Source organism: Salinivibrio sp. EAGSL, assembly GCF_013366455.1.
Taxonomy (GTDB): Bacteria; Pseudomonadota; Gammaproteobacteria; order Enterobacterales; family Vibrionaceae; genus Salinivibrio; species Salinivibrio costicola.
In genome coordinates, this window is sequence record NZ_JABWMG010000005.1 from 114,886 (window position 1) to 172,083 (window position 57,198).

The 57,198-nt window shown below is 47.5% G+C and carries 43 protein-coding genes (1 of these 43 only partly in view); 28 read left to right on the top strand and 15 right to left on the bottom strand.

Annotated elements, in window-relative coordinates; translation table 11 throughout:
• Window positions 1–83 carry the end of a GNAT family N-acetyltransferase gene (locus HLG76_RS04625; protein ID WP_175993162.1) on the top strand. 346 nt of this gene lie to the left of the window's left edge, so 83 of the gene's 429 nt are visible here — the last part of the coding sequence; its start codon lies beyond the left edge, outside the window; its stop codon occupies window positions 81–83.
• Here the strand turns inward: HLG76_RS04625 and HLG76_RS04630 are convergent, their stop codons facing one another.
• The 3 genes from HLG76_RS04630 to HLG76_RS04640 form a co-directional block, all read right to left on the bottom strand.
• Window positions 84–611 (bottom strand): methylated-DNA--[protein]-cysteine S-methyltransferase, encoded by a 528-nt coding sequence (locus tag HLG76_RS04630; protein ID WP_175993163.1) that lies wholly within the window; start codon window positions 609–611, stop codon window positions 84–86. It abuts the gene before it with no gap.
• Window positions 612–633: 22 nt separating this feature from the next.
• Window positions 634–1,065 carry a DUF3010 family protein gene (locus tag HLG76_RS04635; RefSeq protein WP_025740445.1) on the bottom strand — a complete coding sequence of 144 codons (432 nt, stop codon included), beginning with the start codon at window positions 1,063–1,065 and terminating at the stop codon, window positions 634–636.
• Between the two features lie 171 nt (window positions 1,066–1,236).
• A complete protein-coding gene (locus tag HLG76_RS04640; RefSeq protein WP_175993164.1) occupies window positions 1,237–2,388 on the bottom strand; it encodes an HD-GYP domain-containing protein in 1,152 nt (383 codons plus the stop codon).
• A gap of 188 nt (window positions 2,389–2,576) precedes the next feature.
• On the opposite strand from HLG76_RS04640, the gene HLG76_RS04645 reads away from it, so the two are divergent.
• Entirely contained in the window at window positions 2,577–3,116 is a 540-nt protein-coding gene (locus HLG76_RS04645; protein WP_175993165.1) for an NUDIX hydrolase, read from the top strand.
• Window positions 3,117–3,133: 17 nt separating this feature from the next.
• On the top strand, window positions 3,134–3,349 hold the full coding sequence (locus HLG76_RS04650) for a DUF3820 family protein (RefSeq protein ID WP_175993166.1): 216 nt from the start codon (window positions 3,134–3,136) through the stop codon (window positions 3,347–3,349).
• 90 nt (window positions 3,350–3,439) lie between these two features.
• On the opposite strand, the gene HLG76_RS04655 is transcribed toward HLG76_RS04650, so the two are convergent.
• Complete coding sequence (locus HLG76_RS04655; protein WP_175993167.1) at window positions 3,440–3,955, bottom strand: hypothetical protein; 516 nt, start codon at window positions 3,953–3,955, stop codon at window positions 3,440–3,442.
• Window positions 3,956–4,164: 209 nt separating this feature from the next.
• Between HLG76_RS04655 and HLG76_RS04660 the strand changes: the two genes are divergently transcribed.
• Window positions 4,165–5,862, top strand: a complete 1,698-nt coding sequence (locus tag HLG76_RS04660) for an SgrR family transcriptional regulator (protein ID WP_175993168.1) — start codon at window positions 4,165–4,167, stop codon at window positions 5,860–5,862.
• Here the strand turns inward: HLG76_RS04660 and HLG76_RS04665 are convergent.
• Window positions 5,859–6,509 (bottom strand): hypothetical protein, encoded by a 651-nt coding sequence (locus tag HLG76_RS04665; RefSeq protein WP_175993169.1) that lies wholly within the window; start codon window positions 6,507–6,509, stop codon window positions 5,859–5,861. The two genes, HLG76_RS04660 and HLG76_RS04665, sit on opposite strands and share 4 nt — an antisense overlap.
• 343 nt (window positions 6,510–6,852) lie before the next feature.
• Between HLG76_RS04665 and HLG76_RS04670 the strand changes: the two genes are divergently transcribed.
• Complete coding sequence (locus HLG76_RS04670) at window positions 6,853–7,923, top strand: L,D-transpeptidase family protein (RefSeq protein WP_175993188.1); 1,071 nt, start codon at window positions 6,853–6,855, stop codon at window positions 7,921–7,923.
• A gap of 87 nt (window positions 7,924–8,010) precedes the next feature.
• Here HLG76_RS04670 and HLG76_RS04675 read toward each other — a convergent pair whose 3' ends face one another.
• The 7 genes from HLG76_RS04675 to malT all read right to left on the bottom strand — a co-directional run bounded on the left by HLG76_RS04675 (window position 8,011) and on the right by malT (window position 15,946).
• Complete coding sequence (locus HLG76_RS04675) at window positions 8,011–8,256, bottom strand: Lpp/OprI family alanine-zipper lipoprotein (RefSeq protein WP_021023886.1); 246 nt, start codon at window positions 8,254–8,256, stop codon at window positions 8,011–8,013.
• Window positions 8,257–8,463: 207 nt separating this feature from the next.
• On the bottom strand, window positions 8,464–8,925 hold the full coding sequence (locus HLG76_RS04680; protein ID WP_175993170.1) for a copper chaperone PCu(A)C: 462 nt from the start codon (window positions 8,923–8,925) through the stop codon (window positions 8,464–8,466).
• Between the two features lie 2 nt (window positions 8,926–8,927).
• Window positions 8,928–9,515 carry an SCO family protein gene (locus HLG76_RS04685; RefSeq protein ID WP_254877627.1) on the bottom strand — a complete coding sequence of 196 codons (588 nt, stop codon included), beginning with the start codon at window positions 9,513–9,515 and terminating at the stop codon, window positions 8,928–8,930.
• Window positions 9,515–9,766 (bottom strand): hypothetical protein, encoded by a 252-nt coding sequence (locus HLG76_RS04690; protein WP_175993172.1) that lies wholly within the window; start codon window positions 9,764–9,766, stop codon window positions 9,515–9,517. Before HLG76_RS04690 ends, HLG76_RS04685 begins: the two co-directional genes overlap by 1 nt.
• Before the next feature lie 245 nt (window positions 9,767–10,011).
• Window positions 10,012–10,941, bottom strand: a complete 930-nt coding sequence (locus HLG76_RS04695; protein WP_175993173.1) for a DUF368 domain-containing protein — start codon at window positions 10,939–10,941, stop codon at window positions 10,012–10,014.
• A gap of 82 nt (window positions 10,942–11,023) precedes the next feature.
• On the bottom strand, window positions 11,024–12,790 hold the full coding sequence (locus HLG76_RS15100; RefSeq protein ID WP_175993174.1) for a PAS domain S-box protein: 1,767 nt from the start codon (window positions 12,788–12,790) through the stop codon (window positions 11,024–11,026).
• Between the two features lie 447 nt (window positions 12,791–13,237).
• A complete protein-coding gene (gene malT, locus HLG76_RS04705) occupies window positions 13,238–15,946 on the bottom strand; it encodes an HTH-type transcriptional regulator MalT (RefSeq protein ID WP_175993175.1) in 2,709 nt (902 codons plus the stop codon).
• Window positions 15,947–16,454: 508 nt separating this feature from the next.
• On the opposite strand from malT, the gene HLG76_RS04710 reads away from it, so the two are divergent.
• The 3 genes from HLG76_RS04710 to glgB all read left to right on the top strand — a co-directional run bounded on the left by HLG76_RS04710 (window position 16,455) and on the right by glgB (window position 23,233).
• Window positions 16,455–18,905, top strand: coding sequence for a glycogen/starch/alpha-glucan phosphorylase (locus HLG76_RS04710; RefSeq protein ID WP_077461353.1), 2,451 nt, complete (start codon window positions 16,455–16,457; stop codon window positions 18,903–18,905).
• Between the two features lie 130 nt (window positions 18,906–19,035).
• Window positions 19,036–21,222, top strand: coding sequence for a 4-alpha-glucanotransferase (malQ, locus tag HLG76_RS04715; RefSeq protein ID WP_175993176.1), 2,187 nt, complete (start codon window positions 19,036–19,038; stop codon window positions 21,220–21,222).
• Window positions 21,223–21,328: 106 nt separating this feature from the next.
• On the top strand, window positions 21,329–23,233 hold the full coding sequence (gene glgB / locus HLG76_RS04720) for a 1,4-alpha-glucan branching protein GlgB (protein ID WP_175993189.1): 1,905 nt from the start codon (window positions 21,329–21,331) through the stop codon (window positions 23,231–23,233).
• A gap of 187 nt (window positions 23,234–23,420) precedes the next feature.
• Here the strand turns inward: glgB and malK are convergent, their stop codons facing one another.
• On the bottom strand, window positions 23,421–24,560 hold the full coding sequence (gene malK / locus HLG76_RS04725; protein ID WP_077669477.1) for a maltose/maltodextrin ABC transporter ATP-binding protein MalK: 1,140 nt from the start codon (window positions 24,558–24,560) through the stop codon (window positions 23,421–23,423).
• 499 nt (window positions 24,561–25,059) lie between these two features.
• On the opposite strand from malK, the gene malE reads away from it, so the two are divergent.
• The 3 genes from malE to malG all read left to right on the top strand — a co-directional run bounded on the left by malE (window position 25,060) and on the right by malG (window position 28,782).
• Window positions 25,060–26,241, top strand: coding sequence for a maltose/maltodextrin ABC transporter substrate-binding protein MalE (malE, locus tag HLG76_RS04730; RefSeq protein ID WP_175993177.1), 1,182 nt, complete (start codon window positions 25,060–25,062; stop codon window positions 26,239–26,241).
• A gap of 64 nt (window positions 26,242–26,305) precedes the next feature.
• A complete protein-coding gene (malF, locus tag HLG76_RS04735; protein ID WP_021023900.1) occupies window positions 26,306–27,880 on the top strand; it encodes a maltose ABC transporter permease MalF in 1,575 nt (524 codons plus the stop codon).
• A gap of 11 nt (window positions 27,881–27,891) precedes the next feature.
• Window positions 27,892–28,782 carry a maltose ABC transporter permease MalG gene (gene malG, locus HLG76_RS04740; protein WP_077461349.1) on the top strand — a complete coding sequence of 297 codons (891 nt, stop codon included), beginning with the start codon at window positions 27,892–27,894 and terminating at the stop codon, window positions 28,780–28,782.
• 83 nt (window positions 28,783–28,865) lie between these two features.
• On the opposite strand, the gene HLG76_RS04745 is transcribed toward malG, so the two are convergent.
• Window positions 28,866–30,878, bottom strand: a complete 2,013-nt coding sequence (locus tag HLG76_RS04745; protein WP_175993178.1) for a glycogen-debranching protein — start codon at window positions 30,876–30,878, stop codon at window positions 28,866–28,868.
• Between the two features lie 364 nt (window positions 30,879–31,242).
• Here HLG76_RS04745 and lamB point away from each other — a divergent pair, with 364 nt between their 5' ends.
• Together lamB and HLG76_RS04755 are read left to right on the top strand one after the other, a co-directional pair.
• Window positions 31,243–32,592 (top strand): maltoporin LamB, encoded by a 1,350-nt coding sequence (gene lamB, locus HLG76_RS04750; protein ID WP_175993179.1) that lies wholly within the window; start codon window positions 31,243–31,245, stop codon window positions 32,590–32,592.
• A 63-nt stretch (window positions 32,593–32,655) separates the two neighbouring features.
• Entirely contained in the window at window positions 32,656–33,483 is an 828-nt protein-coding gene (locus HLG76_RS04755) for a MalM family protein (protein ID WP_175993180.1), read from the top strand.
• 101 nt (window positions 33,484–33,584) lie between these two features.
• On the opposite strand, the gene HLG76_RS04760 is transcribed toward HLG76_RS04755, so the two are convergent.
• A complete protein-coding gene (locus HLG76_RS04760) occupies window positions 33,585–35,672 on the bottom strand; it encodes a methyl-accepting chemotaxis protein (protein WP_175993181.1) in 2,088 nt (695 codons plus the stop codon).
• Between the two features lie 793 nt (window positions 35,673–36,465).
• On the opposite strand from HLG76_RS04760, the gene tssB reads away from it, so the two are divergent.
• The 15 genes from tssB (at window position 36,466) to HLG76_RS04835 (ending at window position 56,964) form a co-directional block, all read left to right on the top strand.
• Complete coding sequence (gene tssB / locus HLG76_RS04765; protein ID WP_077461344.1) at window positions 36,466–36,975, top strand: type VI secretion system contractile sheath small subunit; 510 nt, start codon at window positions 36,466–36,468, stop codon at window positions 36,973–36,975.
• A 43-nt stretch (window positions 36,976–37,018) separates the two neighbouring features.
• On the top strand, window positions 37,019–38,491 hold the full coding sequence (tssC, locus tag HLG76_RS04770; protein ID WP_077461343.1) for a type VI secretion system contractile sheath large subunit: 1,473 nt from the start codon (window positions 37,019–37,021) through the stop codon (window positions 38,489–38,491).
• A 2-nt stretch (window positions 38,492–38,493) separates the two neighbouring features.
• Window positions 38,494–38,931 carry a type VI secretion system baseplate subunit TssE gene (tssE, locus tag HLG76_RS04775; protein WP_025740375.1) on the top strand — a complete coding sequence of 146 codons (438 nt, stop codon included), beginning with the start codon at window positions 38,494–38,496 and terminating at the stop codon, window positions 38,929–38,931.
• Between the two features lie 5 nt (window positions 38,932–38,936).
• On the top strand, window positions 38,937–40,706 hold the full coding sequence (gene tssF, locus HLG76_RS04780) for a type VI secretion system baseplate subunit TssF (RefSeq protein ID WP_077661566.1): 1,770 nt from the start codon (window positions 38,937–38,939) through the stop codon (window positions 40,704–40,706).
• Window positions 40,707–40,717: 11 nt separating this feature from the next.
• Window positions 40,718–41,671 carry a type VI secretion system baseplate subunit TssG gene (gene tssG, locus HLG76_RS04785; protein WP_236719535.1) on the top strand — a complete coding sequence of 318 codons (954 nt, stop codon included), beginning with the start codon at window positions 40,718–40,720 and terminating at the stop codon, window positions 41,669–41,671.
• A gap of 2 nt (window positions 41,672–41,673) precedes the next feature.
• A complete protein-coding gene (tagH, locus tag HLG76_RS04790) occupies window positions 41,674–43,146 on the top strand; it encodes a type VI secretion system-associated FHA domain protein TagH (protein WP_175993182.1) in 1,473 nt (490 codons plus the stop codon).
• A gap of 2 nt (window positions 43,147–43,148) precedes the next feature.
• Window positions 43,149–43,625, top strand: a complete 477-nt coding sequence (tssJ, locus tag HLG76_RS04795; protein WP_077461339.1) for a type VI secretion system lipoprotein TssJ — start codon at window positions 43,149–43,151, stop codon at window positions 43,623–43,625.
• Window positions 43,626–43,630: 5 nt separating this feature from the next.
• Window positions 43,631–44,965, top strand: a complete 1,335-nt coding sequence (tssK, locus tag HLG76_RS04800; RefSeq protein ID WP_077577317.1) for a type VI secretion system baseplate subunit TssK — start codon at window positions 43,631–43,633, stop codon at window positions 44,963–44,965.
• A gap of 2 nt (window positions 44,966–44,967) precedes the next feature.
• Entirely contained in the window at window positions 44,968–45,735 is a 768-nt protein-coding gene (icmH, locus tag HLG76_RS04805) for a type IVB secretion system protein IcmH/DotU (protein ID WP_175993183.1), read from the top strand.
• 38 nt (window positions 45,736–45,773) lie between these two features.
• Window positions 45,774–48,413, top strand: coding sequence for a type VI secretion system ATPase TssH (gene tssH / locus HLG76_RS04810; protein WP_077577315.1), 2,640 nt, complete (start codon window positions 45,774–45,776; stop codon window positions 48,411–48,413).
• 2 nt (window positions 48,414–48,415) lie between these two features.
• Window positions 48,416–49,996: a sigma-54-dependent Fis family transcriptional regulator gene (locus HLG76_RS04815; RefSeq protein WP_077461335.1), complete on the top strand. Its 1,581-nt coding sequence runs from the start codon at window positions 48,416–48,418 to the stop codon at window positions 49,994–49,996.
• On the top strand, window positions 49,993–50,667 hold the full coding sequence (gene vasI, locus HLG76_RS04820; protein ID WP_241827400.1) for a type VI secretion system-associated protein VasI: 675 nt from the start codon (window positions 49,993–49,995) through the stop codon (window positions 50,665–50,667). The genes HLG76_RS04815 and vasI overlap by 4 nt, the downstream gene beginning before the upstream one ends.
• A gap of 2 nt (window positions 50,668–50,669) precedes the next feature.
• Window positions 50,670–52,082: a type VI secretion system protein TssA gene (gene tssA / locus HLG76_RS04825; protein WP_175993184.1), complete on the top strand. Its 1,413-nt coding sequence runs from the start codon at window positions 50,670–50,672 to the stop codon at window positions 52,080–52,082.
• Window positions 52,083–52,143: 61 nt separating this feature from the next.
• Window positions 52,144–55,644 carry a type VI secretion system membrane subunit TssM gene (gene tssM, locus HLG76_RS04830; protein WP_175993190.1) on the top strand — a complete coding sequence of 1,167 codons (3,501 nt, stop codon included), beginning with the start codon at window positions 52,144–52,146 and terminating at the stop codon, window positions 55,642–55,644.
• Between the two features lie 48 nt (window positions 55,645–55,692).
• Window positions 55,693–56,964, top strand: coding sequence for a type VI secretion system ImpA family N-terminal domain-containing protein (locus HLG76_RS04835; RefSeq protein ID WP_175993185.1), 1,272 nt, complete (start codon window positions 55,693–55,695; stop codon window positions 56,962–56,964).
• Window positions 56,965–57,198 lie beyond the last annotated feature (234 nt).

The following is a 57,198-nucleotide window of genomic DNA, read 5'->3' on the forward strand; positions in this document are numbered from 1 at the left end:
ACAAAGCCGATGCCCAAAGCTTTTATCTGCACTGCGGTTTTCAACTCACGCCAGAGCGACTGATTAAAGCGTTAGCGGCGTAGTCACGCGCCAAAGGCTTTATCTTTGCCACTTTGCGGACTGGGGAGACTGGTTGGCCATTCGCCGGTCGCTTCCCACATTAACAAGGCTTGTTTAGCCGCGAGGCCGCCCCCGTAGCCAATTAATTGCCCTTGGCGGCCAATGATACGGTGGCAAGGAATGATGATAGAAATCGGGTTTTTGCTATTCGCGCCGCCCACCGCTTGGTTAGCTTTCGGATTGCCGATGGCATTGGAAATGGTCTGATAGCTGGCAGTGTGCCCATACGGAATGGTTTGCAAAGCGGCCCACACACGGCGTTGAAACGATGTGCCGTGCGGGGCAAGTGGCAAAGAAAATGCCTGCCGCTTCCCTGCAAAGTATTGATCCAGTTGGCAGCGTGCTTCATCCAGTATTGGGTCACCGTCGGGCGCGAGGCTTGTCGTTGAGGATGACGGTGTTCGGCGAGGCAAATACAGCCCCGTAAGTCCATTGGTATCCGCTTCTAGTGTTAGCATGCCTAATGGCGATGGATATCGGATAACTGGCATGACACATCCTTGTGGTCGATGATTACTTCTTATCTTGATTGCAATAGGCGCAGGCGGTTAAGAACGCATGTTCTTGAAACTGCTTTAAGCCCAATTCTTTTAGATTGACATCGATCGGGTGGCGTTTGAGTGTTTGCTTCATGATGTTATTGGGCAGCACTTCTGCTTCAACCCCATCGATAAGCTGCAAGACCGCTTCCATTTTAAAGCCCGCACTGCTTCCCGCGAACTTACCCTTAGTTTGACGCTCGCGGATCACAATCTTTTCTACCTGATAGTCTTCGACCAGCTTGCTCATGGTGCGGTGGAAATGTTGAATACTTTCTTGTGATTCGGGTGATGGCACATTGATTTTCTTTGCTCGACAATCAGGCACCGAAAAAAGGTCATTCTCGCTATCTAGCAATACCAGGTTGGCTTCGTTGCCTTTTAGATCAACCGCGCATACTCTCATTGTTTTCTCTCTATCGTTTATTTAGCTAAGCCACAGTCTTTGGTGAAACACAGCCTCTGGCCAAAACCCTCTGTCTGATCAAAACCCCGTCTCTGATCAAACCATGGCCTTTGACCAAAATGGTCACTGAGGCGGGGCAGTATACGCAAAAGCGCCTGCGACGTCACAGGATTAACGAAATGCGTCGACACAGATATCTAGCGCCCCTTCACTGGTAGCGCGTGCGATGCGAAGATCGTGGCGCTTATCCAAGTCGATATATTCCACCTCGCGAAAGTGATTGCTGCGCACAGAATAGAAGGTTTTCACGATCGGGCGCGTTATGTCATCAAGGTTCTCTTGCCACACTAAACCGGCGCGCCCGTCTGCAAGTTCAACTAATGACCCTATCGGATAAAAGCCAATACACTGAATAAAGGCGCGTAATAAGGTGGGATCCAAGTGAAAAGGCGTGAGGCCCATCATGATTTTAAACGCCTCAGAGGGAGACATAGCACGCTTGTAACAACGGTCGGCGGTGAGCGCATCATAGATATCGACAATGCCACTCATGCGGCCAATCGTGTGTATTTCTTCTCCTTGTAATCCGTTGGGGTAGCCGTTGCCATCAAGCTTTTCATGATGCATTAAACTGACATCACGTGCGATGGGTGATAGGTCGGGAATACTGTCCAATACTGGTTGAGAAAAGATTTGATGAAGCTTCATATGAGCGAATTCGTCAGCGGTTAGCTTTCCCGGTTTATTCAGTACTTCATCAGCGACCAGTACCTTTCCAATATCATGCACAAGCCCACCCACGGCTAACTCGTGTAATGTGTGGTGATCGAAGCCTAGGTGTTTACCAAAGTTAACCAGTAAAAACGCGACGTTAAGTGAATGCTCCATCAAGTAGGCACTTTTATCGCGAATGCCACTGATCCAGGCAACGGCGTGCTGTCGTTCGAAAATGTTATCAACAATACTGAGCCCTAAATCCGCGATCGGCGCCATATCGATGGGCTTATTGGCGTAGATGTCTTTTAATAAACGACACAGCTGTTGTTTCGAGGCATCGACTAACGCTCGCGCTTTGTCTATATCTGCGCCTGTCGCGGCATATTTACCCTTGCCTAAAGGGCCTTTGTAGTGGATTTCATCAAGGTTTAAAAGCTGGTCGGCATCAACCCAGACATGTTGTATGCCACTTTGGCGCAGCTTTTCGATCGTTTCAGGACGACGCACATAGCCAGGCTTTGCCATGCGTGTGCGAGCATGTTCAGTTTCGATTTGTTCAACATACATGCCAAGAGTGAGCTGTTGTATATCAATTTTTTGCAACATCGTAGATTGTCCTTGCTACATCATCATCCCGATATGAATGCCGGAAACAGTATTGCTCAAATAACGTACCAACGGTATTTAAATGCGGCGAAAATTAAGTTTTTGTGCGCGCAAAACCATCAGCCGTGTGATGTGCTATGTGTGATGATATACTCTCGCGCTTAATTTTTAAGTTACCTGAGTGTTTTATGCAAATCATTGCCACACATATTGATCAGCGGGTGCGACCACTAGAGAGTAAAACCGTGATTAAACGGGATGCTGCCCGCGCCATTGCCTTGCAGGGTGATGAGATCTTATTGATGTATACCGCACGTTATGATGATTACTCGTTGCCCGGTGGCGGGATTGACCAAGGTGAAACCCAAGAGCAAGGCATGATCCGCGAACTACAAGAAGAGACCGGCGCTCGAGGTATACGAGATATTGAACCGTTTGGCTGTTTTGAAGAATATCGCCCTTGGCATCGAGATGGTGCTGATGTGATGCACATGCTCTCGTACTGTTTTTATTGCCAAGTCGATCGTGAATTAGGAACCCCAACATTTGAGCATTACGAGTTGAATAATGGGATGCGCCCAGTGTGGGTGCGCTTGAATCATGCGATAGCGCACAACAAAGCAGTGATGGCTAACAGTGAGAAAGCCGGGCAGTCGTTGGTGCGTGAAACCATGTTGCTCGAAATGATCGCTCAGCAGCGTGATAGTACCCAGCAAGCCACGGCGTAATCGACAAGGAGTGCTTCATGGACAAAGCGCAACTGATTAAACTGGCCAACATGCCCATGCCGTTTGGCAAGTACGCAGGCCGTGTGTTGATTGACCTGCCTGAAGAGTACTTACTGTGGTTTCAAAACAAAGCCGAGTTTCCGAAAGGCGAGCTCGGTGAGCTGATGCAATTGTGCTTGGCATTAAAAGTTGAAGGCTTAGAAAGCGTGGTTCAGCCTTTGAAGCGGATGTAACCTGCAAAGATGAACGTCAATCAAAATGCTGCGTCGTTGACGCAATGGGCCTAGTCGCGACGAAAGTGACGCTCGATATGCCAACATTGCTTAACCGGCAATCACCCATTGGTGATCATTGTCCTTACCCGCAGTGAGTGCATAAAGAAGTTGTGCGCGGGCGTCGTCACTGGGGGCTATCAGATCATAAATACCGCTGATTGGTTGACCGTTTTCTTGGGTGTCGACCCGCATGGCGGCGGCGCAGGTTTCACCGTGTTGGGTGCCAATGCATAAAGAAACGCGAGCCTCGGCCACTTCTACGCCATCTTGAAGCGCTAATTGTGCGAAGTATGCCAACATGTTTGCATGATCTGATTCTGGCCACTGTTTGGCCTGAAGTTTGGCGTATTGGATCATGAGTGGATGGCTATCGACCCAGTAGATTGTTAATGGTTGAGTGGTCGGCGCGGCAGGCATGACTAAAGGTTCTGGCGGCTGGCTAGTGGCGAGATAGATATCATAACCGGCGAGGCTTTCTTGGGTGGGAAACTGTGCTTGTTTAACATGACAAGCCATCCAACGTTGCTTGATATCAAAATGGGAAATAATTGCCGGCGCGTTCATAAACACCCTTTTCATTGCCTACAAAGGAAACGTATCATAACTGAGTCGGCGTTCAGAACAAACTGCCCCTCGCCAATGCCCGCCAATATAGCCTGCTAGAGATCACAGCTTCAGTGTGAGTGATTTAAATATGAGCAGACGCCATGCGCTGAGTTGCGTAAAATAGGAAGTACAAATCCTATTTTTAGCGATAATTGAGTTCCTCTTTTATGTCAGGTCAGCGACTGCGCGCACAATTTTCCCGCCTTTATCACCACTTTAATGGTGAAGATACAGATACCGCCCTACAAGCGGTGGCCGATATTCTCGTGTGCACGCGACGCAATGCGCGCATGGTTTTGAGTAAGTTAGAGGAGCATGGTTGGTTAACATGGCAACCCTCTGTTGGGCGAGGCAAGTTGTCACGTTTAACCTTCTTACGCAGCGAATCGGCATTGCGCGAAGAGCAGGCGGCACAATGGCTGACACAAGGTAAAATCGATCACGCCTTGGCCTGTTTAGATCATGATGCCACCAAATTGGTTACCTTGATTCAAAAGCAAATGGGACCGAGTACGCAAAATGGTCGTCAAATTGTGCGTTTACCTTATTATCGTCAATTAGAAGAGCTTGACCCACGTGGACCACTGCGCCGTTCAGAGCAGCACTTAGTAGGGCAGATATTCAACGGCTTAGTGCGTTATCGGGGCAATGATCGCATTGTCGCCTCCGATTTAGCACATCATTGGGATGCTCTATCCGCAACTCAGTGGCGTTTTTATCTACGGCCGGGCGTACGATTTCATGACGGACGTTTGATGACAGAGCATGATGTGATTAGCAGTCTGTCTCAACTCGCCACACGGCGGTTTTTCGCCCATATAGCCAGTGTGACATCACCAGGGCCGAGAATGATTGATATCAACCTCTCTTGCCCGGATCCGCTTTTTGATCATGCGCTCACGCTCCCAGAAGCCTTAATTCTTCCGGCCGATGGTGCGAACGACAAGCAGTTTGCTTATCAACCTATTGGCACTGGCCCGTATCGTGTAGCTGAGCGGCAAGCGCATCGTTTGGTGCTTGAAGCCTTTGATGATTACTTTGGTTATCGCGCGCTAACGGATCAGATCCAGATTATGGTCTTTGACGAAGCGGCGATGTGTTATCTCACGCCAAGCACCACGCTGACCCCCGAGCGACTCGCGAGTCATCAGACAACCTTAAGTCAAAAACTTGAAATGGATCAGGGCGCCGGATATTTATTGCTTAATTGTCGCGATGGGCTCGCCAAACAGCCAGCATGGCGAGAATATTTGCACGCTAAGTTGTCATCGTTGCAACTGCTACCACGCTTAGCAGCAAACGGCATGGGTGAGTATCGATTATTCAATGCGTACGGATTAATGCCAGGCTGGATGCATCATATACAAGCCGATCAGCAGCGAGTCGCGCCGGGCCCGACGTCTTTGACGGTAGCGTATCTATCAGATCACCCTTTGTATCCGTTAATTGCTCAAGCAATGACGACCCATTTGGCGGAAGAGGGCATCACGGTGAACACGTTAGCGCTATCTCCGGCGGAATATTTTAGTGGTCGTTACAGTCGCAAAATTGATATTTGGTTGGGCGCGATGAGCTTCGGTGAGCGCGGACAGGTTGGGTTATTCAACTGGCTTGGTACGCATGATTTGGTGTTACATGCCTGTACGGATGCGCTTGTTACTAAGATAGAGACGGAAACACGACGTTGGCGTGAAACACAAGATGATCATTGTGCTGAAACCTTGGCGCGTTGCCTGGTTGAACACCAGATGATCCCGTTATTCCATATTTGGATGGGAGTCATGGCGACGCCAGATTTACAAGATGTCGCGTCTAATGCCGTCGGGTGGTTTGACTTTAAATCGATATGGCACAAGCCCGGTTAAACCGTCGTGTACTCTTCGAGGCCAAGTGAAAAAGTCGCTGTCATGAGCAAGTATTTGTGCAGTGGTAGGCTGTCTTTTATCCGAAATAGAGGATGAAAGATACGATAGCGTCCTTCGGTTAATCCGAGGGGAGAAATGGCATCTGAGAGGCTAGTGGTTGCAGATACGAGGCGAATACCTTGCGCTCGATAGGCATCGGCATGAATGGGCTGGTGGCCTAACCACCATGAGGGAACGGCTTTACTCGCGTTCGTCCGGTCAATCCAGTGATCGCTCACAATGATCACGCGTCCAGGCTCAGAAGGGTCAGTGATACCGTTGTTGAGTAGCCAAGCTACATCACGAACTAACGCGTCTCGACAGGCATTATTGCCACTGAGTAAGCGGTGCGCAAGGATATAAATCGCGCTGTCATCTAACTGGAGTTTGTACACGGTCTGGCTATGAGGGCGAGTGTCGTCGAGAAGATGAAACTGTGCCGGTCTATCATGCGCTTCAAGCACACGCATCAGACGACGCGCTAACGCTTTACCCATATGCGTATCGCGCATGCCTCGATTGTGGACTGTCGGATAGTGATGCTCGCACAGCTTGACACAATCTTGCTGAAAGTGGCGCAGTGCCAGCGAGACCAGATCATCTAACAAAAACGTGTTACTCCTACCAAAAACATCGATACAGCATTGATGGCTACATCGCCCTGATTAAAGTATGTAGTATATCACTTAAATCGCCCAATAAATCAGAGAGAAACGCTACGTTGTGCGCACTTTCTCATCGTGCCGTTATCATCTAACCTATCTTTTTACATTACTTGGTGGGTTTATCGGCCGACATGCCGGCCGCTGAAGCATAGAAATGACAGATATTTACTTTTTGTTGCGACGGTGTAGCCAGCCATAGAGTGAGGAGAAAAAGACGAGAGTGAATATGACGAAGTGGCTGGGGCGCGCGTTTATTACTGGTCGACCCCGACAGATGCGGGCGCTAATGACTCAGTTCTCGATACAGATAGGACTGTTGCTGTGGGTACTCTATGTGCCCAGCGGGCAGGCGACAAGTTATCTGTTACCCAAAGATGGAAGTCGGTTGGTTGGATACCCTGAAACACATCACGTTGAAAAGGGCGAATACCTTGAAGCCATTGCCAAACAGTATAATGTAGGTTTTTTGGCACTACTGGCATTGAACCCGGGTGTGGACCCTTACTTACCCGAGCCTGGCAGATTGGTGCGCTTGCCTCGGCAATATCTGTTGCCGAAACCGCCCCATGAAGGGATTGTAATCAACTTAGCTGAGCTCCGCCTTTACTACTTTCCCGCGCAGAGTGCTGCAGTTACAAAAGCGGGAGAAAGCGTATCCTCGGCGGATAAAAACACGCGTCGGCGCGTCCATATTTTTCCGATTGGCATTGGACGGATAGGGCGAGATACACCCAAGATGGATACCTTCATTAGCCAAAAGCGGCAAAATCCGACGTGGACTCCGCCTCAAAGTATAAGAGACGAGTATCGACAAACGCGTGGGGTTAGCTTACCCGATGTGGTACCGGCTGGGCCTGATAATCCCCTAGGTAAACATGCGTTACGCTTGGGATATGGGCATGGTGAGTATTTAATCCACGGGACCAATAAATCGTTTGGGATTGGCTTACGAGTGAGTGCCGGTTGTATTCGCTTGCGACCTGATGACATTGCTTGGTTATTCGATGCAGTGGATGTCCGTACGCCTGTGCGTATTATTGATACTCCGACCAAAGTGAGCCTTGAGCCTGATGGGCGTGTGATGGTTGAGGCGCATCGCCCGCTATCTACAACGCCTGATGAAGCACATAAACGCATCACTCGAACACCGGATCCCGACGTTTTATCTCTATTTGAGCACTTTGGTCTGTCGACACAGCGTTACCGAGCGGCTTTAGCCGTACAAGAGGGTGCGCCGATTGAGGTGGCTTCTCTCACGTCAGCACAACAGGAAATCTGGCGACAGATAGAACAACAATCAACGTCTCAAGCAGATACGTTTGTCCCGTCAGTTAATCGCCCGGGAGTCAAAAAATAACAAACGGCGCAGCGTGCGCCGTTTATTAAGATAGCTTACCGATTTAGCGTCTATTTATTTCAACGATGAGTAAGCGTTGTTAAAAGCTTATTTTGTGTATGACTGCGCCATATTATCAATGCGCTTATTCGCACGTTTGGCTTCATCATAGGCCATGCCTGATGTGTTTTTCGTCTCACTAACGTCATTTTTCATCATTGAAACGTCATTGGAGAGCGCGTCGACCTTTGCTGATAAATCATTGACGCTTTGTTGTAATGCGGTGGTATTGGTACAGCCCATCAATAAAACACTTGATACGACCGCAGCTAGAGCCATTGGACGGATTTTCATAGATAACCTCGACTGTTGTTTAAAATCGTCATAACGTTAGGAGTATCACGCTTAGACGTGACCACACCTAACCTTAGACGCTAACAAGAGATTTTGCTTGCCAACCCTTCACTTAGCTATCATACCTTGACGCAGTTAACACGAGATGACCGCTTTCGCCTTTTTTGGCTGTTTTTTGTACAATCTTGCGGCCGCCGTTACTGCCTCTTATTCGCTACCGCTGTGATGTTTCATGCCAGCCATGACGGTTTTTACCGGAATTTGCTTGGTTAGCGTGTGGCCATCAGCGGTGGTTAATGTCAGTGAAATATGTTCCCCAACCTCTAAAGGTTTTACCAAGTCAAAGAGCATCACATGCAAGCCCCCCGGCTTTAGAATAACTTGCTCGCCCTTCGGCACTAAAATTTGCGCGATTTGACGCATTTCCATCATGCCATCCACCATGGCGTGTTCATGCAGTTCAACCCGTTTGGCGGCTGGTGTGCTGGCGCTCACCACTCGTTTTAGCACCTTACTTTGGTTATCCAACACCATAAAGGCCGCACTGTTGGGCGCACCAGGAGCACTCACGCGCGCATAAGCATCATGAAGAAAAAATTCGCCATGCGCATGCGCTAGGGGAGCCAGTATAAAAGCAATAGCGGCAATAAAAGGCTTGAGAAATTTCATTGTTATTCCTTATTGTTATCAGTTACCCGTTGAACGGCGGCGACCAGCATGTCGGGGTTTAAGGTGTGTGGGATTTTTTCCAAAAGCTCGCCATCAGGCGAGAGAAAGTAGAAAAAAGAGCTATGGTCAACGGCGTAGTCCATGGCAGAGTCTTCCAGCTCGGTAATGCGATACAACACACCATAGCGTTTCGCAAGTTGATCAATTTGCGCCTTGGAGCCGCTGACGCCTGTGATTAGAGGATGGAAAAAATGCGCGTACTCGGCGGCTTTTTCGCTGGTATCACGCTTTGGATCCAAAGTGATAAACACAGGCGACACCGTCTTTTGCGTCGACTCTGGCAGCGACTTTAACGCCGCCGACAGCACCGCTAGAGACGTAGGACAAACATCGGGACAATGGGTATAGCCGAAGTAAACAATCCGTGGCCGCGGGTCATCAACATTATACAGATCGAAAGGTTGCCCATCGGACTGCAGCGCACCAGCTTGTGCTTGTTGTTGTGTCTGTTGATAGTTGTCATAGAGGGCGCGTGCGCCTAAGCCAACACAAACGGCAATAATGGCGACCAACCAAGCTTTTTTACTCATCATCGCTCCATGCGTACTTTTATGGGGAAATGGTTTTTTGCTTCGTTACCAAGCGTAATCGAGCCTGCCCATGTCATGCTATCTTCTGTGCAGACGGGCAACATTAATTCTCCTTGGTAGGTTTGCTCATCGGTTTTTTTGAGCGCAAGCCGGTACTCACCCATGTTCATCTCCACGCCTTTGAGCTTGACCAGTAAGGTATCTCGCTCGAGTGGTTCGGGGCTGATGACCGTCAGTCTATTTGCATTCATAGGGCGCACCGTCGGCTCAGCGAGTGATGCTTGGTAGCCTTTATACTGGCAAGTCTGCTGATTGAGCACGCACGCATCTGTTAGCACGGATGAGTGTGTTGATGCGGATGCCGGGCTGTTTTCACTTTCAACAAAAGTGGTTAGCCAAGTTGGCGTAAAAACGCAAGCGCCACCAGCATAATGATACTGGCGGGGATCAATAAACGGCGACTCACGGGCATGCGTGAGGATGAAACATTCATGGTTTAGTCCTGTTTAGGCGAGAAGCGCTCCAACAGCAATACCAGCACAAAGCCCGTAATCATGGCAATCACCGCGAGGCCAACTTGTGCCGGATGTCCCACGATTGCCTCGTACACGCCCGGTAGAAGGTTATCTTGCATCAAAGGGACTTGTTCACCCGATGAGTTAGTCCGCCAGGTAAGAGTATGTTTCCAAGGCCAAATTTTACCCAATGTGCCTAACATTAAACCGGTAAGGAAGGCGAGTGTTACTGCATAAAAACGCTCTAATAACCAGGACAGTAAATGAGAAAAACTCAATAAGCCGACGATGGCCCCCAAGGCGAGTAAGCCGAGCATATCCCATTGGCCTTGATGTACCGCGTCTAGAATCGGGCTATACATGCCGAGCAGTAACAGTATAAAGCTGCCCGAGATCCCCGGTAGAATCATGGCGCATATGGCAATGGCGCCGGATAAAAAGACGGTGAGAGGGCTGGCTGTCAATTGCAACGGATTAGCGACGGTGATCCAATACGCAAAGCCGATACCGATAAGCGCGGCGAGTACCGTTCTTAGCGTGATTTTAGGGGCGGGGAGCTGTTTGGCGATATGCAGTGCTGACGCAATGATAAGACCAAAGAAAAACGACCACAGAGGGATGGGATGGTTGGCCAGCATCCAACTAATGCCCTTCGCTAAACCTGCGATACTGCTTAAAATTCCGGCTAATAACACACACAAAAAGGTGCCGTTGATGTGTTGCCATACGGCCTTAAAGCCTTTGCGCCGCCAGAGCGAGAACAAGCTCGGGGTAATACGCCGAATACTTTCCAGCAATAGTGTATAGATGCCAGTAATAAACGCGATGGTGCCGCCAGATACGCCAGGAACGACGTCAGCGGCGCCCATTGCTATCCCTTTCAGATAGGTTGAGACCAGATTTTTGACCATAATGCCATTCATCGATAAAAAGCTAAGGGCTGCATTATACCGAGATGAATCGTCAGTGATAGGCCTGCTTATACTAGGACGACTAGTCGTCTTCGCCATTTAAATTTTGAAGAGCATCAGCTAGTGCCCTCACGCGTTCATTCGTTTGATCGACAAGGCGACGAATTTCGGCTGCAGACTCTCCAGAGCGTTGTGCCAATTGTCGTACTTCATCGGCGACCACGGCAAAACCTCGGCCCGACTCACCGGCCCGAGCTGCTTCAATAGCCGCGTTGAGCGCAAGTAAGTTTGTCTGTTCGGCGATGCCGTTTATTACACCAATAATTTGTTGTATTTCGCTGCTAGATGCTTCGACTTTTGTCATTTCCTTCTCCGTTACATCAACAGCTTGGGCTCTATTGGTCACATCAATACCGTAGGAGACGAGGTAAACAGGGTTCCCTTCGGAGTCAAAAATGGGGGCGACGACAGTATCGAAACGGCGTTCGCTTCCGTCTGCAGCTGTAAACGGCAGTACTTCTTTTATTTGTTTACCCGAGAGCACATCGCTAAATGTCGATTCTCCGAGCTTATTCTTGAGGTTGTTGCTTAGAATTTCTGAGTTCGACGATGTTTCTGCGCGTAAGTGGTCAAGCATGTACGAATTAAACGAATCAGGTGTACCGTCAAGATTCCACTGCATAATGCCGTTGCTGACACTGATCGCATCAAATCGACGTTCTGCCTCAAGTGATCGTTGTTTCGCTTCGGTGATATCAGCTTGAATAGAAATAAAGCTAGATAACTGTCCGTTATCATCAAAAATTGGATTGATAGAGACAGATATCCAATAGGCATCACCGTGTTTGTTATAATTAAGGAGCTCGTCGTAAAAGGGTTCGCGATTTTTTAGTTTTTGTGAGATTTTCGCGACTGTTTCGGTGTTAGTTCCTGGCCCTTGAAGCATAGTGCCTGGTTTTTTGCCGCGCATTTCCGACATTGTATAACCTGTGAGTTTTTCAAACCCTTGGTTAACATAACGGGTATAGCCGTCAGCATCGGTAATAATGACTGAGTTATCTGTCTCATCTGCTACCATCGATAGCATTTTGAATTCTTCCCGACGCTCAACTTCCTCTGTGACGTCTTTGACAAACGCGGTGTACTGAATCTCGTCATCAAGTTCTATTTTAGATATTGAGAAACTTCCCCAACGGTTTTCACCATTTTTACGTACGAAAGGGACTTCGCGGGTGGAGCCCACAATTTTGTTGATACCGGTTCTTCGGTTTCGATTGACTAATTCATCATGCTCATGACGGTGTTGTTCAGGTACCAACATTTTTACGTTATGGCCTAGCATTTCGTCCCGAGAGTATCCCCACATTTGCTCAGCAGATTTATTAGCAAAGGTGATGCAGTTACGGCCATCGATAGTCACGACTGCATCTAGAGCTTGCTCGAGGGTTTGATTAACAATCTCTTGAGCTTGTTTTTGTGCAGAGATATCGTGAACAAATGCGGTGTAAGTAGATTTTCCAGCATGTTTAATATGGTTTAACGAGATGTTCACCCATACACGAGTTCTATCTTTTCTTTCTAACTGTACATCGCGAGATGTTCCGACGATGCGATTTTCTTGGGTCGTACGGTGATGATTAATGAACCCGTCATGACTGCCCCGAATTTCTTCTGGAACCAGCATTTTGACGTTGTGACCTAATACTTCATTGCGTTGATAACCCCACAGCGATTCAGCAGCATCGTTGAAATAGATAACGTTATTTTTTTCGTCGATGGTCACGATAGCGTGTATCGACTGATCCAGTGTTTTTTTGTAACGTCCATCAACGACTAAGTCCTTAAACATTGGCTTGTCCTTTATTGATCATTAACACTCGTGTACTTGTGAGTGGCTGGTGGTGTCAATTTCGTGATGTGTATTCCAACTCGTAAGAAATACCGTACCACATCCGGTACTCTGATGTTGAGTAGACCGATCAACTTTAGGGTTAATATCAACACAAAAAACGATGGGTATTTAAGGCCAAAGTGAGCGCATGAGTGTTCGATTTTCAACCATTGCCGGAATGCCTGCAGCGGGGAGCTAGAAAGGATAATTCATCAGGTTGACCTTTAATGTGTTGTAGGGAGGCCAAGCTTACTGAGAAGTGAATTGCACCAACTGTGATCGCGTTATAACTCAGTACATCGATGAGAAAATTTTTCTATAATTCAATAATTTATCACAAAGCATAGGCTGAGGCGGAATAATAACTACGCCCCCAGAAATCTCTGAGGGCGTAGTGGTGCGAGGTTAATTGCCCATCAGTTGCAAGAGGTTTTCGGCGGTGACGACCGCTTCTTTGCGATTGGCAATGTTGAGTTTTTGATAAAGGTTACGGATGTGGGTTTTAATGGTTGTCCCGGCGACATCTAGTTCATGAGCAATTTGCTCGTTACTGAATCCTGAATAAATCAAGCCAAGTACCTGCCACTCCCGCTGGGTCAATGAGCTGGTTCGTACTAACTCAGGAACGTTTGGATGCTTCACCAGTTTTTCGACAAAGGCTTCATCAAAGTGGGTTGAGCGAGAGCGTTGATGGCTGGCGATTTCTTTCAGTAACTGTTGTGCACGATGACGTTCTAACGCGCCAAGCGCTTGTTGTTCGATCAATGCATGCAACAGCGATGAGATAGCGTCACCCTCAATTAAAAAGTTACCCATCATACCCGTCTGATTAGTGAGTATAAGCGCTTCTTGAAGCTGCGTTTTCGCATACTCCGTTTCATGCTCTTTACTGGCGAGCACCGCTTCCACGATAAGATTTCGGTTCTTATCTGTCACGAGATTGGCTTGGTTCGCCTCGCGACGGAGAAAATCAATGGCTTGGCGAGCCTGATCATACTGACCTAGATGGAGGTGCGCCCGGGCGATATTACGCCATTGAAGCTGGCTAAAGTGATTACAGGCCGATGCGGGGCGAACGGCTTGATGGAGCCACTCCTCCGTATGAGGAAGTTCGTGTTTGGCTTGCCAATAGAGTAACAACGATAAAGACGCGTTAGCGGTCCAATCGACATGATAAACCGACTCACGTAATAGATGCTCAATATGCTCAATGTGCTTGGCAGCTTTGTCGAGTTCACCGCGGCTAACAGCGACGCGGGAGAGCATGGAATAACTGTGTAGATGTTTGCTCGGGGGCTGATTCTCTAGCACTTGGAGCCCCTTGTAGGCACAGGCTTCGGCTTCGTCTAAACGGTTCCAACACCAAAGAATTTGTGCGCGAAGACGTAAAGCAAATTCATGTAAAGGAACTTGGTGTAATTGCTGATCTTCAATGAGTTGATCGGCACTGTCGAGCAGCTCAAATGCCGCTTGCACATAGCCTTGTGCCAGAAGAATTTCACTTTGTTGTAAAATTGCCCAAAGTGCCTGGTGATACACTTGGTGCTGGCGAGCGAGTTTTTCCGTTTGTTGCATCATCGATAAGGCACGATCGAGCTCGCCGAGCACATGGTTCACCTCGCCAACGACAGATGTCGCGACAATACGGCCACGGTAATTGGCGCTATCTAGTTGCTCAAGTGCTTTTTCAGCCAGGCGCATGGCTCGCTCTGGGTCGTTGGCATTAATTGCCACCTGTGCAAGTAGCGCATTGGCATTGCCTTGATAATCAATGTCGAGCGGTATTTCGCGAGCTTGATAGGCTTTTTCTGCACTTGCTAATAGCTCACCCACTTCATGATAGCGATGCTGGCTTTGTGCAAGCCAAGCTCGAAGTAGGCTTAAACTCGGATACTGGTACAAGTACTCGTTATTTAGCTTGCTGATAGCCGCTTCGAGGGTCGATAGCTCCCCACGGTTAAACATCCGCCAACCATATTGATTCAGAATATCTGCCAACAGGGCATCATCCTCGCCATAACGTGCGTGGCGCAATGCTTGATGTGGCGATTCAAGCTTGAGCCAAGCTAAGGCCGCTTGCCGATGCAGTGTTTGTTGCTGCTGTGGGATCCGAGCCTGGCGCTCATGGGCAAGAAATTCAGCAAATAGATGGTGAAAACGGAACCAATTGTTGTCGCCTTCGAGTGGATAAATAAATAAACCGTAGCGGTTCAGAGACTCCAGCATCCCCAACGCGTCGCCGCGCTCCGTTAAGGCATAGACTAATTCATCGTTGAACATTTCTAATACCGACACTTTCATCAAAAACTGACGGGTTTCAGTATCAAGTAAATCAAACACTTCTTCCGCTAAATAGTCCCAAAGGTGGGCATGGTTAAAGCTGGCACACGAGGCCGCGCTTTGCATGAGCGTACGCTTTTGGTGCTGTGCTTGAATCGCAATCAGTTGCAATGCTGACGGCCAACCTTCAACGTAGGTACACAAGGCATTGGCGGTTGACTCATCGACCCCATCGGCCACGCGTTGATTAAAAAAGCGGGTGGTCTCTTCGTTATCAAAGGCGAGTAATTCGTTCCCGATTTCGATCATTAAGTCACGAACACGCAAGTTCGCGGTGCCCAATGGCGGGTTGGCTCGTGAAGTGACGACCAAAGTGAGGTTATCCGGCATGTGCTTGATGAAAAAACGCATGGCTTCATGGATTTCTTCGTTATCAATAAGCTGATAATCATCCAATACCAGATAGCTGGTGGCATGAAAATTCGCTAACTCGGCAAACACATCGGATAAAAGTGCACGAAGCGATGAGAATTGGCGCTTCTCAGCAAGCTTAATGGTGTTTGCGCAGCCTTCTTGCGTGGCTTGATGCAGGGCTTGTAACAAGTAGTTAATAAAGCGGAAGCTATCATTGTCACTGTCATCAATACTAAACCAGCCAACATGGGACTGATCAGCCAGCCATTGTGCGGCCATGGTTGTTTTGCCATAGCCGGCGGGGGAGCGGAACATCACTAATTTATAGTGAGGCGCTTGTTGTAGCATATCGAGCACCCGAGGGCGCAATATGGCGTTATAAAGCCGACCTGGTCGAGTAAGTTTTGATGGGATCCACATAACACACTGTCCTTAACCTCAAATACGGTGCCGGCCCCTCAGCGCGACACTGCTTTATCCTCCTTGGAGTCTATGCGACTCCTAGATCGCAAACTATGATCTCTCTCCACTCTTGTGTTGATTGCTCTAGAATGGTGCATCTACGCCCTATATTTGTGATTTATATCACAATAGTTTTTTGTTTTCGCTATCCTTTTAAATAGCTTTGTACATTTATGTGTCCTGGAAAATATAGAATTTGCGCTGGCGCACAAAAATAACAAAAGTGATTTCTTACTTTTCATGCTGCTTTTCGAATGCTTTTTGTCCCATAACGTGATGTTGATCACTGGCTTGTATGTGGATGCTAGGATTGATGAGAGGCGGCTCACTGTTGGTGTGTGACACAGCTCTCTACGCCCTGCTATCTCCTCCTTTCCGTCACTGTGAGTGGGAGGATGTTTGTTACTCTCGAGTTGGGCAGGATGAATAGCCATCAAGGTTTCATTCCATTATTGAGAGTTATGACATGACCCCAAAACAGCAACATGCCTTTGATAAAAGTGCGTTTAAAATCAGCATGGTCCAACACTTGACCCAGCTAGGTCACGCACCTGAAACCGCTCAACAACGCGATTGGTACCTTGCCTTAGGGCGTGCATTAGCTGAGCACACAACAGGCGACTTGGTGGCGACTGAAAACGATCAAGCGATCAAACAGGCCAAAAGCGTTAACTATTTATCTCTTGAATTTCTCATTGGCCGTTTGACGGGCAACAACCTGATTAGCATGGGTTTATACGATGTGATTGCTGAGGCCGTTGGTGAACTCGGTCTGGGTCTTACCGACTTATTAGAGCAAGAGCGTGACCCGTCACTCGGCAACGGTGGGCTTGGGCGTCTCGCCGCTTGCTTTATGGATTCACTCGCGGCACAGCAATATCCAGCAGTTGGCTATGGCTTACACTACGAGTATGGCCTTTTCCGCCAATCTTTCGATCAAGGGGCGCAGCAAGAAGCGCCTGATGCATGGCGTGAGCCAGAAGGCTACCCTTGGGAAGTCGTCCGTCCGGACCTGACTCAAACCATTGGTTTTTATGGCCATGTTGAGGTCGTTGAAGAAGCGGGGCATACCTATCGTCAATGGGTGCCTAGCTTGAAAATCCAGGCAATGCCTTGGGACTTACCCATTGTCGGTTACCAAAGTAACACCGTTTATCCATTGCGTTTGTGGGAAGGTCGAGCACTGACACCGTTCGCGCTTGATGCTTTTAATGCGGGCGAGTACACCCATGCGCAGCAAGCTGATATTGATGCGGGTAACCTGACTAAAGTCCTTTACCCCAACGATAATCATGATGCGGGCAAGACGCTGCGTTTAATGCAGCAGTACTTCCATAGCGCCGCCTCAGTGGGTGACATTCTTCGCCGTCACTTGGAAGCCGGACATGCGTTGGCGGCGTTGCCGGAGTATGAAACCATTCAGCTTAACGATACTCACCCAACGATCGCCATTCCTGAACTGATGCGTGTGTTGCTAGATGATTATCGCTTAGGTTGGGATGAAGCGTGGGCCATTGCTAGCCGCACCTTTGCTTACACGAACCACACGTTATTACCTGAAGCGCTTGAAACGTGGAGTGAATCGCTCATGGCAGAGCTTCTTCCTCGCCATATGGAGATCATTTTCGAGATCAACCATCGTTTCTTACAAGACGTGGAGCAAAAGTGGCCTGGTGATGTGCGCAAACAGCAAGTGTTATCCGTGATCGATGATCAAGGTGAGCGCATGGTACGCATGGCGAATCTGTGTGTGATTGGCTCTTATGCTGTCAACGGTGTCGCGGCCTTGCACTCACAGTTGGTTAAACGTGATTTATTCCCTGAGTTTGATGCGCTTTATCCAGGTCGCATTCAAAATGTGACAAACGGCATTACACCGCGTCGTTGGTTGAAGTTCTGTAATCCTGATTTATCAAACTTGATCAGTGAAAAAATTGGCGAGCAGTGGCCAGCACAGCTTGAGCAACTCGAGCAGGTTGCACAATATGCTGACGACGCTGATTTTCAGAAAACCTTCATGGCGGTCAAGAAGCGCAATAAACAGCGCCTTGCTGACTGGGTAAAATCCAACCTCGATATCACGCTTAACACCGATGCGATTTTCGATGTTCAGATCAAGCGTCTACACGAATATAAGCGTCAGCACTTGAATCTATTGCATGTGATTTCGCTCTATCAGCGCTTGCTTAACGAGCCAAACTTTGACATGGCGCCACGAGTGGTCTTTTTTGCTGCCAAAGCAGCCCCAGGTTATGAACTGGCAAAATCGATCATTTTCGCTATCAACAAGGTGGCCGAAACGATCAATAACGATCCACGCGTTGGCGATAAGCTTAAAGTGGTGTTTATTCCAGACTACCGCGTAAGCATGGCAGAAATTATCATTCCAGCCGCCGATGTGTCTGAGCAGATTTCTATGGCCGGTAAAGAAGCGTCGGGTACGGGTAATATGAAAATGGCCCTTAACGGTGCCTTGACCATTGGTACCATGGATGGCGCTAACGTCGAGATCCGTGAAGAAGTGGGTGACGATAATATCTATATCTTCGGCTTAGATGTTGATGGGGTCACCGAATTACGCCAAAAAGGCTATCAACCCGAAACAGCGTACCAAAATCAACCGCTTCTAAAAGCCGCTTTAGATAGCCTATTGGATGAAACCTTCACGCCAGGGCAGCCTGGATTGCTGCGCCCTGTCTTTGACAGCGTGATGACAAGTGGTGATCCGTACTTATGTTTGGCTGACTTTGCCGATTATGTCCGCGCACACAATGACATTGATCGTGATTATCGAGACATGTCGCAGTGGGCACGCAAAGCCATTCTTAACACCGCGCTGGTTGGTAAGTTTAGCTCTGACCGTTCCATCCGTGATTATGTTAATAATATTTGGCAGCTAAAAGCGATTAAACGCTAATTGCTAATTGCTAATTGCAATATAACGGGTTAACAACCTGATAGGTGGCAAGGGATTCGCCTTGCCACCTGATAATAATGACAACAATATTGCCCAATAAAAGAAGGGGGCAGACCCCTCGGAGAAAGCGATGAAAGAATCTGCATTAAAGACAGTCGCACACATGGCGAACCTTGCCGACCGTTATATCAGTGCTTGGGGCACAGAAGCGGCGGTGCCAGACAGTACCTTACATGATTTATTAACGTCACTTGGCTATGACACACGTCATGATGATGCGTTGTTGGCATCAGCGGAGAGAAAACATAAAATGGATGTGCTTGCCCCCGTACAGGTGGTGCAAGACAACGAACCGGTTGAAATTGCGCTTTACCTTGGCACCAGTGCCAGAGACAGTGATTTTAGTTGGCGTTTGGAAACCGAACAGGGCGAGTGCTTTGAAGGTTATCTTCAGTCACAAATTATTCGCGATGAACGCAGTGAGGGTGGCCCGCTCGTTTTTAGCTTACCGTGCGCTCTACCTTGGGGCTACCACCGTCTCTTTGTAAACCGAAAGCGCCGCAAATCTCCCTATCAGATGACGTTAATTATGGCGCCTTCTCAGTGCTATAAACAACCTGAACTGAATGCGCACAAAAAAATGTGGGGGCCGAGTATTCAGCTCTACACCTTACGCACTCCACATAATTGGGGCATCGGTGATTTTGGCGATCTCAAACAGTTGGTCAGTGAATTGGCGTCACGCGGGGCAGATTTTGTTGGTCTGAACCCGATTCATGCGCTTTTCCCTGCCAACCCTGAAGCCGCGAGTCCTTATAGTCCGTCATCGCGTCGCTGGCTTAATCTTTTGTATATCGATGTCAGCGCGGTGCGAGAGTTTTCATTGAGCGCCAAAGCGCAGCAACTGGTGGGCAGTGCCGCGTTTCAACGTCGATTACAGGCCGTACGTGATACCCATTGGGTCGATTATAGTGAAGTTGCCGCATTGAAGATGGCGGTATTGCCGTTACTGTTTGAGGAGTTTAAACAGCGGGAGTTGCTGCAACAGACGCATCGTGGCCGCGCTTTCTTAGACTTTATTGAGCAAGGTGGAGACAGCTTAAAACAGCAAGCGACCTTTGATGCATTGCATCAACACTTGCGCGCAGACGACGAGAATATGTGGGGCTGGCCGGTGTTCCCAGAAAAGTACCGTCGCTATGAGAATGCAGCGACGCAAGCTTTTATTGAACAGCACCATGATGACATCCAGCTGTATATGTATTTACAGTGGATTGCTCAAATCCAAATCGAAGAGGCACAAGCGATCGCCGAAGAACAAGGCATGGCGCTCGGTTTATATCGCGACTTGGCAGTGGGTGTTTCAGATGCGGGAAGTGAAACATGGTCAGATAACTCGCCACTCGTGCTTGACGCCAGTGTTGGCGCGCCACCCGATATGTTGGGGCCGCGAGGACAAAATTGGGGCTTACCACCGTTTGATCCACAAGCGCTGCAAGCTTCGGGTTATCATGCTTATATTGAACTGTTGCGTGCCAATATGCGTCACTGTGGTGCATTAAGGATTGACCATGTGCTAGGTCTGTTGCGTTTATGGTGGATCCCGAAAGGCAAAAATGCCAGCGAAGGCGCGTATTTATATTACCCAGTAAAAGACATGCTTGCTATTTTGGCACTTGAATCACACCGTCATCAATGCAGTGTGATTGGTGAAGATTTAGGCACGGTGCCTGACGAAATTGGTGCGTTGCTGAGCGATGCGGGTGTGCATTCTTATAAAGTGTTCTTCTTTGAAACGTCAGAAGAAGATGGTGGATTTATTTCACCGGCCCATTATACCGAGCAAGCGATGGCAACACTTTCCACTCATGATATGCCAACTATTCGGGGATTTTGGCATTGTGATGACTTAAAAATGGGTCAAGAGCTGGGCTTGTATCCGGACGAAGCACAGCTTCAGCAGTTGTTTGATGATCGCTTAAAAGCGAAACAAGGGATCTTAGACAGTGTTCGTTGGCATGGCATGTTGCCGGAAGGTGTAGGGGCAGATGCGCGTTATGTGCCGATGGATGGCTATTTGTGTCGCGCACTACAATTGCATGTCGCAGCCGGCCAATCTGCGCTGTTGAGTGTGCAGCTTGAAGATTGGTTAGAAATGGACAAGCCAGTTAATATCCCTGGTACGGTTGATGAGTATCCCAACTGGCGACGTAAACTCTCTGTGAACCTAGATACGTTGTTTAGCCGCGAAGAGTTAAATCAACTGGCGAAGGATCTTTCGCGGGTACGCTTACACGCGAGTCGTCTATCCGTTTGATCGCCTGATCACCACGCGACCACGCTCTATCCTTAGTGCTAGCCAACACACATGGGATGGAGCGTTTTTCTATAAGGAGCCTTCTGTGTCACATTCCTCTTCCTCGATGACACCATACTATACGCACCCCGATCACTACGACATCGATCTCGCGGCCTTGTACAATCCTCGCTATGCGCATCAGCTCATGGGTGCGCATCCTATGACCTTGCCGGTTAACGGTGAGCCTATTGAAGGCGTGCGTTTTATTGTCTTTGCCCCTCATGCGCAATCGGTCAGCGTGATTGGCGATTGGAACCAATGGCAAGCTGATACCGCCTTGATGACGCCCATTGAAGATGGCTTTTGGGTCGGTTTTATTGCCAACCTTGGCACACACCAACGCTATAAATACGCCTTAACCGGTCCTGACGGACAGGGTTTACCCCATAAAGCCGATCCTTACGGGGCGTACGCTGAGCCTTATCCCTCGTTTGCGTCACTGACTTATGATCAGTCTGTTTATCAATGGAACGATCATCAGTGGCAGCAACGACCCATAACCGCAAAGCATCAACAAGCCTTGTCGTTTTATGAGTTACATCTTGGCTCGTGGCAACATGATGAAAATGGCCAAATGCTGGGCTATCGCGACCTTGCTGCGCGCTTAGTGCCGTATCTGGTTGATATGGGCTATACCCATGTGGAGCTAATGCCGGTCAGTGAGCACCCTTTTTATGGGTCGTGGGGATATCAACCCATAGGACTTTTTGCACCGACCAGCCGCTACGGATCGCCGGATGATTTTAAGTATTTTGTCGACCAATGCCATCAGGCAGGGATCGGCGTGATCCTTGATTGGGTACCGGGGCATTTTCCCACCGATGATCATGGGCTTGCGTACTTTGATGGCACGCCTTTATATCACGATCCTGATCCGCGTCGTGGTTGGCATAATGATTGGCACTGCCATCTCTACGATATGGGTAAAGATCATGTGCGCCGCTTTCTGGTGAATAATGCGCTGTATTGGCTCGATCAATTTCACATTGATGGTCTACGCGTGGATGCCGTCGCGTCGATGCTCTATCTCGATTATTCGCGTGAGCATGACCAATGGCTCCCCAACGCTGACGGTGGAAACGAGAATTACGACGCGATTGCGACACTAAAATGGATGAACGAGTCGGTTTATCACTATTTTCCCAATGCGATGACGATTGCTGAAGAGTCCACCGCATTTCCTGGCGTGTCTGCGCCCACGTATATGGGAGGACTTGGGTTCGGATTCAAATGGAATATGGGCTGGATGCATGACAGCTTAAGTTATATCCGTGAAGAACCTGTGCATCGACGCTATCATCACGATACGCTGACCTTTCCATTCGTTTATGCGTTTAGTGAGAACTATGTGTTACCGCTATCGCATGACGAAGTGGTCTATGGTAAAGGCTCTCTGATGGGCAAAATGCCTGGCGATGAGTGGCAACAAACGGCTAATTTACGCGCCTATTTGAGCTATATGTATGGTCAACCCGGAAAAAAACTGAATTTTATGGGGGCGGAGATTGGTCAAACAGCAGAGTGGGATCACGATAGTCAACTTGAGTGGCACTGGTTGCAGTATGAACGTCACCAAGGTGTTCAGGCTCTGGTGAAAGCCCTCAATGATCTTTATGTGTCGACGCCAGCATTGTACCGACTCGATTGCGATCCGACAGGATTTGAATGGCGAGTTAAAGATGCGGCAGATATCAGTATCATGGCCCATGAGCGGTTGGGCGATGATGGCTCGCGAGTGCTGGTGGTGAGTAATTTCACGCCTGTACCACGTGATGGTTTTCACCTAGGTGTACCGATGAGTGGCGACTACCAACTGATATTAAACTCCGATGATGAGGCATTTTGGGGCAGTGGTTATCCGGTTTACCAAGGAGTGAGTACGGATAAAGTATCAGCGCATGAGCAACCCCAATCACTGACGCTCAATTTGCCACCGCTATCCACGGTTTTTTATCGCTGGCAAGGGTGAATAACTTCAAACCACGCTAGACGACCCAACGAGGAACGCACCAAGTTAATCCTTGGTGCGTTTTTATTTGTCGCCTCGCGCAGACTGCAACGCTATGTTTACTGTACCGCTTACCGCCTTGTTCTAGGTTGAAACCATCAAAAAAGGCCGCGTATGCCTGCCTAATTGTTATCTTTGAGGCGCTGTTTTATGCCGCATCTTCTTCGTCAACGAAGGTCACGCCGTTTTCACGGTGTAGACGCTTGCACGCGCGGCCGTCGCTGTGGAACAAGTGACAGCGGTGAGCGGGAATACCAATCGCGTACTTCTCGCCGGGCTCAATCTCAACCGTATCGAGTTGGCGATAGATCACATCCGCATCGGCACTTTCTAGGTTGAGATAAATTTGCGTCTCGTTACCCAACTTCTCAACGATGGTCGCTTCCCCTTCGATTTTGGCATCACCGTCTTTGGCGGCGATTAAATGCTCTGGGCGAATCCCTAGCGACATACGATCACCGCGGGTGACGGTTTTGCCATCGACCGGTATCCAGAAACTGGCTCCCTCACTTAGCTGCACTTTGACCCGAGTCGGCTCAACATCTGCGATGAATACGCTCATGAAATTCATTTTTGGGGAGCCAATAAACGAGGCCACAAAGCGGTTTTGTGGGTAGTGGTATAGCTCAAGCGGTTTGCCCACTTGCGCGACACGGCCCTCATCTAGCACCACAATTTTATCGGCCATGGTCATGGCTTCAATCTGATCGTGGGTGACATAAATCATGGTACAGCCAAGCTGACGTTGTAACTTGGTGATTTGTGCACGCATCTGCACCCGTAACCCGGCATCGAGATTCGATAAGGGTTCATCAAGTAGAAAAACCTGTGGTTGAGACACCAGGGTACGGCCAATGGCGACGCGCTGACGTTGGCCGCCCGACAGGGATTTTGGTTGTCTATCTAATAAGTGACCAAGTTGCAAAATTTCCGCCGCTTGATGCACGCGTTTATCTACCTCAGCCTTATTGGCTTTTGCCAGCTTTAAACCAAATGACATATTGTCGTAGAGGTTTAAGTGGGGATAAAGGGCATAGGATTGAAACACCATGCCGACGCCACGCTTAGATGGCTCAATATCATTTACTCGTTGATCATCAATGTAAAGGTCGCCCGACGTAATATCTTCCAACCCGGCAACACAGCGCAATAAGGTGGATTTACCGCAACCAGAAGGACCGACAAAGACGACAAATTCGCCATCTTTAATCTCTAGGTCAACGTTTTTAGAAATCATTACATCGTTGTCATACGCTTTACAAACGTTTTTAAACGTGACACTTGCCATGTCGCTCGCCCTCAATCGCTTTTCATTAATTCGGCTCAATTTGCATGATACGTGGTTATGTTATCAATGTGGGTCGTTATAAGCGTTACCGCTTTTGTTTAACGTTCATTGATGATTAATTAGCCACACTAGGGAAAATACCACTCATGCTTTTTTTGATGAGACTCAGTGTGTCTTATCTGCGCTAGCCCTGCATCCTCCTATCATCAATTATTACAGGGGGAGTAGGCGGGGAGGAGGATTTTCTCCTACCTAAAATAATTTGAGGGCGTACTTCACAAAAATCTGAGCTAATTAGTTGAACTTGATCACGTTCAGTTTATTTTTGTGAGCCGCATCATTAGTGACGAGCGATATGGATCACGAATTCGCTCGCAGTGGTGTAGGGCGTAGAGACCAGGATGATGAGGAATGAAGAGGAATTACCCATGATAGAGCCTGAAACACAGCTCATCCTCCATGGAATCGTGCTACACCTCAGTAGAAGAAGGATAGAAAGATGAATAAATCACTTAGCGCTGTTGCCCTCGGTACCCTGATTGCACTTGGCTCATTTGGTGCAAATGCGAATATCGAAGAAGGTCAGCTGACCATTTGGATTAATGGTGACAAAGGTTATAACGGCCTTGCCGAAGTGGGTGACCGTTTTGAACAAGACACGGGGATCCCTGTCACCGTCGTTCACCCTGATGGCCTGCAAGACAAGTTCCCGCAAACCGCATCAACGGGTGATGGCCCAGATATCGTTTTTTGGGCGCATGACCGTTTCGGTGGCTATGCCGAGTCAGGCTTATTGACAGAAATCCGTCCGTCGGATCGTTTAAAAAACGGCATGGTCGACTTTGCTTGGGATGCGGTCAAATACAAAGGCAAATACGTCGGTTATCCGGTGGCCGTGGAGTCACTGTCTCTTATCTACAACAAAGATCTCGTCCCTAACCCGCCAGAAACGTGGCAAGACGTGGTTTCGATAGATGCCAAGCTCAAAGAGCAAGGCAAATCGGCTATCATGTGGAACTTAAAAGAACCCTACTTTACTTGGCCACTGATGGCGGCTGATGGCGGCTATGCGTTTAAACAAACCGCAACGGGTTATGATGTCAAAGATGCGGGCATCAATAATAAAGGGGTTCACGATGCACTGAACTTCATGAAGCAGATGGTCAAAGATGGCGTGATTTCTTCTGATATGGATTATTCCGTTTCTGAAGCTGCGTTTAACAAGGGTGACACAGCGATGACCATCAATGGCCCATGGTCGTGGGGGAACGTTGAGAAGTCAGGCATTAATTATGGTGTGGCTACCTTGCCAACTTTCCAAGGTGAGGCCTCTAAGCCCTTTGTTGGCGTGTTAAGTGCCGGTATTAGCACCGCGTCGCCAAACAAGGCACTCGCCGTCGAGTTTCTTGAAAACTATTTGCTGACCAATGAAGGCCTATCAACCGTGAATGCGGATAAGCCTCTGGGTGCGGTGGCGTTAAATGCTTATCAAGCTGAACTTGCTAAAGATCCGCGCATTGCGGCAACGATGGAAAACGCTAAGCATGGCGAGGTAATGCCAAACATTCCGCAAATGAACGCGTTCTGGGCGGCAGCCAAAAACGCAATTATCAACGTGGTTGATGACCGTCAAAGCGTTGAAGCTGCTCTTAACGACGCAGAAAAACAGATGGTTAAATAAGCTCTATCTGCAGGGGGGATGCGTCCTCCCTGCACACTTCAGAATTAAGTGAGTAGCGTTCCTTATGCAGTCAGTCCAAGGTTCTCAAGCTATGACAACGTCAGGCTCTTCTTTGCCCAGCAGCACAAAAGCGTTCATCAAATGGGCGCTGTTGGCCTCTGTGGCTATTATTAACGGTTATGCCACCGTTTTAATGTATTCGCGTGGTGAAACTGCTTTTGCCCTGTTAACCGTGGTGTTAACCGCGTTAGCTCTGTACATTTTTGGTAGTAAAAAGACATATGCCCACCGATACATTTATCCAGGTATCGCGGGAATGATTCTTTTCATCATTTTCCCATTGGTATACACCGTGGGGCTTTCACTTACCAATTATAGTGCCTCCAACCAGTTATCTTTCGAACGCGCTCAGTCGGTATTGCTAGAGCGAACCTTCCAAGGTGGTGATAGCTATCCGTTTTCTCTTTACCAAACGGATAAAGGCGCGCGTCTTGTGGTGGAGATGCCGGAGGCTCGCTACGCCACCAAACCGTTTGACTTTGCAGCCCTTCCAGCCCAAACACTGGCGTTAACGCCAGTCGACAGTATCTCGGGCGAAAAAGCGACATTACGAGCGGTGATCCAAAATCGAGACGCACTCAGCGCTCTCGAACTTAAACGCAGCGATGATCAAATCATTCGGATGAGCGGTTTAAGGAAGTTTGCTGCCATTCAACCGCTTTACAGCCTGCAAGATGATGGTCGTACACTGATCAATAACCAAACCGGTGAAACACTCAAGCCAAATGATGAGATCGGTTATTACCAAGCGGTTAACGATGCCGGCGAATTTGTTGGCGATACTGTTTCACCTGGATATGTTGTTCAAATTGGTACCGATAATTTCGAACGCGTATGGACGGATGATGGAATTAAAGAGCCCTTTATTGGCATCTTTATTTGGACGATTGTCTTTTCGGTATTATCTGTCGCTTTTTCCCTATTTATTGGTTTGATTCTTGCCAGCCTTGTTCAGTGGGAAGAGTTGAAGGGTAAGTCTATTTATCGTCTACTCCTTATTCTGCCTTATGCGGTGCCAGCGTTCATTTCGATTTTGATTTTCCGCGGTTTATATAATCAAAGCTTCGGTGAAATAAATATGGTATTAGAGGCTCTGTTTGGGATCAGTCCTAATTGGTTCTCAGACCCTGTAATGGCCAGAAGTATGGTGGTAACGGTCAATACTTGGCTGGGCTTTCCTTATATGATGATTCTTTGTATGGGCTTGCTTAAGGCCATTCCGGATGATCTCTATGAGGCATCAGCCATTGACGGTGCGAATTTCATCCAAAACTTTACCCGCATCACATTGCCGATGATGATCAAGCCTCTCACGCCTCTGCTGATTGCAGCCTTTGCGTTTAACTTCAATAACTTTGTGATGATTATGTTGCTGACCGAGGGTGGGCCGAGTCGAATTGGTACATCTGAACCGGCCGGTTATACCGACTTGCTGGTCAGTTACACCTACCGAATTGCGTTTGAAGGCAGTGGCGGTCAGGATTTTGGTTTGGCGAGTGCGATTGCGACGCTGATTTTCATTTTAGTTGGCGCTTTAGCTCTAGTGAATCTGCGCTTGGCACATAAAAACACGCAGTAAGGATATTTAATATGGCAATGGTACAAGGTAAATCCTTAAAATATCGCGTCTGGGCAACCCATATTGGCCTGTGCTTATTTTTGGCGCTGATTTTATTCCCGCTGTTAATGATTATTGCGATTTCCTTCCGTGAGGGTAATTTCGCTACCGGGAGTTTGATCCCGAAAAATCCGTCACTGGAGCACTGGAAGTTAGCACTGGGTTTCTCGGTGACTAACCCGGATGGCACAGTCACTCCTCCACCATTCCCCGTCCTATTGTGGCTATGGAACTCGGTGAAGGTTGCAGGCATTACTTCGTTATTTATTGTAGTGCTGTCTACCACCTCGGCATACGCCTTTGCCCGTATGCGGTTTAAAGGTAAGCAGACTATCCTCGATGCAATGATGATCTTCCAAATGTTCCCGGCAGTGCTGGCATTGGTGGCTATCTACGCCTTGTTTGATAAGTTAGGTCAGTACATTCCATTTTTAGGGCTCAACACTCATGGCGGCTTGATCTTTGCCTATTTAGGCGGGATTGCGTTGCACGTCTGGACCATTAAAGGGTACTTTGAAAGCATTGACGGCTCCCTCGAAGAGGCTGCGGCTTTGGATGGGGCGACACCCTGGCAAGCCTTTAGGTTGGTATTGCTCCCGCTCTCAGTGCCCATTTTAGCGGTAGTCTTTATTCTGGCATTTATTATGGCCGTGGGTGAAGTGCCGGTTGCGTCGATTCTGTTGTCGGACGTTGATTCGTATACCTTGGCGGTAGGGATGCAGCAGTACTTGTATCCGCAGAACTACCTGTGGGGCGATTTCGCGGCCGCGGCAGTACTGTCAGCGGTACCGATTACAGGTGTCTTCTTGCTGGCACAACGTTGGTTAGTGGGTGGTTTGACTGCAGGTGGCGTGAAAGGATAACCCTCAACGCACCGTTGATTGCTAAAAAGCCACGTAAAAGGCAGCTGATAACAGCTGCCTTTTTTGCGTAGGGTTATAGGGTGCTATAGCCAATCACCGTCAATGCAGACCAAAAAGCTCTTTTCTGCCAAACGTTGGAATGGCTCTGGTGTAGCGACGGTTGTCTCATCGGTCACCGTGTCACAGACAATACGCCACTGATGATTTTCTGGTAGCCGTAGGTTGTGCGCGGTGTCGCTGCTGTTAATGGCAATAAGCATCGATTGGCCCGCGTCAGGGTGGTGCGTGCCGAGCGTGACCTGACAGCAGAAGGCTTGCAGGCTTGGCCATTGATCTTCTTGAATCTGATCGCCATTTGGGTGCCGCCATGTAATCTGATTGCAATGGCGCTGTGTGCCACTCAACGCATCAATAAAGCGCGGTAAGATAGCGTTTCGACGCTCAATCATGGTAGCAAGCCAGTTTGACCAAGCATGATCCTGTGTTTGCCAATGTAACCAACTGATGGGGTTGTCTTGGCAATAGGCATTGTTATTCCCTTGTTGCGAATGGCCTAAAACATCTGCCATCAGAATGTGCGGCGTTCCGAGAGAGAAGAGGATGCTTGCTAGCATATTCCGTTTTTGGCGAGCCCTTATCTCAATAATGTCAGGATTGTTTGTCGGCCCCTCGACACCATAATTGGCGGAGCGATTGTCGCCATGACCATCGTGATTATTCTCACCATTCGCGTGGTTGTGCCGTTTGGCGTAACTAACTACGTCTTGCAGGGTAAAACCGTCATGATAGGTGACATAGTTAATCGGCAAATGATCGGGCCAATGCGCTGCGCTGAAAACGTCGCGCGATCCCATCAATCGCGTGGCGAAATCTTGCAGTATGCCTGGATCTCCTCGCCATAAACTGCGGGTGGTATCGCGTATTTTATCGTTACATTCGGCCCAGTTAAGCGGAAATTGTCCTAGCTGATATCCATCGGGGCCTATATCCCATGGCTCGGCAATCAATTTGATCTTAGACAGGATCGGATCTTGAGCAATAGCATGGAAAAAAGCACTATGGGGATCAAAGGTATCGCCGTCTCGTCCTAAGGTGGCGGCGAGATCGAACCGAAATCCATCAACGTGGTAGTCGGTGACCCACATCCGTAAGGTATCAAGCACCTGCTTGAGTGCGGCAGGATGGCGTATATCAACGGTATTGCCACAGCCGGTATGGTTGCGCAGTCGTTGGCCATCATGTAAGTACATGGCATGATCAAGCGCTTTATAATGAAGAACCGGCCCGCCTTCTCCGCCTTCCGCCGTATGGTTAAACACCACGTCTAAAACCACTTCAATGTCGTGGCGGTGCAGCTCGCGTATTGCCGTTTTCAGCTCGTCAACCGCATTTTTCTCCGCGTAGCGTGGATCGGGTGCCATCCAAACGTATGGGTTATAGCCCCAATAATTGGTTTTTTGCTGGCTGAGTAAATGCGGTTCCGGTAAGCAGGCAGTAATAGGAAGCAGTTGCAGGCAATTAATGTGATGTTTTTGGTAAAACGCCAACATCGCTGGTGAGACTAAGCCTAAATAACGCCCTTGCTGCGCTGGCTCGACATCTGGATGCTGCTGAGTTAGCCCTTTTACATGGGTTTCAAAGATGACGGTATCGTGCATTAGACGTTGAGGCGAGGGTATACCTTGCCAATCAAATGATTCATGATCGACGACTTGGCAACGCGCCAGCAATGTACTTTGCGATGGTGTATAAGGGGGCTGATAGCTTAAGGGGCCAGTCATCGCTTGCGCATACGGATCGGCCACACACCATGTTTGGCCATTATGTGAGATTTCAAAACTGTAATCTTGCCCTGCAACCATATCAGCGACCTCTTTTGTCCAATAACCACGCTTGTATTCGCGCATGGCGAGCCGCTGAGGTTGGTGCCCTTGATGCCACAACAATAAATGCACGCAGTCCTGGTCTGGTGCGTACAAAGTAAATCGACAACCTGAGTCGTATAACTGAGCCCCTAATGAATAAGGAGCAGGAAAACAAATCGACATAAATAACACCATTAAATTGGACTCGTTGCCATTAGAGCTTTTAATCATAAACAATTCAATCTGATGTCACATTTATGATGATTGCCCAGTATGTAATTAAGTTTCATACCTTTAAGAATAAATCTATTAATAGTGATCGTGTCGACATTTTGTAGGCCTGTTTAGCGAAAAATAATTACCAATTACGCCCTCGTTCAGTGACTCAGCTCGACAAGTTTAGATAATTGGCTATCACTCATCCTTTCTCCTCCTCCCCCTGAAATCGCACGGCCGGATGACGCGAAAATGACCGCTCAGGGATAGGATAATTCTAGGATAACGAAGAAAGCTAAGCCTTGGATACATAGTCTTTTTCCACTACCCACTGCCGGTGTGAAGAGACACGTAAAAAAGGCCCATTATGGAGTAAGGTATGAGAAAAGTAAGTTTAATTGCCGCAGCCGTCGCGACTGCTGTCACCGCTACCTCAGCGTTCGCTGTAGATTTTAATGGCTACATGCGAGCAGGAACTGGAATTAGTGCATCTAATTATGATAATTCTGACACCGGTGATTTGGCTATTAATAAAAATGGTATTGGTCGCCTCGGCAATGAAAATGACAACTACTCTGAGTTTGGATTTTCGGAAGAGCTAAAAACCGGTGAACAAACTTGGCGAGTTGAGTCAATGATTGCGTCGGGCGCGCCTGGTGAAAGTGGCTGGGAAGATAGTGACTTCAACGTCGCTCAGTTTGCCGTAAAAGCAAAAGGCGTGTTGGCCGACAAAGAGGCAACACTTTGGGCGGGTAAAACTTATTATCAACGTAAAGATATCCATATCACTGATTTCTACTTCTTGAATACATCAGGTACCGGTGGTGGTATTGAGAATCTATCCGTTGGCGACCAGAAATTGTCTTTAGCATTGATTCAAGATAATGGATCTCAGAAAGTTGCTGATGGCCAGAAAGCAGTCCTCACTGATGCAGCTAATACTGATATTAAGGCTTGTGATGGTAGCCCATCATGTGAACTCGGAGTGATTAACGATTCAAGCAGCTACAAAGACGTGCTTAACGAAAAATCGGAAGATGTTAATGGCTATATTGCCGATATCCGCCTAGCCGATATCGATCTGTGGTCGGACGCTAAATTAGAACTGGCAGCAGCCTACAACTTTGGCGTTGAAAAAGCCGATCAAGATCTTAAAGCAGATGATGGTCTGTTGGTCACCGGTATTATTCACCAGGGAATGGATAATGGCTTTAACCAAACTATTCTCCAGTACGGTACCAATGGCTATGGCGTTCAAGCGGCTAACTTCTGGGGGGCTGGCACTTATTATGACCGCTCCGGTGATCAAAATGACGCGACAGGCTATCGTCTGATTAACTGGGGGGTCATGAACTTAGGTGAGTCTTGGGAAATGGGCCACCAACTCGCTTACTTAGCTGGTTCTGATATAGGCGCTTCTACACTCGATATTGATCAATTCTCTGTTGTAGCGCGCCCTATGTACAAATGGAATAATACCATGCGTACTGTGTTCGAAGCTGGCTATAATGCGGGTGAGAAAATCAATGATGACGGTAACGCGGTCGAAGACTTTGGTAATTCTAAATTGACCGTTGCGCAAGCATGGGCAATGGGTGACAGCTTCTGGGCACGTCCTGAAATCCGTGTATATGGCTCGTATATCTCTGACCTTGAAAACGATGACGCTTTTGGTTCAGGTGAAGATAGTGAGCTCGTAGCTGGCGTACAGGTTGAAGCTTGGTGGTAAGCCTTTTTTAAACTGTCTTTTTTCATAGCCGACAATTGTCGGCTATTTTTTTAGGTGTTTTATATGAACAAAAAAGTGTTATTTATCTCTGGATTATTACTGCTTAATGGGTGCTCGACGATCGTTGATAACCAATATCAGATTGCACCTACGGGAGAGGCAGTGACGCAGATTGAGAAAGCGAAACAACTACCGCTAGAGATGGATAAAGAGATCAAAGTAGCGGTCACCACACAAACACAAGTCCTAGATATCGATAGCATTGATAGCCCTGGCGTCATTTTCGACTTACCAATGGTAAAAAATGGACTAGCTATCAATATTGAGGCAGAAGTCAACGACAGTGTTTTTGTCCCAAGTGCTAAAGTCATTAACCAGTCTGGCGATATTCGTGCTGAGCTTGATGATGAGGAGTTGGTCTATTTAAAGCCCCGTCTAGCCGATGGCAACCGTTTGCAAGGGAATATTAAAGTCCATCCACAAATTGGCGACAGTTCACTCTATTTGGTTATTTTTACCGATAAAGATAAACTTAATGAAACGGTGGCAGTCAGCCACCCAGCGAAATTGGATGCAGAGGGGAGAGGGAATTACTTTCCGGAGGTAGGTGATATTCAAGTGCCGCGCGCGTTGACTGGCACGTTTTCCATCGAAGCAACCGCATTGGGCGCACGTAACAATGCTCAGTCTATCGTCCTGCCAGCGCTCTCCGCCACTGAACGCCCGCAACAAGAAAGCGTTAGCTTTTATCATCAGGCTATTCGGGCCGCCATTGCAGACAACGATGTCGACAAAGCAATGGGCTTGCTGCGTGATGCGGAGCAATTGGGTATCACTGACGCTGACCAAGTCTTTCGTGACGCGATGAAAGCACAATTAGACAAGAAGTAATCTCACCATTTAAGCTACGTTTTACATTGCGTCTTCAACAAGACATAACCTCAAAAGGGCAACGTTGGTTGCCCTTTTTTAGTGTGGAATAAAGTTGGAAACTAGACCGTAAACGTATCGACCAGTTGGCGAATCGTTTTGGCCTCGTGGTTGAGGGTTTGGTTTGCGCCTTGCGCTTGCTCACTGAGTGACAAGGTTTGTTCTATGCGTTGTGACAGTGCCTGGATGTTTTCAGCCACCTGCTGAGAGACGGCACTTTGCTCTTCCGCCGCGCCTGCGGTTTGGTAATTGATATCGCCTAGCTGCTGCACCAAATCAACAATCTCGGTTAAGGTCTCTTGCACGGAAACACTCGCTTGATAACCCTCCGCCGCACCACGCTCACCTTGTTGGATGACAGCTTCAATATCGGTGAGGAGTTGGTTGAAGGTTTCCAGCGTCGATACGATTTGGTCGACAGATTTTTGTGAGTGCTGGGCCAAGGCGCGCACTTCATCGGCCACCACCGCAAACCCTCGGCCTGCTTCACCGGCGCGTGCCGACTCAATCGCGGCATTGAGCGCTAGCAAGTTGGTTTGATCTGAAATGCCGCGAATGTCGTCGAGTAGAGAGGCAATATCGCTACCACTGGCTTTGACTTCGCTGACAAAACTGTTGGCCTTCTGCAGATCGGTGTTGGCGGTTTGGTTACGTGCGACATTGTTAGCAACATTCTCCATGCATTGATTCAGCGATAACACCACCGCAGCGTTTTTCTCCTTTGACGCCTCAGAGTTTGTTGCCACATCTTTGGAGGTTGCTGTTAGTTGTTCCGTAGCCGTCGCCGCTTGATGAAGGGTCTCGGTGTTATTAGACAGCGCTTGGTGAGCATCGGTGATCGCATGGTTAGCCGTCGTTGAAGTATCCGATAAGCGTCCACCTGCTTGCTGAATTTGGCCAACCATCGACTGTAGCGCATCCAGCATCTGATTGACTGACTGTTTGATACTATCAATCTCGGTTTTACCCGTGACGGATAAACGCTGAGTTAAATCCCCACCGCCTTGCGCAATCGCCTGAATGGAGTGATCAACACTGGTTAACGGCGCCAATTGGCGTTTGATGACGACTTGAATGATGATAAACGCCAAAATCAGCACGATACCACTTACCAGATAGATGGTGTTTTGGATATGCGTCTCGGCCTCGGTCATCATTTGATTGAGTTGCGTCACCGGTGCCATAGCAGCAGATATAGGGGTCACAATCATCACCGACCAGGTCTTGGTCATATTGCCAAACTCAATGGGTTGCGAGACGTAAAAGTGCGAATCGGTTTGCTTGAATTGGTTTGTTGCGTTCTGGCTTAGAAGGTTAGAAAGTGGTTGGTAAGCAGGAGAGGAAAGTCCTGAGACCGCAGCGCCATGTTGAACGTGCTGATCGGTACTAGCCACAATCCGACCATCTTGACTGATAACAAATAGTTCCCCGTCATTATCGGCACGTTTGGCTAAGAGTGATTGGATTTGCGAGGTCTTGAGCGTACTTCCCACCATAGCAACCGTTTTATCAAAGCGAAAAACGGGAGTTGTCACATCGAACACCGTTTGCGTCTTACCATTAATCTGAGCCGTTCTTGGATCAGTAATACAATCTTTTTGTGTGTTCACCGGGCACTGATACCAAGGGTTGGATTCTGAAAAGTTTTGAGCGGCTTGAAGACGCATTTCTCCGTTCTCATCCACCGATACAGACGGTACATAGCGTCCATCCGCTGCACTGGTTGGGTCGCCATAATAAAAGGCATCGGCCCCTAAGACGTTTTTTTGCCACTCGGTATAGATGTTGTGCCACTCAGGCTGACGTTTCAAAATCGAATACATGATCCTAGGAATATCATCACGATCGAGGATCCGCGATGACTTATTCTTCTCCGCTTCTGACGTATATATCTGAGCAATGGTTCGCACCGTATCGAGCGGAGAAGCGATGTAGGCATGAATCTCTTCACTGAGTGCTGTTGCCCGATTCTGCATTTTTATCACCTGATCCCGCTTCACATTCTCTGTCACCTGAGATGACATTGCTGATTGACTGGTATTCAGAGTTGAAAGAGAGATGGTGCTGACCAAACCCAGACCGACTAACACGATTGCAGAGGCCGTTAGGCTGATTCGTTGGCTGATAGAGAGGTGACGCAATTTTTTCATAATCACTTTCCGCACAAAGAAAAAATTCGGAGGTCGTCGGGCGGCGTGACGATGGGTGTCGTGCTAGCGAGCAATGGCACAACAGATAACGCGCGCCGACGGTGACGATCAGAGTTTCTAGTGTTGCTCAAATAGACAACAGGCACATCCTCCTTATTTGCGCTTGTAACGCTTGCAATAAGGAGGAGATCAGGAGGGGGAGAGAGCTAATTTGAACGATCAGCTTAAGCCGATCCAGCGCACATCACATTGCCTTGACCGACGTTGTCACGTTGCGACGATCACACTGCTTGGGTTAAAACAGCAAGCGAAACTGCGCTTATTCACAATTTTGTTACTAACGGAGGAGGGCGTAGGCAGATGGATGAGGTTGCATGTTAGCGCATGTGCTAACGGTACGAAGCTTTCACTGATCCACAATCATTAAAAATAATTCTATATTTTAATTATTTATATGTGGTTTTTTTAATGATTTAAACGCAATAAAGAAAACATCTTTTTATTTGTTTTTTAGAGTTTTTACTCGCTAACATGATGTTTACATATAAATTGTCATGACAATGTCAAGGTGTCAGCGTTGCGTGTGTTTTTGATCATAAAAAATAAAAATGAGGCATTACTCCAAAATTATGCATTTTTAATTAATGTCTAATTTTTCGTTATGTATGCTGGCGCACCGTCAGTGATTGCAGCACAACAGGTCATTGATGTTTGTAAGATGTTAACGCAGTCCAGCGTGGCAGGATCATTCCTGGCTGTGCTGCCATTTTGGTGAAGGTATCGAGGGTTCAAAGTGTCCAAAGAAGGAAGCGTTGCGCCAAAAGAGCGCATAAATATCAAGTACGTACCTGCAACGGGTGACCAGCAAGCGGAAGTAGAGCTGCCACTTAAAACCTTGGTTGTTGGTGATTTTAAAGGTCACACTGAAGATACGCCGGTTGAAGAGCGTGCGACAGTGTCAGTCGACAAAAACAATTTTGAAGATGTAATGCGTGAAAGTAATTTACATCTTTCCACCACTGTAAAAAATCAACTTACTGATGATAAAGACGCTGAACTGCCTGTTGAGCTGTCTTTTAAATCAATGAATGATTTTGCGCCTGACTCTGTTGCAGCTCAAGTTCCCGAGCTCAAAAAACTAATAGAGCTTCGTGAAGCCTTGGTTGCGTTAAAAGGTCCTCTTGGCAATATTCCAGCATTCCGTGATCGCTTACAGGAGCTGCTTAACTCTGAAGAGTCCCGTGAGAAGTTGCTTGCTGAGCTAAGTATTGTCAGTAGCGATGATGACGCTCCGAAAGAGTAATTGATTCAAACCAGTAGTAACTTAAGCCTTAGGAAATAGAAACATGTCTACAAGTGAATCAGTCGTAGAGTCTCCTGAAGTCAAGGAAGGTGGCTTACTTGACGAAATAATGGCGCAAACGCGTATTGAGCCTAGCGAAGAAGGCTATGATGTCGCAAAGAAAGGTGTCGCCGCCTTCATCGAAAACCTCGTTGGCAACGATCAAACCCAAGAGCCTGTTAACAAAGCACTTGTTGATCAAATGCTTGTTGAGCTTGACAAAAAGATCAGTGCTCAAATGGACGAAATATTGCACGACACGTCTTTCCAAGAAATGGAATCGGCATGGCGTGGACTTAAATTATTTGTCGATCGGACGGATTTTCGCGAGAACAACAAAGTTGACATCTTGCATGTGACCAAAGATGAGTTGCTAGATGACTTTGAGTTTGCGCCTGAAACAACGCAATCAGGTCTCTATAAGCACGTCTACTCATCAGGTTACGGTCAATTCGGTGGTGAGCCAACGGGTGCCATTATTGGTAACTATGCCTTCACCCCATCAACGCCAGATATGAAGTTGCTTCAATACATGGGTGCGCTAGGTGCGATGGCCCATGCGCCATTCATCTCAAGTGTTGGACCTGAATTTTTTGGTATTGAGTCGTTCGAAGAGCTGCCAAACATTAAAGATGTCAAGTCCATCTTTGAAAGCCCTAAATATACAAAGTGGCGCTCAATTCGTGAATCTGAAGATGCACGCTATTTGGGTCTGACTGCACCGCGCTTCTTGTTGCGTGTTCCGTACGATCCAACCGAAAATCCGATCAAATCTTTCGTGTATCACGAGAACGTTAGCCAAGCTCATGAACACTACCTTTGGGGGAACACCGCATTTGCATTTGCAACGCGTCTAACGGATAGCTTTGCTAAATATCGTTGGTGTCCAAATATTATTGGGCCACAAAGCGGTGGTGCAGTAGAAGACCTTCCGGTTCATGTTTATGAATCGATGGGCGCACTACAATCTAAAATCCCGACGGAAGTGTTGATCACTGACCGCAAAGAATTTGAGCTTGCCGAAGAGGGATTTATTGGCTTGACCATGCGTAAAGGTAGCGACAACGCTGCTTTCTTCTCTGCCAACTCAATCCAAAAACCGAAGGTGTTCCCAAACACCAAAGAAGGTAAAGAAGCGGAAACCAATTATAAGCTCGGTACACAGCTACCTTACATGATGATTATTAATCGCTTGGCGCATTACATCAAAGTGCTACAACGAGAGCAAATTGGTTCTTGGAAAGAACGTCAAGATCTGGAGCGAGAGTTGAATACTTGGCTCAAACAATATGTCGCTGACCAAGAAAACCCACCAGCAGATGTACGTAGTCGTCGACCACTTCGCGCTGCCAAGATTGAAGTGACTGACGTTGAGGGTAACCCTGGCTGGTATCAGGTGTCTTTGGCCGTTCGTCCTCATTTCAAATATATGGGCGCGAACTTTGAACTGTCTCTTGTTGGTAGGCTTGATCAGTAATCATGGCATACGTTGCGCTAGAAGACAGTGCATTTGGTGTCGGCTTCTTGGAGCGTCTTGAAGCCGGCGCTAAACCTGTATCTGTCACTCAGGGGCCGAGTAGCCCAGACGTGGTGAGATCGATCAAACGCAATATTGCCAATGTGCTGAATACACGTATTGGCGGGGCGCAAAGCTCTCCTGAACTCGGTCTGATTGATTTCAACGATGCGACACTCGAAAGCTTAGACTTATCGCTCAGAGTGAAACTCGCGATCAAAGACTGTTTAGAGAGATATGAACCGCGGCTAACGAATATCCTGGTGACATCAGACTTTGATCCGCATTCACCGTTAATGTTGCGGTTCAATATTGTTGCTACCGTCAACAGTGAAGCGCTGCACGAGAAAGTTCAACTTAGCTTGTTTTTAGACCAGAACCGCCAATATCGGGTGTTGTAAATCGCATGACGAAAGACAAGTATTTTCGAGAAGAACTCGCGTTCTTGAAAGAGCAAGGTAAAGCTTTTACTGAACTGCATCCCCAACTGGCTCGCTTCTTACACGGTCGACACACCGATCCTGATGTAGAGCGGTTACTAGAGGGGTTTGCGTTCTTAACGGGCAAGTTGCGCGAAAAAGTGGATGATGACTTTCCAGAGTTAACTCACTCAATCATTAATATGCTTTGGCCCAATTATTTACGGCCAGTCCCCAGCATGTGTATTGCGCAATTCAAACCAGAAGAAAGTCTCAGTGAAAAGCAAACTGTGGTGAAAGGGACTGAGCTTGATAGTAAGTCCGCCATGGAAACTCAGTGTCGCTTTCAAACTTGCCGTGACGTTGATCTTTACCCGCTTTCTTGCTCCAGCGTTCATGCTGAACATACGCGCGAGGCGACGACAATACAGCTACAGATGACGCTCAGTGGTGATATGTCGGTACGAGATGCCAACATTAATAAACTGCGCTTTTATATTGGGGGAGACAAATATAGCGCGCAAATGCTCTATCTGTGGTTGAGTCATCATCTAGAGAAGGTAACTGTGCATGTTGATGGAACAGCATTTTCGTTACCACGTGATGCGTTTTCATCTGTCGGATTTAACGCCGGCGATGCTTTATTGCCATATCCGCAAAATGTTTATGATGGTTATCGTGTGCTGCAGGAGTATTTGTCATTTCCAGAGGCGTTTCACTTTGTTGACATCGGGGGGTTAGATAAAGCCATACCGAGTAATGTATATGGACAGTTTACGGTGCAGCTGCATCTCTCTAAAACCTTGCCATCGGATGTCAGAGTCAGACCTGAAAGTTTTCAGCTTTACTGCACACCCATTATTAACTTATTCAATCATGATGCAGACCCTATTGATTTAACGGGGAAAAACACTGAGTACAAGGTGATCCCGTCGAGTAATAAACCGGCTCACTATGAAGTGTTTAGTATTGATAGTGTCACTGGGCGACAAGACAAGATTATTGATGGCCAGCCTATTCGCGGTCAAAAGCGGACTTATACGCCATTTGAAAGCTTCCAGCATGAAGTTGAGCGCGTGCGTAACCGCGAGACACTCTATTACCGAGCGCGTGTCAAAGACAGTATTCGTGGTGATGGATTCGATTCTTTTATCTCTTTCATTCGAGGGGACGAATCGACATCCGTGGACGTCGATGAAGCTGTTTCGATTAAGCTGACTTGTACGAATAGACAGTTACCTTTGGAGTTAGGCGTCGGTGATATATCGTGTCCAACGGATAGCTCACCACCATTTGCAGAATTCGAGAATATCACCATTCCAACTCAGGCACTCCGTCCTGTGCTAGATGGCAGTTTATTATGGATGTTGATTTCTAATTTATCGCTCAATTATTTGTCATTGTTATCCAAAGATGCACTTAGCTGTGTATTAACAGCGTATGATTTCCGTGCGCTTGTCGATCGTCAAGCAGAGCGAGTAGGTAAGAAGCGGCTAAACGCGATTGAAGACATTCAATCAAAGCCAATGGATAAGCTATTGAGAGGAATGCCTGTCCGTGGCTTACAGTCGACGATTTATCTTAATCAAGACGGGTTTGGTTCTGAAGGCGATTTATATTTATTTGGAACGGTACTCAGCCACTTTTTCTCGTTGTATGCGAGCATTAATTCTTTTCATGAGCTCACCGTCATCAACACAACGAATAATGAGAGCTATACATGGCAGACGAGAGTCGGGAAGCAACCACTCATTTAGAAGAAACAGAAATGAGTACCGCTGATCTCGTAAAAGATGCGCGAGTGTATAGCTTCTTCCAATTAGTTGAGCTTTTGCAAAAGCATAAAGGGCTTAACCCAGAGGAAGAAGAATGGGAACGCGAGTGCCAGTTAGTGTTTAGTGCAAATCCGAGTCTTGGGTTTGCTGCATCAGATATAGCATCGCTGGATCAAGTGAATGATCACACAGTGATGCTAACGAACTTTTTAGGACTTGCGGGCTCACAATCGCCACTGCCGGCATTCATTACAGAGCAACTGCTACATGAAGAGCCAGGAGGAATTAAAAGACCCTTCTTGGACTTTTTTAATAACCGATTGATCGCATTGGTCTATCGCATATGGCGCAAATACCGCTATTACGTCAGGTTTCAGCCAGGTGCGGAAGATCAGTTTTCGGCACAGTTATTCGCGCTTGTTGGGCTGGGTGATCCCCAGTTAAGAGGGGACACCCCGATAAATTGGTGCAAAATGTTGGCTTATGCCGGGACGTTAGCGGGGCGAAGCCGATCACCGACAGTGGTTGCTGGCATCATCGCGCACTGTTTTGATCTTGAACATGTAGAGATCCGCCAATGGGTAACGCGCAAGGTAAAGATTGCGAAAGAGCAACAGATGTCTCTTGGCTGTATGAATGGTCGCCTTGGTGAAGACACTGTGATTGGAGAGTCGGTTTTTGATTGCAATGGAAAGTTCGTTATTTGTATCAAAGATCTGACACGAGAGCGTTTTAATGATTTTTTACCGGTCGGTAAAGAGTATCAGCCTTTGTGTAAGTTAGTTGAATTTATTCTGCGTGAGCAGATGGCATTTGATTTGGAGTTGTCGATGACAGATGAAGAAACACCTGCTCTTCAGCTGGGGCAACACATAGCGCTGGGATGGACATCTTTCCTTGGCGAAGAGCTGCAAGATAAGCGTGTATTAATTCAGGTAAGGCAATAACGATGGTCTCACAACATCAAAACGGCATAACACTCGTAGTCGCAAACGCGCAAACCTTAGAATCTGGTTTGTCGGCACAGATTCGTTTTGTGGAATCTGGTGGCACCATTGGCGCATCGCCCGCCGTGCATTGGCGATTAAAAGATCGTTTAGGACGCGTACATGATTTGCATTGTGAGATCTTAATGGTGGATGGTGCTTTTTGTGTGCGTGATGAGTGTGGACAGACCTTTGTTAACGGTACCGATATGCCGCTTGGTAAAGGGCAATTAGCACGTTTAGCACATAAAGATGAAATGCAAATTGGCCCATATGAGATACGCGTGTTAACCGGAAAAAACGAAGAGGTTGACGCTGGACATATTGATACGCTTTTTAATTCTAACCACACAGATTTGTTAGCGAATGGTCATGAACCAGTCGATGACGAGCCCGAGCTTGAAGATGTATCAGCGCCTATTGATCCCTTGGCCGAGCTAGAGGCATCGACACATATCCAAGGATCAAACTGGTTATTGGATGGTGAACCAGCCGAGCAGATCAGTGAAACGGGTAATCTGATTTCAAAGAAAAACTTGGTTGAAAAGCAACCTTCGTTTACGCCTCAGGCCGACAGCGAAGATGTCATGTCTGCCTCTGTGCGATTGAAGCGTATTTTTGGATTCGGTCAGAAAAAAAACCAGGCCACCAGTAACAAGTCAGATCAACAAGTATTGGATGCACAGCCAGCGAATATGGCATCACATACTCCTTCCAAGCCGATAGAAAATGAGATGAAGCCAATGGACGAAAAAGAGCTAGGACTTCTCGAGCAAGAAGTGGCCAAGAGTTTGCAAAATGAATCATCGCCTACGCCGTCAAATAACCATGGTGGACACGGGCAACACTTATTAACGGGTCCAATGCTAGAAGGGCTTGGTGTTCGTATAACGAATGAACAAGATGTTCAACGGATGCATTTCCTGTCACAAGAAATGGGTCAATCGTTACAAGCGTGTTTAAAAGGCTTGCTAGCACTGCACGAACAAGCTGCAGAAGGACGATTTGGAACGATGAACCGTAATCTTCAACCTATTGAAGACAACCCGTTACGTCTTGGTCTTTCTTACCAAGATACGGTTCGCACTATGTATGACGCGGATAAAAGCTTAGTTCATTTGTCTGCGCCTGCAGCCATTGCTGAGAGCTTAAAAAATGTAAGAGATCATAATGAAGCAACGCAGGATGCGATTTCAGAAGCATTAGATCAAATATTAAACGCGTTTTCACCGGAAGTGCTGTTACGTCGTTTTCAACATTGTCGACGCAATACGGACGCACATGAAGATGGTGAGTCGGCTTGGGCGTGGGAAATGTATTGTAATTATTACAAAGAGCTTACATCTAACCGTCAACAAGGCTTCGCTAAACTCTTTTGGGAAATATTTGAGCAGGTCTATGACAAACGTATTCGCGAAAAACAACAGGAGGGCTAATCATGCTTAAAAAGTTAGGCGTGCTTTGCGCAATCATACTATTGACAGCCTGTAGTTCTTCAGATGAATACAAGCCTGAAGAACAACCCACGACTGCGACGTTTAGTTTAGTCAGTGACAGTGGTGTAAATCCGAATATAGCAGGAGACCCAGCACCTATCGAGGTACAAGTCTTTGAACTCGAAGATGATTCGATGTTCATGTCTGCGGGATTTGATCAATTGCGTACTGACTATGAAGGTGCATTGAGTAGTAACTTTATTAATAACTACGACTATGTTCTGACCCCAGGGCAATTCAAATTTGTCAATGCGTTTGAGATCGATGAAGACACAAATTATATCGGTGTGATGGCACATTTTGCCGAACCTAATCTCGGGGAATGGAAAAAAGCTGTCAAAGTGCTGAACAAAGGCCGAAAGTATCATTTGTTGATGCTATTTCAAGATTATGACGTGAAATTAGAAAAGGTAGAATAAAGGTAATGTTTGCACGTAATCGCGTGATATGGAGCGAAGGGCTCTTTATTAAGCCTCAGCATTTCCAGCAGCATCAGCGCTACAGTGAGTATTTATTGGAAGAGCGGTTAACGTCTGTCAGTAAATATTTATATGGCATTGCTGAGCTGTCACTAAATCCGGAATATCTAGCGTTTGGACGTATTGCCATCGAGCGAGCAGTCGGTGTCATGCCAGATGGAACGGCGTTTCGTATCCCACAAGAAGACGTAATGCCTGAAGCGTTAGAAATCGAAGACGGATCGCTTTCTAATCAGTTGATTTACCTTGCTATACCGTTGCGCAGTGAATCGATTATGGAAGTGAACTGGCCTGATGAAAAAGGGTCAGGGCGCTATGAAAGTCGTCGTATCGATGTGCGAGATGTACAGAGTGTGCAAGGTGACACAACCACGCTTGATGTATCACCGATTCAGTTGCAATTAATGCTAGAAAAAGAGGATCGCAGTGCCTATGCCTCTATTCCTATTGCACGGATTTCAGAAAAGCGACCTGACGGCAGTGTTGTCCTTGATGCTAATTTTATTCCGTGCCATTTCAATGTTGCTGGTAATGCGACCTTGCACCGTTTTATCAATGAAATGTCTGGTTTGATGCAAGAGCGCGCAAAAAATATCGCTCAACGTATTAGTTCTCCTTCTCAGGGCGGTGTGGCTGATGTCTCTGATTTTATGCTTTTACATTCGTTGAACCGTCTGTATCCGCAGATGAAGCACCTTGCTTCTTTAGGCAGTCTGCACCCAGAACGTTTGTATGAATGCTTGTCGTCAATTTGTGGCGAGCTAGCAACGTTCACGGATGAAAGCCGTCTGGCACCGTCAATGCCAGCTTATAACCACGATATGCCGGGTGATGCATTTTGGCCTGTTATCCGCTATTTGCGCCAGAGCCTCAGTGTGGTGCTGGAGCCTCGAGCCGTCTCTATTCAGCTAGATAAGCGCAACTACGGCCTGATGGTCGCGCCGGTTCAAGACCCGCAATTGATGGAGTCGGCAGAGTTTATCGTTGCAGTTAAAGCACGTATGCCATTGGATGAGTTACGGCGATTGTTCACTCAGCAAACCAAAGTCTCTTCGGTTGAGAAAATTCGCGAGCTTATTTCACTTCAACTGCCTGGTATTCCGCTAATTTCGCTACCTGTGGCGCCTCGCCAGTTGCCTTACCATGCCGGCTATACCTACTACCAATTGGACAAAGAGAGTGCGGCGTGGTCGATGCTCACGAACTCTAGTGGCTTTGCATTCCATGTCGCCGCCGCATTTGATGATCTTGATATTCAATTCTGGGCAATAAGAGATTGATTATGGCAGCCACTGACGAAAGTGTCTTTAAAGACCTCCTACATGATAACGTTGAAAAAATAGACAGTGACCAAGATTACTGGTTTCAACTACGTGGCCACAATGCTAATGCGTTGGTGGATGCGGCAACCCCTCTATTCGGGTTAGCGTTGCGAGTACGTTCATTATCCAGTTGCGAGAATATTGAGCAAATCTACCTCCAAACGATCGAGGAAATAAAAGCGATCGAAATAGAGCTATCAGAGCAAGGTTATGAACACGCAATGCTGATGGCATATCGCTATATATTGTGTACGTTTCTTGATGAAGCGGTCATGGGTACCCCATGGGGAGCTAACACCTGCTGGGCTGAGCATTCAATGTTATCTCGTTTCCACAATGAAACATGGGGAGGTGAGAAAGTATTTACTGTTCTAGGTCGTTTGGAAAACGAGCCCGAGAGGTATCGACCATTACTCGTGTTTATTTATCACTGCTTGTGCTTGGGCTTTGAAGGGAAATATCGAGTGATTGATGGGGGGTATGCGCAGCGAGAAAAAGTCATTAAAAGGCTACATGACCAACTATTAGATGATGAAAAGCAACCCAAACAACTGAGTGAGGGGAGTGACCATGTTGTTAACACTCGGTATGCACTCAGCCGCCAGGTACCGCTTTGGTCTATTTTTGTCGGATTTCTCGTCTTGTGGGCGGGTATCTTCGCTGGCTATTCATACTTTTTACATGAAAAGTCTGAAAATGTACTCAGTCAACTGAATCAGTTGCTGTGACCCGAACAACATTATATTGATTAGAATTAGGTGTCCCTGTGATTCGAATTGAATTGTCCACGCTCATCGCTAAATTGAATGCGCCAAGCAAATTAGCGCTCGAGCAAGCCGCCTCATTATGTATTGAGCGTCATCATCCTGAAGTCTTAGTTGAGCACTTCCTAGAGATCTTGCTAGATAATCCTTTGTCTGACGTTCGACTCATTACCAAGCAAGCAAATATCGACACTGAGTCGCTTAAGCAAGCGCTCGCAGGTAATTACGAGCGAGATAACACGCTTGATACCTACCCAGCGTTCTCGCCGCTGTTGGTTGAAGTACTGCAGGAAGCATGGTTGCTATCAACCACAGAGCTAAACCAATCAGAATTGCGTTCGGGAAGCGTCTTTTTTGCGGTATTAAATCGCGCCGACCGCTACTTGTCGCGTTCGGCATCCAAGTTATTAGCAGGCATTAATCGCGAGAGCTTGAAAACGCATTTTGACGCTATTGTCGCGGACTCTGCTGAAACTGCCGTGGAAAGTGACCAGAAAAAAGGGCCAAAAGCGCCATCAATGGAAGGCAGCGAGTCACCGCTTTATAAGTATTGCTCCAACATCACCGCACAAGCCAAAAATAGTGAATTGGATCCAGTGCTTTGTCGCGAAGAAGAGCTCAACTTAATGGTTGATATTCTTTGTCGCCGTCGTAAAAACAACCCAATTGTTGTCGGTGATGCGGGAGTAGGCAAAAGCGCCATGGTGGAAGGGTTAGCCTTACGCATTGCGGCCGGTAATGTCCCAGAGCGCCTACAAAACGTTGAGCTATTCTGCCTTGATCTTGGTTTGCTTCAAGCGGGTGCTTCCGTCAAAGGTGAGTTTGAGAAGCGCTTGAAAGGTGTCATTGATGGCATTAAGAGCGCGCCGAACCCCATTATTCTGTTTATTGATGAGGCTCATACTCTCATTGGCTCAGGAAACCAGGAAGGGGGCAGTGATGCCGCCAATTTGCTCAAACCCGCCTTAGCGCGTGGCGAGCTGAGCACGATCGCCGCAACCACCTGGAAAGAATACAAAAAGTATTTCGAAAAAGATCCTGCTTTGACGCGTCGTTTTCAGTTGGTGAAGCTTGAAGAGCCTTCCGTAAACCAAGCCGTTGATATTATGCGAGGGCTTGGCAGTGTGTATGAAAAAGCCCATGGTGTATTGATTGCCGATGATGCCTTAAAAGCGGCGGCGGAACTGTCTGCTCGCTATTTATCTGGGCGTCAGCTGCCTGATAAAGCGATCGATGTACTCGACACTGCCTGTGCACGGATTGCCATTAACTTAACGACTCCCCCTAAACGTCTCGCGTTACTTGAAACACTCTGTCATCAACGCCAGCAAGAAATAGAGATGCTGAAGCGAGCCCAATATATTGGCCAAGCCGTTGATCAAGCTCGTTTAGATGAGCTTGAGACACAAGAGCAAGCGGACGAAGCTGAAAAGCATGCACTGCAAGCACGCTGGGGGGAGCAGCGTTTGTTGGTTGAGGAAATCATTGATCTACGCGCGACACTGTTAAATCCGCCACTATCAGCCGAACTTGATGAGGGTCAAGTTGATGAAGCGTCACAAGAGCAAGACCGTGAAGCGTTAGCAAAGACATTGGCTGACAAATACGATGCACTTAACGCTATTCCGCATGACCAGCGGTTGATGCATCCACACGTTGATGCTGAGCAGGTGGCAGAAGTGATTTCTGATTGGACAGGCGTGCCTATCGATCAAATGAACAGCGACGAGCTCTACAAAATCACCAATCTGACAAGGTTACTGGGAAATGCGATTAAAGGGCAAGACATTGCTATCGAACGCATACATCGGCACTTACTGACTGCGCGTGCGGATTTGCGGCGTTCTGGACGGCCCAAAGGCGCATTTTTACTTGTAGGACCAAGCGGCGTCGGTAAAACAGAAACCGTGGTGCAATTAGCCCAGCAACTCTATGGTGGTAAACAATTTTTAACCACGATTAACATGTCAGAGTACCAAGAAAAACACACGGTCTCACGTCTTATTGGTTCGCCCCCAGGTTATGTTGGATATGGCGAAGGCGGTGTACTGACCGAAGCAATCCGCAAGATGCCATATTCTGTGGTGCTTCTTGACGAGGTTGAAAAAGCCCATCCAGAAGTGCTCAACATCTTCTATCAAGCTTTCGACAAAGGGGAGCTAGCGGACGGTGAAGGGCGCATGATTGACTGTCAGAACACAGTCTTCTTCCTGACGTCTAACTTGGGCTATCAAACGATTGTTGACTATGCACACGACAAAGCCAACATTGATGATGCGTTATATCCTGAGCTTGCCGCATTCTTTAAACCTGCCTTGCTGGCACGGATGGAGGTTGTGCCTTATGTCCCACTAGAACGTGACGTGTTGGCGGAGATCGTACGCGGCAAATTAGCGCACCTGGAAGCGACTTTTGCTCAGCGCTATGGCGCAACCGTTGATATTGACGACAGCCTAATTGACGAGATTTTGAAGCGCGCGACGCGGAGCGAAAATGGCGCTCGTATGCTTGAGGCGATTATTGAAGGACAGTTATTGCCACCCGTCTCACTCGAATTATTAAACAAGCTGGCCGACAAAGCGGCGATCACGCACGTTCGTCTACTGGCAGATAATGGCGAGTTTAAGGGTGAGGTAGAATAAGAATGCATAACTGGCTAGCTTATGTTACTGACTTAGCTCGGGAAAGGCGAACAACTGACTTGCAGTCTCGCTTTATCCAGATTTTGGTCAGCGAGCTCAAGCTGCGCAAAGGAATGCTGCTGGTCCCGAGTTGTGATGGCAGGCAGCTTGTCTGCCATTCCAGCGGGGAGTCTTGGTCTGTCACCGACTTTGACACGCCATTTGCACACGTGTTGCAAAATGCGACGACTAAGCATTTAGTGGCAGAAGACATTGTTTATTGGCAGTCTAATCGAGCCTTTTCAAAGGCTATTGGCGATCTTGGCTTATTTGAAGCCGTCTCTATTCGACCGTTAATTCGCCATGATAGACATGTAAAACTCTTGCTTTGTCTTATCGGCGATGACCAAACGCTATCTAGCCTTTGGAATGATGCGTCGTTTTTACAGGTGTTGGATGTGTTTGAACATCAATGGTCACTGCTCAATGAAATGGAAGGAGAGGAAAGCAATCGTCGTGCGTTAAAAGCCTCTTTGACTGACATTGAAAAGCAAACACGGCAGCAAGAAAGGGCGGCGAGCCTATCCTCCACCCTGATTGGAGACAGTACTTTAATGAGAAGACTGCGTGAGCAAATTGCTAATGCGGCTTCCTCACAATTATCTGTACTGGTCCAAGGCGAGACAGGAAGTGGTAAAGAACTTGTCGCGCGTGCCGTGCATGATTTATCACCGCGTCGACACCAGCCATTTATTCCGATCAACTGTGCTGCTATTCCTGAACATTTGCTAGAAAGTGAGCTATTTGGTTATGAAAAGGGTGCATTCTCAGGTGCGAACATAGATAAAGAGGGCCTGATTGCTCAAGCAAATGGCGGAACACTGTTTCTTGATGAAATTGGTGATATGCCGATGAGTTTGCAAGCTAAATTACTGCGTGTGCTTGAATTAGGGACGTTTCGCCCCGTCGGAGGAAGTCGAGAGCGTCAATCTGACTTTCGGTTGGTGTCCGCGACACATGTGCACCTGCTGGACAATGTAAAAACAGGCTCTTTCCGTCAAGATCTATACTATCGTTTGCTCCAATATCCGATTCATGTGCCATCGCTTGCTCAGCGCAAAGAAGATGTGCGTCAGCTGAGTTATCACTTTCTTGATAGATTTAATCATCAACATGGCACTCGTGTAGGAGAGCTGCAGCCTGACGCGCTCGATATGCTCTTGAGTTATAGCTTTCCAGGTAATGTACGAGAATTAAAACACCTTATTGAATACGCATGTGCTCAAACGCCTGATCGTGAATCTATCAGCATTGCGACCTTTAGTGGGCGTATCAGTAACGGGCAACCTGTATCAGGCTCCTCAAACGTTCAGTCGATGCCTATAGGCTATACCAATGGCGCGTCGACGGCTGATAGCGTGTTAAATATTGATGCAGCTTCCATCGCCGATCTAAAACAAGCGTTGCACGACTTTGAGCAACGGATCATCACTGATCGCTTGTCTCAATTTGATGGCGATAAAAGCAAAGCTGCCGATAGTTTGGGCATTCCTCGTCGAACCCTAACCTATAAGTGCCGAAAACTAGAGATAAAAGCCCCATGAATAACCCAAACTATTGTGCACTAGCCGGGGTCATGCTGGTGTCAATCTTGGCACCGTCCACGGTGACTGGCGCACCTGCTTCCGCTCAAAAGCAAGTTGAGCAAGCCAAACAATGCCGCGCGGTGACGTCACGATTAGATCGCCTCGCCTGCTTTGATCGCGTATTTAATACCCAAGTTTCATCGTCTGAACCTGCAGATAATCACTTAGAAATGCCGTTACAGTGGCGTAGAGCAACACAAGCGGCACAAGACAGTGCGCCAAAAACATGGTCATTGAATCAAAAGGGTGAGGGACGAGGAAGTAGCGCATGGATTACGTTACAGGCGAGTAACATTAACACCGCTTTTCGAGGCAGCGAACAGCCGTTATTGATGCTTAGCTGTATCGATAACTTAAGCCGAGTGGAGTTGATGCTACCGGAGCCGATTGATGATGGTCGGGTCAAACTAACGTTCCCAAATACTCAGACCCAGTATTGGCGAAATGATGACTCAGGTGTTGTGCTCTCGTCCTCTCGTGGTCTACCTGCAATCCGTCTAATGAAGACATTAGCGCAGGATGAACGCTTAACCATTCGCTCTAATTCTCAGTACGTTGATGGGCTGACATTTGATACCCAGCCATTAAGTAATGCACTGGGCGCTCTTCGTTCTCGTTGTGGTTGGTAAATATGGAACTGAAAGAATATAAACGCAGCATTTCACAGCCAATCCCGGGAAATAGCGCAGTCGGTGAGCGTTTAGTCGATGATCCTTTGTTTGATTTCGTTGAAGATCAGATGATGAAAGTTGGCTCTCTCTCCCATGCTGATGTTCAGTGGGACGAGGTGGAGCACAGCGTTGTTAAGTTGTTAGCAGAAAAGAGCAAAGACATTAAATTGCTGACTTACCTGCTGCAGTGTCTACATCACCAAGCGTCTCCGGCTCGCTTTATCCTCTCGTTTGAGTTGATGGCATCATTTATGTCTCAGTATTGGGAAGACAGCTTCCCAGCACCGGGTAAGCGTGGAAATCTGCCTCGTCGAAAGTTCTTTAGTCAAATGGCACAGCGATTTTCGATGGCGATAGATAAAACGGACTTTGGCCAGTTTGATGCGCAAGATCGTGAGTCATTGACGGAGGCGATCGCCGAATGGGAAAAGGCAGTTGAAGAGAAAGGCCTGACCAATGACGTCGTCAGTAGTGTCGTCGTGAATGTGCGAGCCGAACTGCGAAAGGCGGAAGAGCGTCAGCGTGCTAACCAAACCGCGAAAGAAACACCGCAAGCCTCGGCGCGAACCGCAACGACAACAGCGACATCCTCTGGCTTAGATGTTGATCACTCCAGCGACAAAGCAACCAAGCAAACGTTACTAAAAGTCGCCTCTTTTTTGGCGGAACAAGATGACGGTATGGCACTCGCGATCCGCCTTCGTCGCTACGCGGTTTGGTACAGCATTACCGCCTTACCCGATCATAAAACTGGCGGCGAGACGCAATTGCGAGGGATGCAACAAGATCGAGTGAAAGACTATCAAGATAAAATGCGGCACCCCGATTTGGCATTATGGCGGCAAGTTGAGCAAAGCCTCACTATGGCACCTTACTGGTTTGAAGGGCACTTAATGAGTTACTCCATTGCTAAAAAATTGGGTCACCAAAGTTGGTGTGACGCGATTCAGTCAGAAGTCAGTCAGTTTCTAGAGCGGCTTCCTGGGCTGGCAGAGCTGAAGTTCAAGGGTGGAGAGCCGTTTGTGTCTGATGCGGTTAAAGATTGGCTAGCTCATGGCAGTACGGGACAAGCAAGTGGAAAGACCGTAAACGGTGACTGGCAAGAAAAGAGAAAAGAAGCGCTGTCGTTGGCCAAAGAGGGAGGTATTGCGGTAGCACTCTCCATGCTAAACGATGGGCTACAAGCGGCACGAGAACCACGCGATCATTTCTATTGGCGAATGATATCGGCCGATCTCATGCGAGCGAATCAACTTAACAGTATGGCTCAAGAGCAGTATCAAACGCTAAATCAAGAAATTAAAACCATGAGCGTCATCGACTGGGAACCCAGCTTGGTGGAACAACTTGAACGCAGTACAACGTCAGAGTGATTAAGGGCGAAAATTCATGTGGAAAAACATTTTTAAAATAGCGAAAAAGCTTAAGCCTGGCATGGTCGCAGCCTTTCCTATTTTATTAGCAGCGATTTTTATTCTTGTTAATGTCGCCATTTGGTGGGCAGGCCCTTGGTTGACGATGGGTGAGAAAAAACCATTAGCATCCGTGATGGCACGCGCTATTTGTAGTGGTTTTATAACGCTTGGCGCTTTAGCGATTTGGGGCGTATGGCAATGGCGAAAGCTACAAAGCTTCCAAGCAGAGCAAGCCCACACTGAACGATTGCGTGAAGACCCCATTCAGATATACGAAGAGCGCCAAGAGAAAGAGCTGAATCAGGTTGTTGCAAATATGAAGCAAAACTTGAACAAGCGGAATCATCTCTATGCACTCCCTTGGTATCTTGTTCTCGGGCTTGAAAATGCGGGGAAAACTAGCCTAATTAATCGTTCGGGGCAGAACTTTGTTTTCTCTTCAGTTATGCGCGCATCGGGCAAAAAGAGTGAGAATCCATACTCATTTGACTGGTGGATCGGTGACGAATCGGTTGTTATCGACCCAGATGGTGAGTTGCTGACACAAGGACATAAGGACGAAAATAATGATGGTGAGCTTGAGCGTCGTTTGTGGTCGCATTTTGTTCAGTGGCTGGAGCAGACCCGTAGCCGCCGTCCGCTGAATGGGATTGTATTAACCCTTGATGCGTCACACCTTGCCACGGCCACGGCATCAGAACGCAAGGCGTATGCCAACCTATTACGAGCCAGGTTGCGGGAGTTGATGGAGACGCTATCGACACGGCTTCCTGTTTATATTGCACTAACAAAACTCGACTTGTTGTATGGCTTCGAACCGTTTTTTAAACATTATTCTAAGCAGCAACGCGATGAGGTGCTTGGTTTCACTTTTTCTTTAAACTCTGTGGATGATTTGGACTCATGGCTTAAAGAGTTTGATGAAGACTATTCTGCATTTATTGATCGCATTAATGCGATAGTTCCGCATGCACTGGCCGCTCCGATTGATTTTGAGGATCGTAAAGCGATTTATAGCTTCTCGCGTCAGATCACTGGGCTGAAAGATATTCTTGCTACTTTTTTCAATGAAGCACTGGCGAGTGACCAATTCTCTACTTCGGCGCTGGTTAGAGGCGCGTATTTTACCTCTGTCTATCAGCAAGGGGTACCAACGAACGCATTCGATGATGCAGCCTCTCGTCGTTATGGATTGTCACATGCGGTCAATCATGCTCAAAAGGCCAAGAATTCAACAATTTTTTTCACGCAAAAACTATTTAGCAATATTATCTATCCCGAGGCGGGGCTCGCGTCGGATAACTTCCGCGTGGCAAAACATAAACGGCGCCTGATGGGAATGTCTGTTCTGGCATGCTCTATCGCCACTGTCTTATTAGTGGGGACGTGGCATCGCTATTATCTGGCCAACGTCGCACATGCAGATGCGGTATTGACAAAAGTTGATCAATATAAAACCCAATTCTCAAACAGTGCTGCCGGTGCATCGCAACGTGAGGTGCTTAAACCGCTCAACCAGATCCGTCAAGCGACGCTGGAATTTGGCTTTTTCCGCGAAAAGCCTAAATATGTCTCTGACTTTGGTCTATATCAGGGTCATGTGATTGGACCTAAAGTCGAACAAACGTACCTCAACCTATTAAAAAGTCGATTCTTGCCACTCTTAATGGCAGATACCGTGGTGGATATTAATCAAGCGGAGACGGATCAGGAACAGCTAGTTGCATTGCGTGTTTATCGGATGATGGTGGATAAAAGCGGCCGCTATCATGACTATGTGATGGATTATTTTAGTCAACGATGGCAACAAGAATTTGCCGGGCAAAAGGTCATTCAAGAACGTTTACTCGGCCATTTGGATTATGCCATGCGGCATACGGATTTGACGGCTGCACGTCGTCAAGGTGACGACGTGGCAGAGCGTGTGATGCGGCCCTATGATATGACCATTGCACGTGCTCAAGCCGATTTGCGGACAATGCCGACCGACCAACGTGTATATCGGAACTTGAAGCTAGACGCAGAGACCGTTCTGGGCTCGGGAATGAACCTGCGGAACGCGGTAGGTCCTGTCTTTGATGTTGTTTTTGATGAGCGAGAAGTCGATAGCGAAAACTTACATATTCCGCAAATGCTGACCAAAACTGGCTTTGAAGATTACTTTGTGCCGAAGCTCCAGTCAGTTTCTGACTTGGCGTTGATTGATAGCTGGGTATTAGGTGAAGCAGAAACGGCGCAGTTTAGTGACGCGGATAAAAAGGCACTTAGAAACAAAATACGTGATTTGTATGTTGCTGATTATACAAATACGTGGCGTACAGCGCTGAACGAAATTGATGTGAAGTTTTTCAGTGATATTAACGATGCCGTAACGGTTCTGGATAATTTTACTGGGCACGTAGGACCCTTGCAGCGTTTATTACGCACCCTCGAAACCAATACCCAGCTTGCATCAGGCCTCGGTTTGGATGAAGACGCTCAAGAAGCGATCTCAGAAAATCCAAAATATGAGGTGGCGTCACAAATACAGGCACCATTTTCAGATTTGAACAGTCTTGTTAAAGCGGTGAATGACAAACCGGCCTACCTGAGTGAAGTGTTGGCGTCGGTACAGGAGCTAAAAAGCTACCTTAAATCTATCCAAGATGCGCCTGACATAGGTACAGCGGCACTGGATGCGACCAAAGCACGTGTTAAGTTGGTGAATACCGACCCCATTTATACACTTAAACGGATTGCTACCGGTTTACCTGAGCCGCTTGATGGTATGGTTGATAAACTCGCCGATGAAAGCTGGCATGTCGTTAAACAAGCGGCCATCAAACACCTTGAAGTCCGTTGGTATCAAGATGTCTATCGCCCTTATCAACAAAAGTTGGCGAACCGATATCCGTTTAATCCTAATGCCAGTAAAGATGCATCACTTAGCGACTTTGAAAGCTTCTTTGCGCCACAAGGAACTTTGGATAATTTCTACAATAGTCAGCTGAAAATATTTATAGATGAAAACATATCAGTTGGAGATAAAGGGACAAATGGGTCGTTAATTCGCCAAGACCTGCTAGCCCAGATCCAAAAAGCACAAAAAATCCGAGAAGCTTTCTTTAATCGTAAAGGTATCTTGGATGTGAGCTTCTCTGTTGAGCCCTTGCGTTTAAGCAGCAATAAACGACGCAGTGTTTTGAATGTTGATGGCCAGTATGTGACCTACAGCCATGGGCCTAGAGACAGTATTGAGCTCATTTGGCCAAACACGCTTCGTGACTCGGCTACCTCAAAACTGACATTGGTGCCCACGAAAACCAACCTGTCACCGCGTAGTGTAGTGATTCGTGGTCCATGGGCGTTGTTCCGTCTCCTTGATCAAGGAGCAGTGGTCTCGGCTAGTACTACCTCGGTTGACTATCAATTCAATGTTGATGGCGGTGGAATGATCTACCGTGTTAATGCTCAGGCTGCCACTAATCCATTCACGCAGCGCTTGTTCAAATCGTTCAAGCTCTCACGCAACCTCTACTAACTGATCATGGGGCGAGTGCACTCGCCCCTGCTTTATCAGGAATGCTAAATGTCTTTTATACTCTCGATTGATAATCAGCCTTTTCGTATTATCCAAGATGTTCAACCCTTGCGTGATGACGAGCGTTATCAAGCAATTAGAGACCAAATCAATAAACGACACTCGCCATTATCCGGGGGGACCGATTGGCAATTTGTAAAAGATAACTGTCAAGCACTCGCCAGTGAGCAGGGTATTGATTTACTGCTCAGTGGCTACTACACCGTCGCGGCGTTAAAAATTGGCGGTCTAGCAGGATTGGCAAACGGGTTGGAATTGATCCTTGCTTGTTTGAATAACGAAGACGCGGTCTCTGAAAAGCGTGCCCGGGCGCGAAAAGAGGCGCTGGAGTGGGTCAATGCGCGTGTGCAAGGCGAACTGAATCAAATCAAGCCAGACCAACAAGCATTACGCGAGTTGTACCGTTGTGAAAAGCTCTGCGACACCCTATATCATGTGCTCGAACAGCAGCAACCCAAGTATGTGGTTGACTATGAGGGGATCGCGTATGTGTTGTTTGAACATATCGACCGAATAGAAACGCGATTTCATAGTGCACTAAAACAGCAACAACGCGATGAAAACGTTAACCCAACCATTAGTATAAGGGTAAGCCGTATTCGCACTCTATTGGCCGGTGTCGTAGGGGCCTGTTTAACCGCGGTCATATGGCTGGGTTACCCATATATCCCTTACTTTCAAACCCCCTTTCAAGTCGATGCGCCGGCGCCGAGCTTAAATCATGCTGACGCCACGGCGGCTTTTGCAAAAACGCATCAGCCAAGCACCTTAGTGCGTTGGGAATCACAATTCGTCCCGTTATACGCGCAATCGACGACTCAAGAATTGGAGCAGTCGATTGAATCGAGCAAAGTACTGGCCAAGGCGCATCTTAATGCATTGGCCACACTCTATGCCGACAATAAACAAACTCGAGAATTATTGACGCGTTATGACATGGAGCGCAAAGAGGCACTGGAAAATACCGCTAAATATATTGATAAGTTTCGTGCCGTGCGGACCAAGATGGCGAATATGGCCCTACTTGCAGAGCAAAACCGCTGGTGGGCGTTGCAAAAGCAAACTCGCTCTTTGGAAGACTTCGCCATCAGCTTATCGCCTATTTATGGACGAGCCGATTATGTCGCAACACTCGTGAAACAGGGTGATATGGATAAAGCCAACGCCGAGCTAGCCGTACTTACCGAACGCTTAAATTACCTAAGTTGGAAAGTCGTCCAGCTTCAAGAAAAAATTAATGTTCATCAAACCACCCAGTAGCCTCATCCTGAGCAACTTTTTGCCAAGCCAAGCAAAAAGTTGCTCGATACGTGCAAAAAATTGGTCACGTAATCGCTAAGGCTTTGAAAATAAAGAAATAAAAAATTGGCATGAATCTAGCATTGTAGGGTGGCGAACAAGCAACATCACCGTCGTGGTGATGCTCTCTCATTACATACAAAGGAGCGATTATGCCAACGCCATGTTATATCTCGATTGAAGGCGAAACCCAGG

Coding starts and splice junctions, on each gene's coding strand:
- HLG76_RS04630 (WP_175993163.1), bottom strand. CDS start 611: ATGCCAGTTATCCGATATCCATCGCCATTAGGCATGCTAACACTAGAA.
- HLG76_RS04635 (WP_025740445.1), bottom strand. CDS start 1,065: ATGAGAGTATGCGCGGTTGATCTAAAAGGCAACGAAGCCAACCTGGTA.
- HLG76_RS04640 (WP_175993164.1), bottom strand. CDS start 2,388: ATGTTGCAAAAAATTGATATACAACAGCTCACTCTTGGCATGTATGTT.
- HLG76_RS04645 (WP_175993165.1), top strand. CDS start 2,577: ATGCAAATCATTGCCACACATATTGATCAGCGGGTGCGACCACTAGAG.
- HLG76_RS04650 (WP_175993166.1), top strand. CDS start 3,134: ATGGACAAAGCGCAACTGATTAAACTGGCCAACATGCCCATGCCGTTT.
- HLG76_RS04655 (WP_175993167.1), bottom strand. CDS start 3,955: ATGAACGCGCCGGCAATTATTTCCCATTTTGATATCAAGCAACGTTGG.
- HLG76_RS04660 (WP_175993168.1), top strand. CDS start 4,165: ATGTCAGGTCAGCGACTGCGCGCACAATTTTCCCGCCTTTATCACCAC.
- HLG76_RS04670 (WP_175993188.1), top strand. CDS start 6,853: ATGACTCAGTTCTCGATACAGATAGGACTGTTGCTGTGGGTACTCTAT.
- HLG76_RS04675 (WP_021023886.1), bottom strand. CDS start 8,256: ATGAAAATCCGTCCAATGGCTCTAGCTGCGGTCGTATCAAGTGTTTTA.
- HLG76_RS04680 (WP_175993170.1), bottom strand. CDS start 8,925: ATGAAATTTCTCAAGCCTTTTATTGCCGCTATTGCTTTTATACTGGCT.
- HLG76_RS04685 (WP_254877627.1), bottom strand. CDS start 9,515: ATGAGTAAAAAAGCTTGGTTGGTCGCCATTATTGCCGTTTGTGTTGGC.
- HLG76_RS04690 (WP_175993172.1), bottom strand. CDS start 9,766: ATGAATGCAAATAGACTGACGGTCATCAGCCCCGAACCACTCGAGCGA.
- HLG76_RS04695 (WP_175993173.1), bottom strand. CDS start 10,941: ATGGTCAAAAATCTGGTCTCAACCTATCTGAAAGGGATAGCAATGGGC.
- HLG76_RS15100 (WP_175993174.1), bottom strand. CDS start 12,790: ATGTTTAAGGACTTAGTCGTTGATGGACGTTACAAAAAAACACTGGAT.
- malT (WP_175993175.1), bottom strand. CDS start 15,946: ATGTGGATCCCATCAAAACTTACTCGACCAGGTCGGCTTTATAACGCC.
- HLG76_RS04710 (WP_077461353.1), top strand. CDS start 16,455: ATGACCCCAAAACAGCAACATGCCTTTGATAAAAGTGCGTTTAAAATC.
- malQ (WP_175993176.1), top strand. CDS start 19,036: ATGAAAGAATCTGCATTAAAGACAGTCGCACACATGGCGAACCTTGCC.
- glgB (WP_175993189.1), top strand. CDS start 21,329: ATGACACCATACTATACGCACCCCGATCACTACGACATCGATCTCGCG.
- malK (WP_077669477.1), bottom strand. CDS start 24,560: ATGGCAAGTGTCACGTTTAAAAACGTTTGTAAAGCGTATGACAACGAT.
- malE (WP_175993177.1), top strand. CDS start 25,060: ATGAATAAATCACTTAGCGCTGTTGCCCTCGGTACCCTGATTGCACTT.
- malF (WP_021023900.1), top strand. CDS start 26,306: ATGCAGTCAGTCCAAGGTTCTCAAGCTATGACAACGTCAGGCTCTTCT.
- malG (WP_077461349.1), top strand. CDS start 27,892: ATGGCAATGGTACAAGGTAAATCCTTAAAATATCGCGTCTGGGCAACC.
- HLG76_RS04745 (WP_175993178.1), bottom strand. CDS start 30,878: ATGATTAAAAGCTCTAATGGCAACGAGTCCAATTTAATGGTGTTATTT.
- lamB (WP_175993179.1), top strand. CDS start 31,243: ATGAGAAAAGTAAGTTTAATTGCCGCAGCCGTCGCGACTGCTGTCACC.
- HLG76_RS04755 (WP_175993180.1), top strand. CDS start 32,656: ATGAACAAAAAAGTGTTATTTATCTCTGGATTATTACTGCTTAATGGG.
- HLG76_RS04760 (WP_175993181.1), bottom strand. CDS start 35,672: ATGAAAAAATTGCGTCACCTCTCTATCAGCCAACGAATCAGCCTAACG.
- tssC (WP_077461343.1), top strand. CDS start 37,019: ATGTCTACAAGTGAATCAGTCGTAGAGTCTCCTGAAGTCAAGGAAGGT.
- tssE (WP_025740375.1), top strand. CDS start 38,494: ATGGCATACGTTGCGCTAGAAGACAGTGCATTTGGTGTCGGCTTCTTG.
- tssF (WP_077661566.1), top strand. CDS start 38,937: ATGACGAAAGACAAGTATTTTCGAGAAGAACTCGCGTTCTTGAAAGAG.
- tssG (WP_236719535.1), top strand. CDS start 40,718: ATGAGTACCGCTGATCTCGTAAAAGATGCGCGAGTGTATAGCTTCTTC.
- tagH (WP_175993182.1), top strand. CDS start 41,674: ATGGTCTCACAACATCAAAACGGCATAACACTCGTAGTCGCAAACGCG.
- tssJ (WP_077461339.1), top strand. CDS start 43,149: ATGCTTAAAAAGTTAGGCGTGCTTTGCGCAATCATACTATTGACAGCC.
- tssK (WP_077577317.1), top strand. CDS start 43,631: ATGTTTGCACGTAATCGCGTGATATGGAGCGAAGGGCTCTTTATTAAG.
- icmH (WP_175993183.1), top strand. CDS start 44,968: ATGGCAGCCACTGACGAAAGTGTCTTTAAAGACCTCCTACATGATAAC.
- HLG76_RS04815 (WP_077461335.1), top strand. CDS start 48,416: ATGCATAACTGGCTAGCTTATGTTACTGACTTAGCTCGGGAAAGGCGA.
- vasI (WP_241827400.1), top strand. CDS start 49,993: ATGAATAACCCAAACTATTGTGCACTAGCCGGGGTCATGCTGGTGTCA.
- tssA (WP_175993184.1), top strand. CDS start 50,670: ATGGAACTGAAAGAATATAAACGCAGCATTTCACAGCCAATCCCGGGA.
- tssM (WP_175993190.1), top strand. CDS start 52,144: ATGGTCGCAGCCTTTCCTATTTTATTAGCAGCGATTTTTATTCTTGTT.
- HLG76_RS04835 (WP_175993185.1), top strand. CDS start 55,693: ATGTCTTTTATACTCTCGATTGATAATCAGCCTTTTCGTATTATCCAA.